Source organism: Streptomyces sp. NPDC058701 (genome assembly GCF_042715295.1).
Taxonomy (GTDB): Bacteria; Actinomycetota; Actinomycetes; order Streptomycetales; family Streptomycetaceae; genus Streptomyces.
Map to the genome: position 1 here is coordinate 1 of NZ_JBHXSY010000049.1, position 49,941 is coordinate 49,941.

The 49,941-nt window shown below is 73.7% G+C and carries 46 protein-coding genes; 14 read left to right on the top strand and 32 right to left on the bottom strand.

What is annotated here, in order from left to right:
* Positions 1 to 66: 66 nt before the first annotated feature.
* The 4 genes from ACFWW8_RS32710 to ACFWW8_RS32725 all read right to left on the bottom strand — a co-directional run bounded on the left by ACFWW8_RS32710 (position 67) and on the right by ACFWW8_RS32725 (position 6,561).
* Positions 67 to 1,047, bottom strand: coding sequence for a carbohydrate kinase family protein (locus ACFWW8_RS32710; RefSeq protein WP_386534894.1), 981 nt, complete (start codon positions 1,045 to 1,047; stop codon positions 67 to 69).
* Positions 1,048 to 1,144: 97 nt separating this feature from the next.
* The gene (gene metK / locus ACFWW8_RS32715) at positions 1,145 to 2,368 is read right to left on the bottom strand and encodes a methionine adenosyltransferase (RefSeq protein WP_386534897.1); all 1,224 of its coding nucleotides are present in this window, start codon (positions 2,366 to 2,368) and stop codon (positions 1,145 to 1,147) included.
* A 38-nt stretch (positions 2,369 to 2,406) separates the two neighbouring features.
* Positions 2,407 to 4,590 carry a condensation domain-containing protein gene (locus ACFWW8_RS32720; RefSeq protein WP_386534900.1) on the bottom strand — a complete coding sequence of 728 codons (2,184 nt, stop codon included), beginning with the start codon at positions 4,588 to 4,590 and terminating at the stop codon, positions 2,407 to 2,409.
* A 507-nt stretch (positions 4,591 to 5,097) separates the two neighbouring features.
* The gene (locus ACFWW8_RS32725; RefSeq protein ID WP_386534903.1) at positions 5,098 to 6,561 is read right to left on the bottom strand and encodes a multicopper oxidase family protein; all 1,464 of its coding nucleotides are present in this window, start codon (positions 6,559 to 6,561) and stop codon (positions 5,098 to 5,100) included.
* A gap of 265 nt (positions 6,562 to 6,826) precedes the next feature.
* Between ACFWW8_RS32725 and ACFWW8_RS32730 the strand changes: the two genes are divergently transcribed.
* From ACFWW8_RS32730 to ACFWW8_RS32740, 3 genes are all read left to right on the top strand, one after another.
* The gene (locus ACFWW8_RS32730; protein ID WP_386534906.1) at positions 6,827 to 8,221 is read left to right on the top strand and encodes a pyridoxal phosphate-dependent decarboxylase family protein; all 1,395 of its coding nucleotides are present in this window, start codon (positions 6,827 to 6,829) and stop codon (positions 8,219 to 8,221) included.
* 225 nt (positions 8,222 to 8,446) lie between these two features.
* Complete coding sequence (locus tag ACFWW8_RS32735; protein WP_386534909.1) at positions 8,447 to 9,064, top strand: hypothetical protein; 618 nt, start codon at positions 8,447 to 8,449, stop codon at positions 9,062 to 9,064.
* On the top strand, positions 9,061 to 9,696 hold the full coding sequence (locus ACFWW8_RS32740) for a DUF6875 domain-containing protein (protein ID WP_267726623.1): 636 nt from the start codon (positions 9,061 to 9,063) through the stop codon (positions 9,694 to 9,696). Before ACFWW8_RS32735 ends, ACFWW8_RS32740 begins: the two co-directional genes overlap by 4 nt.
* Positions 9,697 to 9,751: 55 nt before the next feature.
* On the opposite strand, the gene ACFWW8_RS32745 is transcribed toward ACFWW8_RS32740, so the two are convergent.
* From ACFWW8_RS32745 to ACFWW8_RS32800, 12 genes are all read right to left on the bottom strand, one after another.
* Positions 9,752 to 10,615 (bottom strand): alpha/beta hydrolase, encoded by an 864-nt coding sequence (locus ACFWW8_RS32745; protein ID WP_386534912.1) that lies wholly within the window; start codon positions 10,613 to 10,615, stop codon positions 9,752 to 9,754.
* Positions 10,612 to 11,334 carry an indole-3-glycerol-phosphate synthase gene (locus ACFWW8_RS32750; RefSeq protein WP_386534915.1) on the bottom strand — a complete coding sequence of 241 codons (723 nt, stop codon included), beginning with the start codon at positions 11,332 to 11,334 and terminating at the stop codon, positions 10,612 to 10,614. Before ACFWW8_RS32750 ends, ACFWW8_RS32745 begins: the two co-directional genes overlap by 4 nt.
* Complete coding sequence (locus ACFWW8_RS32755; protein WP_386534917.1) at positions 11,331 to 12,068, bottom strand: N-(5'-phosphoribosyl)anthranilate isomerase; 738 nt, start codon at positions 12,066 to 12,068, stop codon at positions 11,331 to 11,333. Before ACFWW8_RS32755 ends, ACFWW8_RS32750 begins: the two co-directional genes overlap by 4 nt.
* Positions 12,065 to 13,210, bottom strand: coding sequence for an acyl-CoA dehydrogenase family protein (locus ACFWW8_RS32760; protein ID WP_386534920.1), 1,146 nt, complete (start codon positions 13,208 to 13,210; stop codon positions 12,065 to 12,067). Before ACFWW8_RS32760 ends, ACFWW8_RS32755 begins: the two co-directional genes overlap by 4 nt.
* Positions 13,211 to 13,270: 60 nt before the next feature.
* Positions 13,271 to 13,645, bottom strand: a complete 375-nt coding sequence (locus tag ACFWW8_RS32765; protein ID WP_030390275.1) for an ectoine synthase — start codon at positions 13,643 to 13,645, stop codon at positions 13,271 to 13,273.
* Between the two features lie 88 nt (positions 13,646 to 13,733).
* Positions 13,734 to 14,585, bottom strand: coding sequence for a tryptophan synthase subunit alpha (gene trpA, locus ACFWW8_RS32770; protein WP_386534923.1), 852 nt, complete (start codon positions 14,583 to 14,585; stop codon positions 13,734 to 13,736).
* The gene (locus ACFWW8_RS32775; protein WP_386534926.1) at positions 14,578 to 15,621 is read right to left on the bottom strand and encodes a hypothetical protein; all 1,044 of its coding nucleotides are present in this window, start codon (positions 15,619 to 15,621) and stop codon (positions 14,578 to 14,580) included. Before ACFWW8_RS32775 ends, trpA begins: the two co-directional genes overlap by 8 nt.
* A 227-nt stretch (positions 15,622 to 15,848) precedes the next feature.
* Positions 15,849 to 16,106: a phosphopantetheine-binding protein gene (locus ACFWW8_RS32780; RefSeq protein WP_386534929.1), complete on the bottom strand. Its 258-nt coding sequence runs from the start codon at positions 16,104 to 16,106 to the stop codon at positions 15,849 to 15,851.
* Positions 16,107 to 16,117: 11 nt separating this feature from the next.
* Positions 16,118 to 17,644 (bottom strand): AMP-binding protein, encoded by a 1,527-nt coding sequence (locus tag ACFWW8_RS32785; protein ID WP_386534932.1) that lies wholly within the window; start codon positions 17,642 to 17,644, stop codon positions 16,118 to 16,120.
* The gene (locus ACFWW8_RS32790) at positions 17,641 to 18,501 is read right to left on the bottom strand and encodes a MaoC/PaaZ C-terminal domain-containing protein (protein ID WP_386534933.1); all 861 of its coding nucleotides are present in this window, start codon (positions 18,499 to 18,501) and stop codon (positions 17,641 to 17,643) included. Before ACFWW8_RS32790 ends, ACFWW8_RS32785 begins: the two co-directional genes overlap by 4 nt.
* Entirely contained in the window at positions 18,498 to 19,751 is a 1,254-nt protein-coding gene (locus tag ACFWW8_RS32795) for a beta-ketoacyl-[acyl-carrier-protein] synthase family protein (RefSeq protein ID WP_386534935.1), read from the bottom strand. Before ACFWW8_RS32795 ends, ACFWW8_RS32790 begins: the two co-directional genes overlap by 4 nt.
* A 38-nt stretch (positions 19,752 to 19,789) precedes the next feature.
* Complete coding sequence (locus tag ACFWW8_RS32800; RefSeq protein WP_386534938.1) at positions 19,790 to 21,001, bottom strand: aminotransferase class I/II-fold pyridoxal phosphate-dependent enzyme; 1,212 nt, start codon at positions 20,999 to 21,001, stop codon at positions 19,790 to 19,792.
* Positions 21,002 to 21,317: 316 nt separating this feature from the next.
* Between ACFWW8_RS32800 and ACFWW8_RS32805 the strand changes: the two genes are divergently transcribed.
* Entirely contained in the window at positions 21,318 to 22,220 is a 903-nt protein-coding gene (locus tag ACFWW8_RS32805; RefSeq protein WP_386534941.1) for a BTAD domain-containing putative transcriptional regulator, read from the top strand.
* A 278-nt stretch (positions 22,221 to 22,498) separates the two neighbouring features.
* On the opposite strand, the gene ACFWW8_RS32810 is transcribed toward ACFWW8_RS32805, so the two are convergent.
* From ACFWW8_RS32810 to ACFWW8_RS32820, 3 genes are read right to left on the bottom strand one after another with little or no spacing between them, the layout of a single operon-like run.
* A complete protein-coding gene (locus ACFWW8_RS32810) occupies positions 22,499 to 23,251 on the bottom strand; it encodes an SDR family NAD(P)-dependent oxidoreductase (protein ID WP_386534943.1) in 753 nt (250 codons plus the stop codon).
* The gene (locus ACFWW8_RS32815; RefSeq protein WP_267727166.1) at positions 23,248 to 24,234 is read right to left on the bottom strand and encodes a 3-oxoacyl-ACP synthase III family protein; all 987 of its coding nucleotides are present in this window, start codon (positions 24,232 to 24,234) and stop codon (positions 23,248 to 23,250) included. The genes ACFWW8_RS32810 and ACFWW8_RS32815 overlap by 4 nt, the downstream gene beginning before the upstream one ends.
* A gap of 11 nt (positions 24,235 to 24,245) precedes the next feature.
* Positions 24,246 to 24,500 carry a hypothetical protein gene (locus ACFWW8_RS32820; RefSeq protein WP_030390264.1) on the bottom strand — a complete coding sequence of 85 codons (255 nt, stop codon included), beginning with the start codon at positions 24,498 to 24,500 and terminating at the stop codon, positions 24,246 to 24,248.
* Positions 24,501 to 24,704: 204 nt separating this feature from the next.
* Here ACFWW8_RS32820 and ACFWW8_RS32825 point away from each other — a divergent pair, with 204 nt between their 5' ends.
* The 6 genes from ACFWW8_RS32825 (at position 24,705) to ACFWW8_RS32850 (ending at position 30,789) form a co-directional block, all read left to right on the top strand.
* The gene (locus tag ACFWW8_RS32825; protein ID WP_386534947.1) at positions 24,705 to 25,598 is read left to right on the top strand and encodes a class I SAM-dependent methyltransferase; all 894 of its coding nucleotides are present in this window, start codon (positions 24,705 to 24,707) and stop codon (positions 25,596 to 25,598) included.
* 10 nt (positions 25,599 to 25,608) lie between these two features.
* Complete coding sequence (locus ACFWW8_RS32830; protein ID WP_386534950.1) at positions 25,609 to 27,171, top strand: flavin-containing monooxygenase; 1,563 nt, start codon at positions 25,609 to 25,611, stop codon at positions 27,169 to 27,171.
* A gap of 13 nt (positions 27,172 to 27,184) precedes the next feature.
* Positions 27,185 to 28,711, top strand: coding sequence for an FAD-binding protein (locus tag ACFWW8_RS32835; protein ID WP_386534952.1), 1,527 nt, complete (start codon positions 27,185 to 27,187; stop codon positions 28,709 to 28,711).
* 124 nt (positions 28,712 to 28,835) lie between these two features.
* A complete protein-coding gene (locus ACFWW8_RS32840) occupies positions 28,836 to 29,309 on the top strand; it encodes an SRPBCC family protein (RefSeq protein ID WP_386534955.1) in 474 nt (157 codons plus the stop codon).
* A complete protein-coding gene (locus ACFWW8_RS32845; protein ID WP_386534956.1) occupies positions 29,306 to 30,142 on the top strand; it encodes an alpha/beta fold hydrolase in 837 nt (278 codons plus the stop codon). Before ACFWW8_RS32840 ends, ACFWW8_RS32845 begins: the two co-directional genes overlap by 4 nt.
* A complete protein-coding gene (locus tag ACFWW8_RS32850) occupies positions 30,139 to 30,789 on the top strand; it encodes a 4'-phosphopantetheinyl transferase (protein ID WP_386534959.1) in 651 nt (216 codons plus the stop codon). Before ACFWW8_RS32845 ends, ACFWW8_RS32850 begins: the two co-directional genes overlap by 4 nt.
* A 39-nt stretch (positions 30,790 to 30,828) precedes the next feature.
* Here ACFWW8_RS32850 and ACFWW8_RS32855 read toward each other — a convergent pair whose 3' ends face one another.
* The 4 genes from ACFWW8_RS32855 to ACFWW8_RS32870 all read right to left on the bottom strand — a co-directional run bounded on the left by ACFWW8_RS32855 (position 30,829) and on the right by ACFWW8_RS32870 (position 34,050).
* Positions 30,829 to 31,827: an AraC family transcriptional regulator gene (locus ACFWW8_RS32855; protein ID WP_386534961.1), complete on the bottom strand. Its 999-nt coding sequence runs from the start codon at positions 31,825 to 31,827 to the stop codon at positions 30,829 to 30,831.
* Between the two features lie 133 nt (positions 31,828 to 31,960).
* Positions 31,961 to 32,452: a DUF1772 domain-containing protein gene (locus tag ACFWW8_RS32860; RefSeq protein WP_386534964.1), complete on the bottom strand. Its 492-nt coding sequence runs from the start codon at positions 32,450 to 32,452 to the stop codon at positions 31,961 to 31,963.
* Positions 32,449 to 33,084, bottom strand: a complete 636-nt coding sequence (locus ACFWW8_RS32865) for a hemerythrin domain-containing protein (RefSeq protein WP_386534966.1) — start codon at positions 33,082 to 33,084, stop codon at positions 32,449 to 32,451. Before ACFWW8_RS32865 ends, ACFWW8_RS32860 begins: the two co-directional genes overlap by 4 nt.
* Positions 33,085 to 33,231: 147 nt before the next feature.
* The gene (locus ACFWW8_RS32870; protein WP_383923438.1) at positions 33,232 to 34,050 is read right to left on the bottom strand and encodes an NAD(P)H-binding protein; all 819 of its coding nucleotides are present in this window, start codon (positions 34,048 to 34,050) and stop codon (positions 33,232 to 33,234) included.
* A gap of 321 nt (positions 34,051 to 34,371) precedes the next feature.
* Here ACFWW8_RS32870 and ACFWW8_RS32875 point away from each other — a divergent pair, with 321 nt between their 5' ends.
* Entirely contained in the window at positions 34,372 to 35,364 is a 993-nt protein-coding gene (locus ACFWW8_RS32875; RefSeq protein WP_386534969.1) for an AMP-binding protein, read from the top strand.
* 151 nt (positions 35,365 to 35,515) lie between these two features.
* Here the strand turns inward: ACFWW8_RS32875 and ACFWW8_RS32880 are convergent, their stop codons facing one another.
* The 4 genes from ACFWW8_RS32880 to ACFWW8_RS32895 all read right to left on the bottom strand — a co-directional run bounded on the left by ACFWW8_RS32880 (position 35,516) and on the right by ACFWW8_RS32895 (position 39,897).
* Positions 35,516 to 36,322, bottom strand: a complete 807-nt coding sequence (locus ACFWW8_RS32880; protein WP_386534971.1) for an SDR family NAD(P)-dependent oxidoreductase — start codon at positions 36,320 to 36,322, stop codon at positions 35,516 to 35,518.
* 180 nt (positions 36,323 to 36,502) lie between these two features.
* On the bottom strand, positions 36,503 to 36,889 hold the full coding sequence (locus tag ACFWW8_RS32885; protein WP_386534974.1) for an acyl-CoA carboxylase epsilon subunit: 387 nt from the start codon (positions 36,887 to 36,889) through the stop codon (positions 36,503 to 36,505).
* Positions 36,886 to 38,460, bottom strand: coding sequence for an acyl-CoA carboxylase subunit beta (locus ACFWW8_RS32890; RefSeq protein ID WP_386534975.1), 1,575 nt, complete (start codon positions 38,458 to 38,460; stop codon positions 36,886 to 36,888). The genes ACFWW8_RS32885 and ACFWW8_RS32890 overlap by 4 nt, the downstream gene beginning before the upstream one ends.
* 207 nt (positions 38,461 to 38,667) lie before the next feature.
* Positions 38,668 to 39,897 (bottom strand): aminotransferase class V-fold PLP-dependent enzyme, encoded by a 1,230-nt coding sequence (locus ACFWW8_RS32895; RefSeq protein ID WP_386534977.1) that lies wholly within the window; start codon positions 39,895 to 39,897, stop codon positions 38,668 to 38,670.
* A gap of 370 nt (positions 39,898 to 40,267) precedes the next feature.
* Here ACFWW8_RS32895 and ACFWW8_RS32900 point away from each other — a divergent pair, with 370 nt between their 5' ends.
* Both ACFWW8_RS32900 and ACFWW8_RS32905 read left to right on the top strand, forming a co-directional pair.
* Entirely contained in the window at positions 40,268 to 40,459 is a 192-nt protein-coding gene (locus ACFWW8_RS32900) for a hypothetical protein (protein WP_386534979.1), read from the top strand.
* A 321-nt stretch (positions 40,460 to 40,780) separates the two neighbouring features.
* Positions 40,781 to 41,602: a BTAD domain-containing putative transcriptional regulator gene (locus ACFWW8_RS32905; protein ID WP_386534981.1), complete on the top strand. Its 822-nt coding sequence runs from the start codon at positions 40,781 to 40,783 to the stop codon at positions 41,600 to 41,602.
* Positions 41,603 to 41,645: 43 nt separating this feature from the next.
* On the opposite strand, the gene ACFWW8_RS32910 is transcribed toward ACFWW8_RS32905, so the two are convergent.
* From ACFWW8_RS32910 to ACFWW8_RS32925, 4 genes are all read right to left on the bottom strand, one after another.
* Positions 41,646 to 43,697 carry a condensation domain-containing protein gene (locus ACFWW8_RS32910; protein ID WP_386534984.1) on the bottom strand — a complete coding sequence of 684 codons (2,052 nt, stop codon included), beginning with the start codon at positions 43,695 to 43,697 and terminating at the stop codon, positions 41,646 to 41,648.
* 263 nt (positions 43,698 to 43,960) lie between these two features.
* Positions 43,961 to 45,025, bottom strand: a complete 1,065-nt coding sequence (locus ACFWW8_RS32915; protein WP_386534987.1) for a 4'-phosphopantetheinyl transferase family protein — start codon at positions 45,023 to 45,025, stop codon at positions 43,961 to 43,963.
* A gap of 160 nt (positions 45,026 to 45,185) precedes the next feature.
* Positions 45,186 to 46,148, bottom strand: a complete 963-nt coding sequence (locus tag ACFWW8_RS32920) for an SRPBCC family protein (protein ID WP_386534990.1) — start codon at positions 46,146 to 46,148, stop codon at positions 45,186 to 45,188.
* 67 nt (positions 46,149 to 46,215) lie between these two features.
* Positions 46,216 to 47,493 (bottom strand): helix-turn-helix domain-containing protein, encoded by a 1,278-nt coding sequence (locus tag ACFWW8_RS32925; protein ID WP_386534992.1) that lies wholly within the window; start codon positions 47,491 to 47,493, stop codon positions 46,216 to 46,218.
* Positions 47,494 to 48,029: 536 nt separating this feature from the next.
* Here ACFWW8_RS32925 and ACFWW8_RS32930 point away from each other — a divergent pair.
* On the top strand, positions 48,030 to 48,578 hold the full coding sequence (locus tag ACFWW8_RS32930; protein ID WP_386534994.1) for a flavoprotein: 549 nt from the start codon (positions 48,030 to 48,032) through the stop codon (positions 48,576 to 48,578).
* 96 nt (positions 48,579 to 48,674) lie between these two features.
* Here ACFWW8_RS32930 and ACFWW8_RS32935 read toward each other — a convergent pair whose 3' ends face one another.
* Positions 48,675 to 49,871 carry an epoxide hydrolase family protein gene (locus tag ACFWW8_RS32935; protein WP_386534997.1) on the bottom strand — a complete coding sequence of 399 codons (1,197 nt, stop codon included), beginning with the start codon at positions 49,869 to 49,871 and terminating at the stop codon, positions 48,675 to 48,677.
* Between the last annotated feature and the right edge of the window lie 70 nt (positions 49,872 to 49,941).

Consider the following 49,941-nt stretch of genomic DNA (forward strand, 5'->3'; position numbering starts at 1 on the left):
CGGCCACCACCACACGAGTGGCAAGAGCCTCACGGAGGGCGTCGGCCCGGGTCTGCGCGTTCGTGGTCATGCCGGCTGTCCCAGCTTCGGTTCCAGCAGGGCGGCCGACTGCTCCCCGTACACCGTGCGGACGGTGTCCAGGAGCCGGCCGGGGTCGATCTCGTACGCCTGCGAGCCGACGGCCGCCAGGGCCAGGGCCGATATCGCGCAGCCGAGCTGGGCGGCGGTCTCCAGCGGCAGTCCCCAGCTGACGGCGGCCAGGAACCCGGAGCGGAAGGCGTCGCCGACGCCGGTGGGGTCCTCGACGCGGGCGTCGGGGACGGCGGGGACGGTGAGGGCCGGCCGGTCCCGGGCGTCGATGCGGACGCCCTGCGCGCCCAGGGTGGTGACCCAGGTCCCGACGCGGCCCAGGACGTCGTCGCGGCTCCACCCGGTGCGTTCCAGGAGCAGCGCGGACTCGTACTCGTTGGTGAACAGCCAGCGGGCGCCGGTGACCAGGCCGCGGACCTCCTCGCCGGTGAGGCGGGCGAGCTGCTGCGAGGGGTCGGCGGCGAAGGGGATGCCCAGTTCCCGGGCCTGTTCGGTGTGGCGGACCATCGCGCCCGGGTCGTTGGGCGAGATCAGGACCAGGTCGAGGGGGGTGCGGGCGTGCAGGGCGCCGAGGTCGATGCGGCCGGACTCGGCCATCGCGCCCGCGTAGAAGGAGGCGATCTGGTTGGTGTCCCGGTCGGTCATGCACATGAAGCGGGCGGTCTGGTGCTCGGTGGAGACGTGCACCGCGCCGGTGTCGACGCCGTGTTCCTTGAGCCAGACCTCGTACTCGGCGAAGTCGGGGCCGACGGCGCCCGCGAGGACGGGCTCCAGGCGCAGGCCGCCGAGACCGTAGGCGATGTTGGCCGCTACTCCGCCCCGCCGCACCTCGAGGGTGTCGACGAGGAAGGACAGCGAGACGTGTTCCAGCTGGTCGGGGAGCAGCTGGTCGACGAACCGGCCCGGGAAGGCCATGAGGTGATCTGTGGCGATGGATCCGGTCACCGCGATACGCACGTGGACTCCTGTGAGCTGGACTGATGTCGGCGGGGCGGAGTGGAGCGGGGGCTGGGCGGGGGGCCCGCGGCCCGGGGGCCGCGGGGCGGGGGCGGCCTCAGGCGCTGGCGGCGGTCCGCAGGCGTTCGGCGCGGTCGGTGCGCTCCCAGGTGAAGTCGGGGAGCTCGCGGCCGAAGTGGCCGTAGGCGGCGGTCTGGGCGTAGATCGGCCGCAGCAGGTCCAGGTCGCGGATGATCGCGGCGGGGCGCAGGTCGAAGACCTCGGTGATGGCCCGCTCGATGCGGTCGGTGGGCACGGTGTGGGTGCCGAAGGTCTCGACGAACAGGCCGACCGGCTCGGCCTTGCCGATGGCGTACGCGACCTGGACCTCGCAGCGGGTGGCGAGGCCGGCGGCGACGACGTTCTTGGCGACCCAGCGCATCGCGTAGGCGGCGGAGCGGTCGACCTTGGAGGGGTCCTTGCCGGAGAAGGCGCCGCCGCCGTGGCGGGCCATGCCGCCGTAGGTGTCGATGATGATCTTGCGGCCGGTGAGGCCGGCGTCGCCCATCGGGCCGCCGATCTCGAAGCGGCCGGTCGGGTTCACGAGCAGGCGGTAGCCCTCGGTCTCCAGCTTGATGCCGTCCTCGGCGAGGCGGCGCAGGGTGTGCTCGACGACGATCTCCCGGATGTCCGGGGCCAGCAGCGCCTCCAGGTCGATGTCGGCGGCGTGCTGCGTGGAGACGACGACGGTGTCCAGGCGGACGGCCTGGTCGCCGTCGTACTCGATGGTGACCTGGGTCTTGCCGTCGGGGCGCAGGTAGGGGATGGTCCCGTTCTTGCGGACCTCGGACAGGCGGCGGGCGAGCCGGTGCGCGAGGTGGATGGGGAGCGGCATGAGCTCGGGGGTCTCGTCGCAGGCGTAGCCGAACATCAGGCCTTGGTCGCCGGCGCCCTGCTGGTCGAGGGCGTCGCCCTCCTCGGCGCGGTCGGTGCCCTCGACGCGCTTCTCGTAGGCGGTGTCGACGCCCTGCGCGATGTCCGGGGACTGCGCGCCGATGGACACCGACACGCCGCAGGAGGCGCCGTCGAAGCCCTTGGCGGAGGAGTCGTAGCCGATTTCGAGGATCTTGGCGCGGACGAGCTGGGCGATGGGCGCGTAGGCCTGGGTGGTGACTTCGCCGGCTATGTGGACGAGGCCGGTGGTGATGAGGGTCTCCACGGCCACGCGCGACGTCGGGTCCTCGCTGAGCAGTGCGTCGAGGATCGTGTCGCTGATCTGGTCGGCGATCTTGTCGGGGTGGCCCTCGGTCACGGATTCCGAGGTGAACAGGCGGCGGGACATGTCACTCCTGGTGGTTGGTGGACGGGTTGTGGGGGCGGTCAGGGTCGGGCGGTGGCGGCCGCGGCCGTCTCCAGGGTCCGGGCGAGGGCCCGGACGGGGTCGGGGCCGCCGGTGGCGGCGGGTGCGGCGGCGCCGATCACGACGAGGGGCGGGTGCCAGCCGTGCGAGGCGATGCGTTCGGCGACTTCGCAGGCGAGGGTGCCCGCGCCGGTGAACCCGCCGAGCAGGAGCGGTTCGCCGCGGGCGAGGGCGGGCCGGAGCGCGGCCAGTGCGGTCCGCGCGTCGGCGGGGGGCCGCAGGGTGGCCAGCGCCTGCGGGCCGGGGTAGGCCGCGGCGAGCGCGTCGTAGCAGCCGGGGGGCGCCTCGGGCGGCGGGAGCAGGCAGATCGTGCCGGCTCCGGCGCGGGCGGCGGCGCGCAGGATGCGCAGGGTGCGGGCCGCGGGCGGGGTGGCGCGGGGTACGGGGCTGCCGCCGTCGGCGGCGAGCAGGGTCAGGGCGTCGGCGACGGTGGCGGGTTCCCGTACGGCGCGGGGCAGTTCGCGCAGCATGCGGGCGGTCCGGGCGAGGGTTTCGGCCGCGTCGGCGTCGCTGACGCGGGCGCGGTCGTGGACGGCGGTGAGGACGAGTCCGCCCTCGGCGTCGTGGTGCGCGGTGACGGCGAACGGCACCGCGGTGTGCGCGGCGACGGCTTCGGCGGGTCCGACGTGGACGCCTTCGGCGGCGAGCTCGGCGTGGACGGGGTCGCGGGCGGGCCCGGCGGCCCCGGCGTGTGCTTCGAAGACGATGAGGGACTCGGGAAGGGCCGCCTCCGCGGGCACTCCGTCGCAGGCCGGTACGCCGACCGGTACTCCGGCCGGTACTCCGACCGGTGCGCCGGCCGGTTCGCCGGCGGCTGGGCTCTGCGGGGAAGCGCCGGCGGGGGGCGGGGTGGGGGCCGGGGCGGGGCGGGACCAGTGGGTCGACTGGGTCGGGGCGATCCATTCGTAGGACGAGGCGTTCAGGGCCTGGGTCGTCAGGTCGGCCAGGAGCCGGGTCAGCGGGGCGGCCGGGTCGATCCGGACGTGGAGGGGGACGGCGCTGCGCAGCGGTCCGGGGAGGCGGTCGGCTCCGGGGAGGGGGATGCCGCGGCCCGAGACCGCGGCCGCGAAGGCGACCGTACGGGGGTGCGGGGCGGCGTGGTGGAGCTGGAGGGCCCAGACGGCGTGCAGGGCGGTGCTCTCCGTCGCGCCGCGGTCGGCGGCCCAGTTGCGCAGGCGCAGTGCCTCGTACGGGGTGAGCCGGCGGCGGGTGCGTCCGTGTCCGCGGCGGGCGGGCCGGTCGGGCGGGGCGAGCGGCAGGCGGGCCGCGCCGGCGGGGATCGGGGCGCGGGACCAGTGGGCCCGGGCGGGTTGCGGGTCCTGGCCGGCGGTCCACCGCAGGTGGTCGCGGATGTCGGGGCGCCGGCCGCGGCCGGCGGGGCGGCCGTCGGCGAGGTAGGCGCGGTACAGGGCGCGTTGGAGCAGGCGGGCGCTCCAGCCGTCGAGGAGTGCCTGGTGGTACGTCAGCAGGACGCGGTGGACCCGGTTCGGTTCTTCCAGCAGGGCGATCCGCAGGGCCGCGCCGGGCCGGTACAGGTCGAACTCGCGCATGCGTTCGCTCAGCAGCAGGGCGTGCCAGTCGGCGCTGCCGCGGGCGTGGCGTTCCAGTTGGGGTACGGCGTGGGGGTGGACGGCGATCAGGGGGCCGGTGCCGGGTGCGGGGGGTGCGGCCAGGGCGGTGCGCAGGGCCGCTTCGCCGTCGTAGAGGGTCTGCCAGGCGGCCGTGAACCGCCGGGCGTCCAGGGGGCCGTGCCAGCGCCAGTGGAGCTGTTCCACGTGGAGGCCGGCGCCGGGGTGGGTCATCGCGTCCAGCAGTGCGTGGTGTTGCAGGGGGGTGGCGGGCAGTGCGGTGCGGGGTCCGGGGGCGGCGGGGCGGCGGGCGGGGGGCGCCGGGTGTTCCGGGGTGCTGCGGGGGTGTCCGGCGGGGGCGCCGGTCAGCAGGTCGGACAGGCGGCCGGTGGGGAAGGGCGGCGGGGGCAGGGTGAGGGTGTGGTGGTGCGGGGTGTGCCGGTGCAGGGTCGGTGTGCACGGCGGGAGCGTGGCGAGGGCGGCCCTGAGCGCGGTGGGTGTGAGCGGGCCGTGGAGGTCGAGGGAGGGCGGGGGGCCGGGGGTGACGACCACGGTCATGGCCACGGTGGCGGCCATCGCTTCCCTCCTCTTCCCTTTCGGCATCCGGTTCCTGAGTGGTGAGTTGCGGGTGGTGGGTGCGGGTTCGGTTCGGTGGTGGGTGCGGGTGCGGTGGCTCGGGCGGTGGGGCGGGTGTCCGGGCCTTCCGGGGCGGTGGTGGATCGCGCCGCGCGGGCGGCGCCGGGTCCCGGTGGACTCGATGATCGCCCCCGGTGCCCTAGGACGGCCAGAAACCCGCTTGAGGACGGTCGCGCCGCCGGGGCGGGGCGCGGGTTCGGGGCGGGCGGGGTGGAGGGGTCCGGCCTGCCTCCTGGGGTCGTGGTGCGGATGGTGGGGCGGTGCGGTGGTGCTCGGACCCATGCGGGGACTCGTGGGGGACACGGCCGGACATGGTCTGTTGTCGAGGATCCTTCCGTTCGTTCCTCGGCTCGTCCTTGAGCGCGCGTCGAGCGGGGGCGGGCCGCTCCTCCCCCGCTCCCGCGGCCCGCCCGCTCCGCCCGGGCCGGCGGCGCGGCCGGGCCGGCGTCAGCGGATGCGGAAGTTGGCCATCATGCCCATCGCGGAGTGGTCCAGCAGGTGGCAGTGGTAGACGTACGTCCCGCGGTAGGTGTCGAAGGTGACGTGCAGTTTGACGCTCTCGCCGGGGAAGAGGCGGACGGTGTCCTTGGGTCCGGATTCGGCCGGTCCCGCGGGGGCGCCGTTGCGTTCCAGGACGCGGAACTGGACCAGGTGCATGTGGAAGTTGTGCGGGGCGAGCTTGTTGGTGTTGGTGACGGTCCAGATCTCCGAGCTGCCGTGCGCGACGGTCTGGTCGATGCGCTGGTAGTCCCACACCTGGCCGTCCATGAACCCCCGCGGCTCCTGGCGGCCGTCCTCGTCCATGCTGAGGACGATGGAGCGCTGGACGGTGGCCGGGCGCAGGGCCGGCAGGGTGCGCAGGTGGCCGGGTATCCGGCTGGGGTCGGGGGCGGTCCGTACGACGTCGAAGCGCAGGATCTTGCCGACCTGGTCGGGGGTGCCGGGGCCCAGGGTGTTCTCCAGGACGATCTTCGTGCCGACCGGGTAGCGGGAGAAGTCGATGACGACGTCGGCGCGTTCGGCCGGGGACAGGGCGACGGTGTCGGTGGTGAAGGGGCGCTCCAGCAGTCCGCCGTCGGTGCCGATCTGGGTGAGGGGGCTGCCGTCGGCGAGGCGGAGCTGGAAGAAGCGCATGTTGGAGGAGTTCAGGAGCCGGAAGCGGTACTTGCGGGCGGCGACTTCGAAGTAGGGGCTGGGGCGGCCGTTGGCGAGGACGGTGGTGCGGCCGAAGACGTCGTCCATGACGTAGACGAGCTGTCCGCTCTCGTCGAAGCGGGCGTCGCGCAGGGCGATGGGGACTTCGTACTGGCCGGCGGGGAGCGGCAGGGACCGTTCGGTGTCGTCCGAGAGGAGGTAGGTCGCGGACAGGCCGCGGAAGACGTGTTCGGACTCCATGTGGTGGGCGTGGTCGTGGAACCAGAGGCCGGCGCCGGCCTGCTGGTTGGGGTAGGTGTAGGTCCGCGAGGTGTTCGGCGCGAAGGTGTCCATCGGGCCGCCGTCGTTGTCCGGGGAGACGTTGCCGCCGTGCAGGTGGACGGAGACGGGCATGGTGAGGGTGTTGCGGTGGCGGATGACGACCTTGCGGCCGCTGCGGGCGCGCAGGACCGGTCCGGGGAAGTGGCCGTCGTAGGTGAGGACCTTGGTCTGTGCTCCGGGGATGATCTCCCGGGCCACTTCCTTGATGGTGACGGCGTACGTGTCCTGGCCGCCCAGGGTGGAGACCGGCGCGAGGACGGGGGTGAGGGGCATCCGTACGGTGAAGGGCGGCGGGAGGGTGACCGGCTGCGTGCCGGCGGGGGCGGTGGCCTGCGCGGAGCCGGTGCTGAGCAGCGGTGTCAGTCCTCCGGTGGTGAGCAGACCCGCGCCGGTCGCGGCGATGGCGCCGCTGAGCAGGCTGCGTCTGGTGACCATGGGGTGTCCTCCTGGGATGGGGCGGGGCGGGTGCGCGCGGGCGCCCGGGGCGGGCCGGTGCCGCGGGCGGCCGGCGGTGGAAGGCTCCACGCGGGTGTCGGGCCGCGAGTGCACCAGATGCGGCTTGCGCACGGCTTGAGCCGGGGTGGTGTGCGGGGTGCGGCGTTGCGCGGGCCTTGCGGGGGCTGGGCAACGCTCCTCGTGCGTACGTACGACCGCGTACGCGCGACTCGCGCCGCCCCCGGGCGGTGCTGGGGAGGCTCCCGTGGACCTGCACGACCTGCACGACTTACGCGACTGGCTGCCGCGCGCGCTGGGGGTGGCGGAGCGGTGGGGCGGGCAGTTCGGCCCGTACGAGTCCCATGGGGCGCACCGGGTCCGTCCGGAGGCGTTCACCGAGGCCTTCGACCGTCTCGCGAAGCGGATGGACCACAACTATCCGTTCTTCCACCCGCGTTACGCCGGACAGATGGTCAAGCCGCCGCATCCGGCGGCCGTCACCGGCTATCTGACCGCGATGCTGTTCAACCCGAACAACCATGCCGCCGAGGGCGGTCCCGCGACCACGGAGATGGAGCGGGAGGCGGTCGCCGAGCTGGCCGGCATGTTCGGTCTGGCGTCGCACGTCGGGCACCTGACGACGAGCGGCACGATGGCGAACCTGGAGGCCCTGTACGTCGCCCGGCAGGTGCACCCGGACCGCGGGGTGGCCTACGGCTCCGAGTGCCACTACACGCACGAGCGGATGTGCCACGTGCTGGGCATGGAGGGTCACCGGATCCCGGCGGACGCCCGCGGGCGGATCGACCTGGGCGCGCTGGAAGGTGCGCTGCGGGGCGGGCGGATCGGCACGGTGGTGGTGACGACGGGCACGACGGGGCTGGGGGCGGTGGACCCGGTCCACGAGGTGCTGGCGCTGGCGCGCCGCTACGGGGCGCGGGTGCACGTCGACGCTGCGTACGGGGGGTTCTACGCGATCCTGGGGCGGGCGGGTGCCGGGGGTCTGGACGCGGCCCCGTGGCGGGCGATCGCCGAGTGCGACTCGGTGGTGGTGGACCCGCACAAGCAGGGGTTGCAGCCGTACGGCTGCGGGGCGGTGCTGTTCCCCGATCCGCGGGCCGGGCGGCACTTCGCGCACGATTCGCCGTACACGTACTTCACCGATGCGGAGCTGCACCTGGGCGAGATCAGCCTGGAGTGCTCGCGTGCGGGGGCGGCGGCGGCCGGGCTGTGGCTGACGCTGCAGCTGCTGCCGCTGACGGTGGACGGGTTCGGGCGGATCCTGGCCGCGAACCGGCGGGCGGCGCTGCGGTGGGCGGATCTGCTGGAGGACTCGGACGTGCTCCGGCTGTACCAGCGGCCGGACCTGGACATCGTGACGTACTTCCCGGTGACAGCCGGCGGTTCGCTGTCCTCGATCGACGCGGCCAGTGACCGGCTGCTGCGCGACGGGATGACGGCGGAGTCGGATCCGGTGTTCCTGAGCGTGCTGCGGGCGGACGCCGACGCGTTCGCCGTGCGCCATCCGGGTGTGGTGCGGGACGCGGAGGCGGCGCGGGTGGTGCGCAGCGTCCTGATCAAGCCGGAGTCGGAGCACTACCTGCCGGTGCTGCACGCCCGGGTGGCGGAGCTGGCCGCGCTGGGCCGCATCCCGGCCTGATCCGCTCCGCCCCGGCCTGACCCGGTCCGCGCTCCGTCCGCCCGGCGGCCCTGCCCCTGCCCCTGACTCTGTCCCGGCCCTGCCCTGCCCCTGGTGCTCGCCCGGCTCTTCCCCCTCCCCCGGTTCTTCCCGTTCCGTTCCTTCTCCCCGGCTCCTCCCCCGGCTCTGCACTTCTCCCGTCCCGTGCCCTGTTCCCTCTCCCTCTGTCGACCTGGAGGTCCTGCCTTGTCCCCGACCGCGCCGCCCCCGACGCCGACCGATCCGCCCGCCGCGAGCCGGCTGGGCCGACCGGAGGCCGACCGCCTGTGCGCCCTGCTGGCGTCCTCGTTCCAGGAGGACGCCCTGACCCGCTGGATGATCCCCGACGAGCAGCGCAGAGCCGAGCTGCTGCCGGGGTTCTTCCGGGTGTTCGTCGATCTGTCCGCCGCCTACGACGGAGTCCTCACCAGTCCCGACGGTGACGCGGTCCTGCTGTTCCTGCCGCCCGGTGCGGAGCCCGACGAGGCCGCGCTGGACGCGGCGTTCGCCGCGGCCCTGGGCGGGCACGTGGAGGGGCTGCGGACCATCGCCGCCCTCCAGGCGCGGGCCCACCCGCACGCCCCGCACTACTACGTGTCGTTCGGGGCGGTCCGCGCCGGCCGCCAGCAGTCCGGTCTGATGTCCGCACTGCTGGGCGTGATGGCGGACCGTGCGGATGCCGAGGGTGTCGGCCTGTACACCGAGGCGAGCTCGCCGGGTGGTGAGGCCGCGACCCGGCGGGCCGGTTTCGGCCGCCTCGGCGGGGACCTGGCCCTGCCCGGCGGCGGGCCCGTCCTTCGACCGATGTGGAGGGATCCCCGATGAGGGGCGACGACCTGATCCGTTCCTGGACCACCGGAGAGGTGGCCCGGGGCGAAGTCCCGGCGGACGCCCTGGGCCCGCTGCTGCAGGTGCTGCTGTGGAGCCGGGACTTCCTGGTGTCCAGCCATCCCGAGCTGGGCCGTACCGGCCCGGTGTGCCCGTACACCCAGCCCTCGCTGCGCAAGGAGCTGTTCCATCTGGCGCTGCCGTCCGCGGACTGCGACAACTTGGCGCTGGCGGTCGACTCGCTGCGCACCCGGCACGCGGCCCTGTCGGAGCCGTTGTCGCCGGAGGACCGCGAGCTGCTGACGATCCTGCTGGTTCTTCCCGGGTTCGATCCGACGGACTCGGTGGAGCTGGACGAGCTGCAGCGCAAGGCGAAGGACGAGTTCGTGGCGGAGGGGCTGATGATCGGGCAGTTCCATCCGGTGTGCGAGGAGCCGGGCCTGTACAACGAGGCGTTCCGGCCGCTGCGGGCGCCGCTGCCGCTGCTGGCGGTCCGCAAGCTGCTGGTGTTCGACCTCCCGTTCCTGGTGGGTGACGATTCCCATCTGGACCACTACCTGCAGCGTTTCGCGCCGGGGATCCCGTCGCGGATCCGGGATCAGCTGGTGAGCCGGGTGGTGGCGGTCTGACCGCTCCCCCGGCCCGGTGACCGGCGGCTGACCGCACCCGCTCCACGGGGTGCGGTCAGTCGTGTTGGGGGGTCCGGTGGGCCGGGGTGGCGGGGGTGAGGCAGGTGTCCAGGAAGGCCAGGGCGCGCTGGTGGTAGGTGTCGGCGGTGTGGCCCAGGCTGATGTTGTGGCCGGCGGCGGGCAGGTGGTCGACGGTGACGGACGGGGCCCGGGTGAGGCGGGAGGTCATCGCCGTGAGGGTGGTGTCGTCCAGGTGCCACCAGGCCTCGTGTTCGGCGAAGGTGAGGCGGACGGGGATGCGGACGTCGGGGGCGAGGGTTTCGAACTGGCGGGGCCAGTGGATGGTTTCCGCCGCTTCGCGGGGCGGGGTCGGGGCGAGGAGGGTGCGGCTGGCCTGGAAGGTGCCGCGGGGGTAGAGGTTCAGGGGGCCCCAGTTGAGTTTGGTGGCGCCGCCGCCCAGCGTGGAGGGGAAGTGCAGGGCCTGGGGGTCGTACTGGTAGCCGGTGCCGGAGGTGTCCAGTCCGAGCAGGGGCAGGGCGCCGGCGGTGGCTGCGGTGTGGAGGGCGACCTTGCCGCCGTCGGAGTGGCCCAGGAGGTGGAATCCGGCGCCGGTGTCGTGGGTGCGGGCGTGTTCCTTGAGGGCGGCGTGCAGGGTTTCGGCCTGTTCGGCGAGGGTCTGGCCGTCGGGCAGGTGGGCGGCGGAGGCGCCGTAGCCGGGGCGGTCCACGGCCAGGACGGCGTGGCCGGCGGCGGTGGCGAGGGGGATGAAGGAGTTCCAGTACGCCGCCCGCATGCCCCGGCCGTGGATGGCGAGGATGGTGGAGCGGGGCGGGGTGGTGTGGGGGAGCGCCAGGAGCGCCGACAGTTCGATGCCCGCCGCGTGGAGGGTGTGGGCGCGGACGGTGTGGGGGCGGGTCACCGTACGGCCAGCTCTCGGCGGGCGCCGGCCATCGCGTCGATCCACTGGGCGGGTGATCCGGTGCGCAGCAGGGAGGTGCCGACGAGCAGGCCGCGGAAGCCGGCGTCGAGGAGTCCGGCGGCGGTGGCGGGGCTGTCGATGCCGCTGGCGCTGACGGGGCAGGCGGTGCCCGCGCTCTGGAGGGCGGGGAGGAGGTCGAGGGAGCGGCCGAGGTCGCCGGCGCCGCGTTCGCGGGTCTTGATGTCCTTGTTGTTGACGGCGATCACGCACTCCTGGGGGTGGTGGACGGAGGCGAGTTCGGATTCCTGGGTGATCTCGACGAAGGGGGTCAGGCCGGTGCGCAGGCATTCGGTGACCAGGGTGCGCATGCTGGATGCGGGCAGGAGGGCGGCGGTGAGCAGGACGGCGGAGGCGCCGAGTTCGCGGGCGGTGTGGATCTGGTCCTTGCGGGTGATGAAGTCCTTCTGGAGGATCGGGAGGTCGGTGAGGGCGGCGACGTCGCGCAGGAGGGCGGGTGAGCCGCCGAACCAGCGGCCGGTGACGACGGAGACGCACGGGGCGCCGGCGGTTTCGTAGGCGCCGACGATCGCGGCGGGGGTGCGGCCGCCGAGCATGTCGTAGCCGTGGGCGTCGCGTCGTTTGACCTCCATCACCACGGGGGCCGGGGAGGCCAGGAGGGCCTCGAGAAAAGGGAAGCCGGTCCGGTTCTGCTTGGTCATCGCGACAGCTCCAGCGGGGGGTGGTCGGGGGCGGGGGCGGTGCCGGTGCGCCAGGCGCGGGCGAGGGCGGTGATCTCGGGGACGCCGAAGGCGCCGGTGGTGTGGTCGCGGGCGGCGGTGTCGACGTCGATGCCGCGGTAGCCGGGGTGGCGCACGATGTCCTCGTAGGCGGGGCGGTGGGTCGGGGTGAGGCCGCCGGCCAGGAGGAAGGGGCGGGTCAGGCGGGGCAGGAGGGCGGTCAGGCGGGCCGGGTCCAGGGTGCGGCCGGTGCTGCCGATGCGGCCGTCGCCGGTGGCGGTGTCGAGGAGGAAGAGGTCGGTGCCGGCGCGGTCGTAGGCGCCGATCAGGGGGCGTTCGACGCAGCCGCCGTCTTCCTGGACGTGGAGGACCTTGACGATTCCGGTGTCCGGGGGGAGGGCTTCGCGCAGGGCCCGTACGGTGGCGGGGGGCTGGTAGGCGTGGAGTTGGACCCAGCCGGCGCCGGTGGCCCGCACGAGGTGGGCGAGGTGGGCGGCGTCGGCGAGGAAGGTCACCAGGACCGGGAGGAGGCCGGCCGAACGGGCCGCCGCCGCGAGGGCGGCGACCGCGTTCGGTTCCAGCTCGGACGGGCCGCCGGGTACGCCGTGCCAGAGGCCGACGCAGTCCGCCCCGGCGGCCGCGGCCGCCTCGATGTCGTGCGGGGTGGTGGCCCCGCAGACCTTCAGCAGTGTCCGGGACAGGGGGTGTGTGCTCACTTGCCGAGTCCCAGGGTGGAGGCGATGCGGTTGTACTGGATCTCGTTGGATCCGGAGTAGATCGTGCCGCCGACGGCGTTGCGCACGTCCTGCTCCAGTCCGGATTCCGACATGTAGCCGTGGCCGCCGAAGATCTGTACGGCGGTGAGGCTGGTGGCGAGGTTGGACTCGCTGGTGACGATCTTGGCGATGGCGAGGTCGGCGGTGATGTTCTCGCCGGCCTCCAGTTTCTCGCCGGTGTCGTAGAGCCATTTGCGGGCGGTTTCCAGCTGGATCTTCGTGTCGACGATCTTGTTGGCGATCGTCTGGTACGAACCGATCGCCCTTCCGAAGGAGGTGCGGGTCTTGGCGTAGTCGACGCAGCGTTGCAGCCGGTGTTGCATTTCGCCCACGTTGACGATGAAGGAGAGGAGGATCTCCCGCTTCATCACGTGGTCCAGGACCATGAATCCTCCGCCGACGCGGCCCAGGACAGCGGTTCTGGGGACCCGTACGTCGTCGAAGAACAGCTCGCTGAGCGGTGAGGTCCGCAGGCCCATCTTCTTGATGGGGCGGCCGGCGCTCACTCCGGGGGTGTTGCGGTCCACCAGGAAGGCGGTGGTGCCCAGGGGGCCTCCGTCCGGGTGGGTGCGGGCGTAGACGACGATGACGTCGGCGACCGGTCCGTTGGTGACGAAGACCTTGCTGCCGTTGATGACGAAGTCGTCTCCGTCGCGGACGGCCCTGGTGCCCATCGCCATGGCGTCCGATCCGCCCTCGGCCTCGGTGATGGCGTGGGCGCCGATCGCCTCGCCGGAGCAGATCTGGGGCAGGTAGCGCTCTTTCTGTTCGACGGTGCCGAACTGCTGGACGGGGATGCCGGTGGAGCAGATGGAGGTGGTGACCGAGAAGCTCAGGCCGGCGTCGCGGTTGTACTCGCCGAGGCCTTCCAGGACGTACATGGTGGTGAGGAGGGACTGGCCGAGGCCTCCGTAGTCCTCGTGGAAGGGCAGTGAGAGGATTCCGGTCTTCTGGACGAGCTTCCACTTGTCCTCGGAGAAGGCGGACTGCTCGTCGAGTTCGATGTGGTCTGCGCTGAGTGCGTCTCCCCACCGCTCCAGGCCTTCGCGCAGATCTGCCTGGTCGGCGTTCCAACGGATCACGACGGACCCCTTTTGTGTCGGTTGCTGGCGGGTTGGCGGCGCCGGGGCGCCGGGGGGGGCTCAGTAGGCGGAGGAGCTGTGGGCGTCGAGGCTGTGGACCTCGTCGCCGCGCAGGGCCGGCGAGAAGACGCAGACCAGGCGCAGGTCCTCGTGGGGGCTGGCGACGAGGTAGTGGGCGTCGTGCTGGTCGAGGGCGTACATGCGGCCCGGGACGATCTCGTGCGAGGTGCCGTCGAGTTCGATGACCTCGCCGGAGCCCTCGATGCAGTAGCAGGCCTCGAGGTGGTTGACGTACTCCAGGCGGGACTTGGTGCCGGCCAGGACGGTGGTGTCGGTGAGCGAGTAGCCCAGGCCGTCCTCGGCGAGGAGGAAGCGGCGGCTGAGGCCGTTGCCCCACTCGACGGTCTTCACGGACTCGATGTCGCGAACGATCATGGCGGTCTCCCGGTGTGAGGTGGTGCGCGGATGTTCCGGATGAGGGGTGGAGCTCCTGGGTGGTGCGGGTGGGGCGTGTGCGGGTGGGTCAGGAGGGGTGGTGCGGTGTGGGGGGCAGGACCGAGCGGACGAAGGCGCGGAAGGCTTCGGTCACGTCGTGGCCGGCTTCCTGGGCGCGTTCGACGGCGGCGACGGCGGCGGAGCCGATGATCGCGGCGTCGGCGCCGGAGGCGCCGACGGCCTGGACGTCCTGCCGTGTGCTGACCCCGAAGCCGACGGCGATCGGGGAGGCGGTGTGGGCCCGCAGGGCGGTGACGGCCTGGGCGAGTTGGGCGTGGCCGGCGGCGGGTGCGGTCCCGCTGCGTCCGTAGTGGGCGACGAGGTAGAGGTAGGCGGAGGCGTGTGCGGCGGCCTGGGCCTGGGTGTCGGGCGGGCTCTTGGTGTAGCAGGTGGTGACGACGGGCAGTCCTGCGGCGGCGGCGGTCTCCAGGTGGCTGTGGCGCAGTCGCGGGGGCAGGGCATGGATGAGGAGTCCGTCGGCGCCGGCGGCGGCGATGTCGCGGGTGGCGTCGGCGAGGTCGCGGTGTTTGAGGGAGTGGCTCCAGTCGGCGAGGAGCGCGATCCGCAGGTGGGCCAGGTGGGGCCGTACGTCGGCGATGAAGGCCAGTACGTCGTCCAGGCCGGCGCCGCCGCGGTCCAGGGCGCGGCGTGCCGAGCGCTGGATGACGGGGCCGTCGGTGACGGAGTCGGGGAAGGGGACGGCGAGTTCGAGGCAGTCGACCTTCTCCTGGTCGAGCATGAGGACCAGGTCGCGCAGGACGGGCAGGGGCGGGTCGCCGGCGTTGAGGAAGAGGGCGAGTCCGGGTCCCTGGCCGGGGGTGCGCCGGGGGAAGAAGGGGGCGGGGGCCGTCGTGACGGCGGGGGCGGTGGTGTCAGGCACGGGCTGCCGCCAGGGTGCGGGGGGCCGGGGTGGCGGCGAGGCGGCGGGCGAGGTCGTGGGCGGCGCCGGAGCGGACGGCGTCTTCGGCGAGCGAGACCGCGGAGGGCCAGTCGCGGCGGGTGCCGGCCGCGACGATGAGGGCGGCGGCGCCGAGGCTGACGGTGCGGGTGGCGACGCGGCCGGCGGTGCCGGCGAGGACGGAGCGGAAGTGCGCGGCGGCGGCGGTGGGGTCGGTGGCGGGGCGCAGGTCGCCGAAGGAGCCGTCGGCGGGGGTGAGTTCGCCGGGGCGGATGGTGCGGGTGAGGCCGGTTTCGGTGTGGATGGTGTTGGTGGCGAAGGGCAGGAGTTCGTCGGCTCCGGTGTCGTTGGTGGCGAGCCAGATGCGGCGGGTGGTGGTGGTCGCGGCGAGTTCGCGCAGGGTGTCCAGGGGGGCGGCTGCGGAGACGCCGGTGAGTTGGGCGCTGACGGGGAGCTCGGCGAGGAAGGGGCCCAGTGCGTTGAGGAACCGGCCGAAGGGCTTCATGCTCAGCGGGGCGGTGGTGCGGGCGAGGCGGGTGAGCTGGGTGGGGTAGACGTACGGTCCGGCGAAGGCGATGCCGTGGGCGGCGAGGGTGTCCTCGGTCTGGGTGTGGGAGGAGGTGAGGCGGATGCCGAGCCGTTCCAGGAGGTCGACGGAGCCCAGCGAGCTGGTGTAGGCGCGGGAGCCGGTCTTGACGACGCTGACGCCGGCGGCGGCGGCGACGAACGCCGAGGCGGTGGAGATGTTGAAGGTGCGGGGTCCGCCGCCGGTGCCGACGACGTTGACGGTGTTCTCCCAGGGGGTGGTGGCCTGGGGGGCGGGCCTGCGCTCGGCGAGGGAGTCCAGGAGGTGGCGCAGGGTCTGGTGGTCGGGCAGCCGGCTGGTCAGGGAGGCCAGCAGGGCGAGGACCTGGGCCCGGTCGAGGCTGCCGTCGCCGAGCTGGTCCCACCAGGACCGCCAGGCCTCCCGGCCGACCGGGGCCTGCTGTTCCAGCAGGGTGGTGAGTGCGTCGTGCACGGTCGCTCTCCGTCTCGTCTGCGTCGGGATGGTGCGGGGTGGTGCGGTGGTTCTGGGGGGTGTCGTCGAAGTCGTTCCGTACGCCCGGAGGGCGGGCCGTGCGGTGTCCGGTGCGTGCGCTCGCACGGCGGAGGGTCGCCCGTGTACCGGATGTACGCGGGTGTCCGACAACGCGGCGGGCGTGCGTGCCGGGCGCCGCACGGCAGGAGCGGGGGTGACGACACCCCCTAGGCGGCCGCCGTGCGGCGGGAGTCGGCGATGAAGGCGTCGATGGCCTCGACGCTGCGGAAGTTGTTGGGGTCCAGGTCGGCGTCGCCGATGGCGAGTTCGAAGCGGTCCTCGACCCAGGCGATGAGCTTGAGGACGCCCAGGCTGTCGATGACGCCGTCGTTGAGGAGGTCGTGGTCGACGGCGAGTTCGCCGGCCGGGGTGCCGGGGAGGAACTCGGTGATGACGAAGTTCTTGATGGTGGTGACGTTGCTCATGGCTGGTTCCTTCAGGTGAGGGGTGCGGCGGGTGCGGTGGTGGAGGTGAGCTGGTCGAGGCGGTCGAGGGCTTTGCGGTCGACTTTCCCGGTGGCGGTCTTGGGCAGGGGGGTGTCGGTGAGGGTGAGCTGGTGGGGTACGGCGGCCCGGGGCAGGTGGCGGGCGCAGTGGGTGCGCAGCTGCAGGCCGGTGAGGGTGGAGCCGGGGGCGCGTTGGACGCCGGCGATGAGTTTGCGGCCGGCGATGGGGTCGGGCAGGGCGGCGACGCCGGCTTCCAGGACGTCGGGGTGTTCCTGCAGGACGCGTTCGATCTCGGCGGTGTTGACGGCGACTCCGCGGACCTTGACCTGGAAGTCGGTGCGTCCGGTCAGGTGCAGGGTGCCGGTGGCGTCGCGGCGTACGAGGTCGCCGGTGCGGAACCAGCGGCGGTCGTCGAGGCCGAGGGGGTGGGCGGTGAGCTTGTCGGCGTGGCGGGTGCGGTCGAGGTAGCCGCGGGTCTGGAAGGGGGTGGAGACGTAGAGCTCTCCGCTGCCGGGTCCTTCGACGGGGCGGCGGGTGTCGGGGTCCAGGACCAGGGCGTGGACTCCGGGCAGGGGGCGGCCGATGGGGACGGGCGGGAAGGGGGTGGTGGTGGTGTCGAGTTCGTGGATGAAGCTGTCGTTGGTCTCGGTGCAGCCGTAGATGTTGTGGATGCGGGCGGTGGGGAAGAGGACGGGCAGGGCGGCGAGGGTGCGGTCGGGGATGGCGTCGCCGGTGAACATGACGTGGTCGACGCCGGGGAAGGTGTCGGCGGTCTTGGCGGCGGCGTCCTGGAGGAGTCCGAAGGCCATCGGGACGGCCTGGACGATGTCGACGTCGTGGCGCAGGACCAGGTCGCGCAGGTGGCGGCCGTGGGCGGCGAGGGCGGGGTCGACGAGGACGACGCGTCCGCCGCGGGCCAGGGTGGTCCACACGTCCAGGAGGCACAGGTCGAAGTTGAGGGGGGCGTAGTTCAGGACGGTGCGGCCGGGGCCGATGTCGAAGGCGTGGCCGGCCCAGCGGGTGAAGCGGTCGACGGCGTCCAGGCCCAGCGGGACGATCTTGGGGAGGCTGGTGGAGCCGGAGGTGGTGAGCATCAGGGCCGTGTCGGCGGCCTCGTCGGCGGGGAGCGGCTGGGCGGGGGTGTGGGGGCTGGGGGCGAGGCGGGCGGGTTGGCCGCCGGGGGCCAGGACGTGGGTGACGCCGGCCTGGGCGAAGAGGTCGGCCAGGAGGGTGTCGGCGAGGGCGGGTGAGGGCAGGAGCAGCGGCCGGTGGGCGAGGAGGCAGGCCAGGACGAGGGCGACGGTGGCCGGGGACTTGTCGGCGAGGATGCCGACGGGGGTGTGCGGGGGCAGGCTGAGGCGGGCGAGGCGTTCGCGTTCGCGGCCGGCGAGTTCGTAGAGGTCGCGGTAGGTGGTCTCCTCGCCGTTGAAGAGGAGCGCGGTGGCGTGGGGGCGGTCGCGGACCTGGGTGAGGAATCCGCCGAGGAGGCCGAGTTCGACGGCCGGGGTGGTGGTCACGGGTGGTCGCCTCCCTGACGGTTGGCGGGCTGGTCGAGTTCGATCCAGCCGCTCTTGACGGCGGTGCCGGCGGGGGTCTTGCAGGTGAAGCGGATGACGCGGGCGCGGGCGTCGGGCTGGAGGGTGATCTCCAGGGGGACGTCGGGGGGTACGGGGGCGGAGAAGCGGCAGCCGAGGCCGCGGACGCGGGCGGAGTCGGCGTCCGCGAAGCGGTCGGCGGCCTCTTCGACGGCGAGGGCGACGACGCTCATGCCGTGGGCGATGACGGTGTCGAAGCCGGCGGCGCGGGCGGCGCGGGCGTCGAGGTGGATGGGGTTGAGGTCGCCGGAGGCGTGGGCGTAGGTGCTGATCCAGTCGGTGGTCAGGGTGTGTACGGCGCTGTGGGGGGTGCCGGTGCCGTCGGGGGCGGGGGCGGCGGGGGTGCCGCCGGTGATGTCGCCGAAGGGTTCGAGGGTGGTGGCGCCGACGAGGAGGGCGGAGATGAGGAGTTCGGCGAAGGGTTCGGGGCCGTCCTCTCCGGTGAGGCGGATCCTGAGGGCGATGCGGGCGCCGCGGGGTTCCTTGCGGATGCCGGCGACGTCGAGGCGGGCGGTGACCTCTTCGCCGGGGCGGACCGGGCGCTGGGTGCGGATGTCCTGGCCGAGGTGGACCACGGAGACGGGTCCGGGTTCGCCGGCGGTGAGGGCGGCGACGGTCTGTTCGGCGAGGGTGTGGGCCAGGACGAAGGTGTGGACGGGCGAGGCCTGGCCGGGGCGGGCGGTGGGCAGGCCGCTGCGGGCGGCGCCGCGGTAGTCGGTGATCTGCGGTTCGGTGACGGTCAGGGTGCGGACCGGGGAGGGGAGCGTGAGGAGCGTCATGCGGGGACCACCACCACGGAGGAGTTGTGGCCGCCGAACCCGAAGGAGTTCGTGATCGCCGGTCCGGGGCGCACGGCGCGGGGGGCGCCGTGGACGACGTCGATGTGCATTCCTGGCTCCTGCTGTTCGTGGTTGGCGGTGGGGGGCACCTCGCAGTGCCGCATGGCCTGCACGGTGGCGATGAGTTCGACGGCGCCGGCGGCGCCGATGAGGTGGCCGATGACCGACTTGGGTGCGGTGACGGGGGGCTGGGCGGTGCCGAAGACCTTGGTGAGGGCGGCGGCTTCGGAGCGGTCGTTGTGGGGGGTGGAGGTGCCGTGGGCGTTGACGTGGACGATGTCGTGGGCGTCGAGTCCGGCGTCGGCGATGGCGCCGGCCATGGCGGCGGCGGCGCCCGCGCCGTCGGGCAGCGGCATGGCGAGGTGGTGGGCGTCGGCGGTGGCGGCGTATCCGGCGACCAGGCCGTAGGTGGTGGCGCCGCGGGCGCGGGCGTCGTCCAGGCGTTCCAGGACGACGAATCCGGCGCCCTCCCCCATGACGAATCCGTCGCGGTCCTTGTCGAAGGGGCGCGAGGCGTGTTCGGGGTCGTCGTTGCGCAAGGAGACGGCGTTGAGGTTGCCGAAGCCGGCCAGGGTGACGGGGGTGAGGGTGTGTTCGGCGCCGCCGGCGATGACGAGGTCGGCGCGGTGGGTCTGCAGCAGCATCAGGGCGTGGCCGATGGCGTCGGCGCCGCTGGCGCAGGTGTTGGCGACGGTCAGGGCGGGGCCGGTCCAGCCGAGGCGGATGGCGATGTGCGCGGCGGCCGCGTTGGGCATCGTCATCAGCGGCATCAGCGGGTTGACGCGGGCGGGGCCGCCTTCGGTGAAGTGGGCGGACTCCAGGTCGCTGGTGGCGCGGCCGCCGACCGCGTTGCCGACGACGATGGCGGTGCGGCCGGCTTCGGCGGTGGGTGAGCCCGCGTCGCGGTGGGCGGCCAGGGCCGCGGCGGTGCCGTAGTGGGCGAAGGGGTCCATCCGGCGGGCTTCCTTGGCGGGGACGAGGCCGGCGAGGCCGTCCAGGCCGCGGACGCGGCAGCCGATGCGGACGCGGTGGCGGCTGAGGTCGAAGTGGGTGAGGGTGGCGGCGGTGGACCGGCCGGCCCGCAGCGTGTCCCACAGGTCGTCGGGGGTGCACCCGCCGGGGGTGACCACGCCCATGCCGGTGATGGCTACGGGCGGCCGCGCCGAACTGCCCCTGGACGGTCCAGGCATGTGTGCTCCCTTGGGTGGGTGGGGTCGTCGTGGGGGCGTCAGATGATGCGGCACTCGCGTGCCGACTTGATGAAGGCCTCGGCGGCGAACTCGAGGTCGGCCTTGGTGTGGGCGGCGGTGATGGCGATGCGCAGCCGGGCCAGGTCGTTGGGGACGGCCGGGGTGACGACGGGGAGCCCGATGACGCCGTTCTTGCGGCAGACGGTGGCGTAGTCGTAGGCGGCGGTGTCGGAGCCGGCGATGACGGGGACGACGGCGGTCTCGCTGTCGACGGTGCTGATGCCGGCGTCGTGGAGGGTGGTGCGGAAGCGCTCGGACTCGCGCTGGATGAACTCCACGCGCTCCGGCTCGCGCTGCAGGATGCGCAGGGACTCCAGGGCGGCGGCGGACTGGGCGGGGCCCAGGGCGGCGGAGAAGAGGAAGGGGCGGGCGGCGTACTTGAGGTGGTGGATGAGTTCGGCGGAGCCGGCGACCCAGCCGCCCATGGAGGGGATGGCCTTGGAGAGGGTGCCGAGTTTGACGTCGACCCTCACCTCGTAGTCGAAGTGCTCCTCGATGCCCTTGCCGGTGGCGCCGATGACGCCGAGGGCGTGGGCCTCGTCGACCATCAGGAGGGCGTTGTGAGCGTCGCAGACCTTGCGCAGGTCGACGAGGGGGGCGATGTCGCCGTCCATGGAGTAGACGCTGTCGACGATGACGAGGCGGACGCCGGTGTCGGGGGCGGCGGCCAGGCGGCGCTCCAGGTGGGCGACGTCGTTGTGGCGGAAGCGGGTGACGGTGGCTCCGGAGAGCTTGCAGCCGTCGACGATGCTGGCGTGGTCGTACTTGTCGATGAAGACGGTGTCGCCGGGGCCCACCAGGGCGCCGACGGTGCCGACGTTCGCGGCGTAGCCGGAGCCGAAGACGAGGGCCTGCTGGCGGCCGGCGAACTTGGCGACCTCGGCCTCCAGTTCCTCGTGGAGGGGGGTGGAGCCGGCGAGGGCGCGCACTCCGTGGTTGCCGGTGCCGTAGCGGTCGACGGCGGCCTTGGCGGCCGAGACGACGCGTTCGTCGCCGGCCAGGCCGAGGTAGCTGTAGCCGGACATCATGAGGAGGCGCTGGCCGTCCTGGTCCGCGTAGGCGGAGTCGCGCTCGACGGTGTAGGCGACGAAGCTGTTCTTGCGGTTGGGCTCGTACTCCAGGGATTGGACGCGGTCCCTGAAGTAGGCCAGCTTCGGCTCGAGTCGGCTCCAGGCAGCGGATGCGTTCACGTTCTTCTCCTCGTTCGCGATCGTCCGGCGGACCCGGAACTCCATCTGTACTCCGCCGTTGTTCCGGCGGGGCTCTAGTGGAATTCCATTAAGGCTCGTGGGGCGCAATAGCGGCGCAAGAGCGGGGCCACAGTGGAACCACAGCGGGGCTACAGCCGTGCTCGAAGAGGCAAAGGGATCGCCCGGGCCCGGGGTTTCATTCGCGGGGAAATGTTTGCCGACCGCTGTTGACATGCGGAGACGGCCCGCCGGTATCCTCTGAATCGCACGAACTAGGGGGACACGGCCGGAAGCCGACCGTTTCGGAGAGTGCATAGTGCTGATCAGACTGATAGGTCTTGTCACGATCGAGCCGGACGGAGCACCGCCGCGGCACCTCTCCAGCGCCCAGGCGCAGGTGGCGTTCGCCCGGCTTCTGATCGAGCGCAACGGGGGGACGGACCGCGACCAGCTGGCCGAGACCGTGTGGCCCGAGGGGCTGCCGGACACCTGGGCGTCGGCGCTGCGGAGCCTGGTGAGCCGGGTGCGTACGTTCGTCTCGACGCCGCAGGACCAGCCGGGGGTGATTCCGCTGGTCGCGCAGAGCGGCCGGTACCTGCTGCGGGTCCCGCAGGACGCGGCCGTGGACGTGGAGTGCGCGGAGATCGCGGTGGCGGAGGCGTCGGAGGCGTACGCGGAGGGCGCCTTCGCGGTGGCCCAGCAGCTGGCGGCCGGCGCGGTGTCGAACCTGCGCGGCTCGTTCCTGCCCTCGCACGAGGGCGAGTGGGTCAACGCGATGCGCGAGCAGCTGGAGGAGTTGCGGCTGAAGGCGCTGGAGACGGCGAGCCTGGCGTCCTCGGCGCTGGGTGACGAGCACCACGCGCTGCGGTACGCGGAGGAGGCGGTGCGCCGGGCGCCGTTTAGGGAGAGCGCCTACCGCTGCCGGATGGCGGCGCACACGCGGGCCGGGAACCGGGCGGAGGCGCTGCGCAGTTACCAGCAGCTGAGGGAGGTCCTGGCGGAGGAGCTGGGCATCGATCCGGCTCCGGAGACGGAGGCGGCGTACCTGGAGCTGCTGCGCACGCCGGAGCCGCGGCCGGCGCTGCGGTCGTTCACGTGTCTGGACCCGGTGCTGATGGGGGTGTTCGAGGTGGACCACCGGGCGCCGGCGCCGCGGCCGTGCTCGCTGGCGGACCACGGGTGCGTGACGCACCCGGTGCGCTCCTCCCCCGCCGCCTGAGCGGTCCTACGGGTGGGGCCGCCGCCGCGGATTGCGCGGCGGCGGCCTTCGCGCGCCCGGACGCGGGTGCGGGCCGGGGCGGCGGGGCCGGCGGGCGGCTGCCGGGGCCGGCCTGCCTCTGCGCCGGCGGGCCCGTATGCGGGCATGCCCGTACGTCCGTACGCCCGTACGCCCGTACGCCGGTGCGGTACGGGCGGTACGGGCGGTACGGGCCGGGGCGTGGGGCGGCCCCGGCCTCCCTGGGGGGTGGGGGGCCGGGGCCGGGGGTGCGGCGGGGGTCAGGTGATGGACACGCCGCTGTCGATGCTGATGACCTGGCCGGTCATGCAGTCCTGGTCGAGGAAGAGGCCGGCGCTGCGGGCGACCTCCTCGACGGTGACGAAGCGGGGGATGGGGGCCTTGTCCTCCATGCCCTCGATCACCCGGTCCGGGAGGGTGTTCGTCATGCCGGTGATCATGAAGCCGGGTGACAGCGCGTTCACCGTCACCCCGCGCCGGCCGCACTCCGCGGCGAGGGTGCGGGTGAAGCCGATGAGGCCCGCCTTGGACGCCGAGTAGGCGGTCTGGCCGGCGGTGGCGATGATGCCGGAGGGCGACACGATGTTGATCACCCGGCCCCACCGCTGGCGCAGCATGTAGGGCACCGAGGCGCGGGCGGTGTGGAACGAGCCGATGAGGTTGGTCTGGATGACCTGCGCCCAGTCGGCGGGGTTCTGCATCGCCATGAGGCTGTCCTTGCGGATGGCCCCGTTGTTGACGAGGACGTCCACCGGACCGAGTTCGGCGGAGATCTGCTCGTAGAGGGCCTGGGTGGCCTCCCACGAGCCGACGTCGCCGGTGACCAGCGCCGAGGGGTTGGACAGCTTTTCCCGGACGGCCTCGGCGGCCTCCCTGGAGCTGTTGTAGTGGACGGCGACCCGGCAGCCCAGCGCGTCCAGTTCCAGTGCCAGGGCCTGGCCGAGGCCGCCCGACGCGCCGGTGACCAGGGCGACCGGGGAGTCCGGGCGCCGGCCGGTGCTCTTCTTGCTCATGCGGCGACACCGCCCCATTCCATGAGGATCGAACCCCAGGTCATGCCGGCTCCGAAGCCGGCCAGCAGGACCTTGTCACCGGCCTTGATGCGGCCCTCTTCGAGGGCTTCGGTCAGCGCGATGGGGATCGACGCCGAGGCCGTGTTGCCGTACTTCTGGAGGTTGGTGATCAGAGCCTCCTGCCGCAGCCCGGTGTGCGAGAGGATCGAGTTGATGATCCTGATGTTCGCCTGGTGGGGTACGACGTGGTCGATGTCGGCCGCGTCGACCTTGGCGCTCTCCAGCGTCTCGCGGACGGTGCGCACGGTGTAGCGGACGGCGTTGAGGTAGATCTCGTTGCCGTTGATCTGCGCGTAGTGCAGGCCCGCGTCCAGGGTCTCCTGGGTGGTGGGCATCCGGCTGCCGCCGGCGAGGACCTTCAGGGAGCCGGTGCAGGCGCCGTCGGCGCCCAGGTTCCACGCCTTGACGCGGTTCTCGGGGCCGGGCTGGAGGACGACGGCGCCCGCGCCGTCGCCGACGAGGATGGACAGGTCCCGGTCGGCCGGGTTGGCCGTCAGGGTGTGGGTGTCGGATCCGATGAGCAGGATCGGCCGGGGGTCGATGGCGATGAGGGCCATCGCGGACACCAGCCCGTAGACGAATCCCGCGCACTCGGAGTTGACGTCGTGTGCGCTCCCGGAGATGCCCAGTTCGTGGTGGACGAACGCGGACGTCGCCGGGGACGGCTGCTCGGGTGTGGCGGTCGCCACGATGAGGTGGGCGATGTCGGCGCCGGTCAGGCCCGCTTTGTCCAGCGCGCGCCGGCCGGCCTCGACGGCCAGGGAGGCGGTGGTCTGCCCCGGGTTGACCGCCCGCCGCTCGCGGATGCCGCAGCGGCTGACGACCCAGTGCTCGTCGACGCCGAAGCGCGTCGCGAGCTCGGCACTGGTGACGACGCGTTCGGGTACGGACATGCCCCACCCGGTGATGTCGAAGCCGGTCACGTCACCCCTCGCTACGCCTGAGCCGGGACGAGGTCGACGATCTTCGCGTACACGTCGCGCAGGGTCGTCGTGTCGTCGAGGTCGGCGAAGAGGGACTCGTCGGCCGGGATGTGCGGGTACTGGTTCTGGAATCCGTACAGCCACTCCATCAGGTCAAGCGAGTCGACGTCCGCGATGTGCTGGAGCGGGGCGTCGGGGCTGACCTCCGCGGCACCCGAAACGGCCTCGAGCTGGCTCGCCAGTTCTTCGATGGTGGGCAGCGACATGGGGTCGGTCCTCTCTCGGCAATGCAACTCGGCAGTGCGTGTCTGGTTTCGATAGCGATGAAATAGCCGCCCCCGCAAGGAAGGCGCAACACGGGCTGCTGTCTTGAATGCGGTCCGTCTTGCGCGGGCCTTGCGGGGCATCGGGTTTCCTCGGACGCGAATAAGGAAATACGGCCCGCCGGACACGCAGGAAAGAGGATCAGGATGACAACGGTCGCCCCCAAGTCGGTGGACCCCGAGGTCGATGCGATCAGGCACCACTACGAGGTCAGCAACGATTTCTACCGGCTCCTGCTGGGCCCCTCGATGATGTATTCCGGCGGTTACTGGGAGCCCGGCGAGGACCTCAACGCCGCGCTCGACGAGGCGCAGTACCGCAAGCTCGACAAGTTCGCCGAGCTCGCAGGCGTCAGCCCGGCCACCGGGCGCGTCCTGGACATCGGCTGCGGCTGGGGCACGATGCTCAACCGCCTGACCACCGTGCACGGTGCGGGGCAGGCCGTGGGCCTGACGCTGTCGCGGACCCAGGAGGCGTTCATCGCCGGCCTGGACAACCCGCGGATCACCACGCTGGTGCAGAGCTGGGCGGACTACAAGGTCGCCGACGACAGCGAGAAGTACGACGCGGCGTTCTGCATCAACGCGCTGGAGCACTTCGTGTCCTCCAACCTGCCGCCGAAGGAGCGCACCAAGCGCTACCGGTTCTTCTTCCAGCAGGTCGCCAACGCCCTGAACCCGGGTGCGAAGTTCGTGCTGCACACGATGACGGCCGAGGCGCTGCCGATGACGCGCGGGCTGCTGGACGACCTGAAGTTCCTGCAGCGTTCGGAGTTCGAGGGGTGCCACATCCCGCACCTGAGCGAGCTGAGTGCGGCGGCGGAGGGTCTCTTCGAGATCGACGAGATCGTCAACGAGCGCGAGTCGTTCGCGATGGCGTGCCGGGCGTGGCTGGTGCTGCTGGCCGAGCGCCGGGACGAGGCCGTGGCCCTGGAGGGCGAGGAGGTCGTCTCGCGGTTCGAGCGCTACCTGGACATCTTCGCGTACACCCTCGAAGACAAGTTCTTCAACAACTTCCGCGTCACCATCACGCGCCGCTAAGGAGCCAGACGTGACGAGCATTCTCGAGCCGGCCAAGGACGGCGGGGCACGTACGGGCACCGAGCCGGCTCCCGGCGGCCGCGGCCCGACCCGGCACCTGCGGGTCGCGGTCATCGGCACCGGGTTCTCGGGCCTGGGCACCGCCATCCGGCTGCTGCAGTCGGGCATCGACGACTTCCTGGTGTTCGAGCGGGCCGACGAGGTCGGTGGCACCTGGCGCGACAACAGCTATCCGGGTTGTGCGTGCGACGTCATGTCCCACCTCTACTCGTTCTCCTTCGCCCGCAACCCGGAGTGGAAGTCGACGTTCGCCTCACGGGACGAGCTGTACGCCTACCTGCGGGACACCGCCGACCGCTTCGGGGTGCGCCCGCACATCCGGTTCGGGCACGAGCTGGAGGCCGCCCGCTGGGACGAGGGCGAGCGGCACTGGATCGTGGAGACCTCGCAGGGCCGCTACACGGCCCAGTTCCTGGTCACCGGGACGGGCTATCTCAGTGAGGCGGCGGTCCCGGACATCAAGGGGCTGGACGGGTTCGAGGGGACGGTCTTCCACTCCTCGAACTGGAACCACGACCACGATCTGGCCGGCCGGCGTGTGGCCGTCATCGGTACGGGTGCCTCGGCGATCCAGTTCGTGCCGGCGATCCAGCCGGAGGTCGGGCAGCTGGACCTCTACCAGCGCACTCCCCCGTGGGTCGGGCCCAAGCCCGACAAGGCCAACAGTGAGCTGCACACGAAGATGCTGCGTTCGCTGCCGGGCTACCAGCAGTTCCGGCGGGGCTTCAACCAGTGGGGCCGGGAGGTCCTGGCGTTCTTCTGGAAGCGGCCCAAGCTCGCCGAGAAGGTCCAGAAGATGGCGAGCGACCACCTGGCGAAGTCGGTGCCGGACGAGGCGCTGCGGGCCCGGCTGACGCCGGACTACCTGGTGGCGTGCAAGCGGCTGCTGTTCTCCAACACCTGGTACCCGGCGATCCAGCAGCCCAACGTGGAGATCGTCAGCGGGGGCATCGCGGAGGTCCGTGCGAAGTCGATCGTCGGGTCCGACGGGGTGGAGCGCGAGGTCGACACGATCATCCTGGGTACGGGCTTCACGGCCACCGACCGGCCGGTCGCCCGCCGGATCTGGGGGCGGGACGGGGTGCGGCTGCGCGATGCGTGGAAGGACGGCATGTCCGCGCACCGGGGTACCACGATCGCCGGGTTCCCCAACCTGTTCATGCTGCTGGGCCCGAACACGGCGCTGGGGCACTCCTCGCAGACCGTGATGATCGAGGCGCAGGTCCAGTACGTCGTGGACTCGCTGCAGCAGGCCGAGAAGCGGGGCCTGGCCAGCATCGAGGTGCGCCGGGAGGCGCAGGACGCCTACAACCGCAAGCTCGACGGGCATCTGGCGGGCACGGTGTGGATGTCGGGCGGCTGCAAGAGCTGGTACCTCGACGCGAACGGCCGCAACACGTCGATCTTCCCGACGTACACCTGGCGCTTCCGCCGCGGCACCAAGCGCCTGGACCTGAGCGAGTACCAGCTCGCTTCCCGGGTGCGCAGCACCCAGCCGGTACCTCACCAGTAGGAGACGCACGCAGATGAGCAGCACCCCAAGAACCGACGCCGGCGCGAGCGCCGAGCCCTCCCGCCGCCGGGTCCTCGGCGGTATGGCGGCGACGGCCGTGGCCGTCGTCGGCTGGAACGTGGTGGACCAGACGTGGGCGACCGCCGCCGAGGCGGCGGGCAACCCCGACGTGGTTCCGGTGCCGGGCCTGACCGGCACCCTGGAGACGACACCGGCCACGGTGGACGCCTTCGCCAACGACTTCGGGCACCTCTTCGACGGTGCGCCGAGCAAGCCGTGGGCGGTGTTGCGTCCCGGCGGTGTCGAGGACATCGTGACGATCGTCAACTACGCCCGTGCCAACGGCATCAAGGTCGCCGTCAACGGTCAGGGCGGTACGGGTGACGACATCGAGTCGCACTCGGTGTACGGCCAGGCGCGGGTGCCGGGCGGCATTTCGATCGACGCCAAGGGCATGTCGCGGATCGTGTCCATCGGCGGTGACCACGCGGTGGTCGAGGCCGGGGTGACGTGGGGTCAGCTGACCGACGCCACGCTGCAGGTGGGCAAGACGCCGCCGGCGCTGCCCGACTACCTGTACATCTCGGTGGGCGGGACGATCAGCATCGGCGGGATCGGCGGGACCGTGCAGCGGTACGGCCTGCTGTGCGACACGGTGCAGTCGATCGACATCGTGACGGGTGACGGCAGGCTGGTGACGGCGACGGCGTCGGTGCGCCCGGACCTGTTCAACGCGGCGCTGTCGGGCGGCGGTCAGGTCGGCATCATCGTGCGGGCCAAGGTCAGGCTGATTCCGGCGCCGAAGCGGGCCGTCATCTTCAGCCTGTACTACAACACGGTGGAGCAGTACCTGATCGATTCCGAGCGGGTGCTGGCCGACGGCCGGTTCGAGGTCCACGCGGGTGAGATGCAGCGGACTCCCGACAACTCGGGCTGGCGGTACAAGCTGGAGGTCGGGGCGACGTACAACACGACGCCGCCGAACCGGACGCGGCTGCTGTGCGACCTGAAGGACGTGCGGGCGGAGGCGGTCATCGAGGACGTGACGTACCGGGACTACATGTTCCGGCTCGACGCGTACGAGGCGTACCTGAAGGAGGGCGGCCACTGGTACACGCCCAAGCCGTGGCTGAGCATGTTCCTGCCCGCCTCGAAGACGAAGGCGTTCATGAAGCTGGTGGAGCAGGAGCTGGACGCGAGTTCGCTGGGCGGCGGGTTCCTGCTCTTCTACCCGTTCCACTCCTCGAAGATCAAGCGGCCGCTGGCGGTGATGCCGAACGAGTCGGTGGTCTACCTGTTCGACCTGCTGCGGTTCCCGAACCCGGGTGAGCCGAACATCCAGGGCATGATCGACCAGAACCGGCGGCTGTACGACATCGCGGTGGGCCTGGGCGCGAAGCGCTACCTGGTGGGTTCGATCCCGATGTCGGGTGAGGACTGGAAGAAGCACTTCGGCACCCGGTGGAGCGGGTTCGTCAACGCCAAGCGGAAGTACGACCCGAACAGCATGTTCACGCCGGGCCAGGGCTTCTTCGCCTGACGGTCCGGCGGCGGCCCGCGGCGGCGCGGGCGGCCGTGTGGTCCCGGCGGCGGGGGCGGGGTGAGGCATCCCCGTCCCCGCCGCCTGTCTTTTTGTCCCCCTGTTGCGAGTTGGAGGTCTGGAGATGACGACGTACGACCTGATCGACGAGGCGGTGATCGACGCCCCGGCGGATGACGTCTGGGAGGCGCTGGTCTCGGAGTTCCGCGGCGCGAAGCAGTGGTGGGTGCCGCACAACACGTTCACCGCGGTGTCCGGTGCGCCGGACGCGGTGGGCGGCGAGGTCGGGGTGACGGTGCACACCAGGGGTTTTGACAAGGGTGGTCTGAAGCTGCGGTTCACGTCGCGGACGGTGGCGGTGGAGCGCGGCCGGCGCCTGGACGTCGAGTACGTGTCGGGGGTGTTCCGCGGTCCGGGCAGTTTCGTGCTGGAGCCGCTGGCGGACGGGCGGACGCGGATCGCGATGCACTTCACGGGCAGTCCGCACGGCTGGCTGAAGGTGCTGGCCAAGGTCGCGGACCTGGGTGCGGAGCACTCCAAGGGCACGCTGGCGGCGTTCGAGTCGCTGAACCGGCGGCTGTCGGGGGTGCGGCGGTGAGTACGGCTGCGGAGGTCACGCACGAGGTGACGGTCCGTACGGACGACGGTGCGGAGCTGGCGGTGACGGTGCTGGCGCCGCTGGCGGGTCCGGCGGCGGCGGGTGACGTGGTGCTGGTCCACGGCTGGGCGCATTCGCGCAGGGCGTGGGGGACGGTCGCGGACCGGCTGATCAGGGCCGGGCACCGGGTGGTGCTGTACGACCAGCGCGGGCACGGTGCGTCGACGCTGGGCCGTACGCCGGTGTCGGTGGAGCGGCTGGGTGCGGACCTGGCGTCGGTGCTGGGCGAGACGGGTGCGCGGGAGGCGGTGGTCGTGGGGCATTCGGGCGGCGGGTTCGCCGCCCTGGCGTACGCGGCGACGTCGCCGTCGGCGGGCCGGCTGCGCGGTCTGGTGCTGCTGGGGACGGCGGCGCACGGTCAGGACACCCCGGACAGTGAGGTGAAGATGATGGGCAACCCGGTGTTCTCGTGGGCGCTGCGCCGGCCGTGGCTGGGCGGGAAGCTGCTGGGTTCCACGATGGGCAAGGGGGTGGATCCGGTGGTGCTGGAGGTGAACCGGCAGCTGTTCGCGGCGACCGTGCCGCGGGTGCGGGCGGACTTCTTCCGCTGCACGCGGGGCTGGGACGTGCGCGAGGCGCTGAAGTCGGTGAGCGTCCCGGCGGTGGTGCTGCACGGCGAGGGCGACAAGGTGATCGGCGTCGAGCTGGCCGAGGCCCTGGCGCAGGCGCTGCCGGGTGCGCGGTTCGAGCGGGTTCCCGGTGCGGGGCACATGCTGCCGCTGGAGCGTCCGCTGGTGGCGGTCGCGGCCGTGTCGGAGCTCGCCTCGCGATGATCGAGGAACTCCTCCCCCCGGGCGTCACGTCGTCGGAGGCTTTCGACGACGCGGCGCCCGCTGTGCTGTTCGCGGCGGAGGCGGCCGTGATGGAGGGCCGGCGGGAGGGCCGGCGGCGGCAGTTCGCGACGGCGCGGGCGTGTGCCCGGCGGTGTCTGGCGCAGCTGCGGCGGCGTCCGGTGGCGATGCTGCCGGGGGCGGGCGGTGCGCCGGGGTGGCCGGCGGGGGTGGTGGGGAGCATCACGCACTGCGAGGGCTACCGGGCGGCGGTGGCGGCCCCGGCGTCGGTGGCGTCGGCGGTGGGGATCGACGCGGAGCCGGCCGGGCCGCTGCCGGCCGGGGTGCTGGGGCTGATCGCGTCCTCGGCGGAGCGTGCGCATCTGGCGGTGCTGGCCGCGGCGGACCCCTCGCTGCCGTGGGAGCGGGTGTTCTTCTCCGCGAAGGAGGCCGCGTACAAGGCGTGGTATCCGGCGACGGGGCTCTGGCTGGGGTTCCGTGACGCTTCGCTGGTCCTGTCCCCGGCGGGGACGTTCGCCGTGACGATGCGGCCGCCGGTCGCGGCGCCGGTGGACCCGGTGTACGAGGGCCGGTGGCTGGCGGGGGGCGGGCTGGTGCTGACGGCGGTGGTCCGCGGGCCCGCCCGGTAGCGGGCGGGCCGTGCGGGTCCGTGCGGTCCGGTGCCGGTGTCAGGGGGCGGGCAGGACGACGGTGCGCGGGGTGCGGGGGGCTTCCCGGGGGGTGTCGGGTCCGGTGCCGGTGCGGAATTCCTGGGGGCTGACGCCGCGGACGCGTTTGAAGGCGGTGGAGAGGGCGAAGGCGGAGCTGTAGCCGACGCGGCGGGCGACGGTGGCGACGGTGGCGTCGGGTTCGCGCAGCAGGTCGGCGGCGAGGGCGAGGCGCCAGCCGGTGAGGTAGGCGACCGGGGGTTCGCCGACGATGTCGGTGAAGCGGCGGGCCATGGAGGCGCGTGAGACGCCGACTTTGAGGGCGAGTTCGGCGACGGTCCAGCCGTGGGCGGGGTTCTCGTGGAGGAGCCGCAGGGCGGGGCCGACGACGGGGTCGCCCTGGGCGCGGTACCAGGAGGGGGCGCCGCTGGCGGGGGCGGCGAGCCAGGTCCGCAGGACGCCGATGAGGAGCAGGTCCAGGAGGCGGTCCAGGACGATCTCCTGGCCGGGTTCGTCTTTGGAGATCTCCGAGGTGAGCAGGGTGACCAGGGTGTTGTCGGCGGCTTCTGCGGGGCGTACCAGGAGGGAGGGCAGGGCGCTGAGGAGGCGGCGGCCGATCTCGCTGGGGGCCTGGTAGGTGCCGCTGAGCATGACGGCGGAGCCGGCGTCCTGGAAGGTGTCGCCCCAGGTGCGGACGCCCAGTGCCATGGTGTCGGTGACGTCCTGGCCCTCTTCGGTGCTGCAGCGCTGTTCGGGGCCGACGGTGATCTGGACGGGGGTGGTGGGGGTGTCGGCGACGGTGTAGGGGTCGGGGCCGCGTACGACGGCGACGTCTCCGGGCCGGATGGGGACGGGGTCGCCGTGGTCGGGGATGAGCCAGGCGTCGCCGTGGACCATGGTGACCACGGAGAGCGGGGCCCGGTCCTCGACGCGCAGGGACCAGGGCGGGTTGAAGACGGATTTGAGGAGGAAGGCGCCCCGGGCTTTGGGGCCTTCGAGGAGGCCGGTCAGCGTGTCCATGCGTACATCCTCTCCGGGGGAACGGCGAAGCGCCCGCTCTCCCGCGGGGGACGGAGAATAGAGAGCGGGCGCCGTTCACGGGGGTGGTGCGGTGGCCGCGGCGGCGTGGGGGCGCCGGCGGGCAGTGCGGGGGTTACGCCGATCCGCGGCCGTGGAGGGTCAGGGCGCGGCCGAGGGCGGCCAGGGCCGCCGTGCAGGCCACGGTGCGCACGAGGTTGCCGGTGGCCCAGCGGCCGCCGAAGCGGCTGCGGGCGGCGGCGGCGTCGGCTCCGGCGCGGGCGAGCTGGTTGTTCAGGGGGATGTTGACGGCGGCGGTCACGGCCAGGGAGAGGCCGTAGAGGGCGAAGGCGGCCCAGCCCCAGCGGGCGGCGTCGGGGCGGCCGCCGCGCTGCTGCTGGACGGCGGCGACGCCGGTGGCGAGGAACGCGCCGAGGAACAGCAGGCCGAACAGGCCGTTGTCGATGGCCTCGTTGATGTTGCGCATGGCGGTGACGTAGGTGTGGTCGTCGCCGCGGCCCAGGCCCGGCATCACGGAGATGTCGAAGGCGAAGTAGAGGCCTGCCATCAGTCCGGTGCCGACCGTCGCCGCGACCAGGGTGACGGACTGGGTGGTCGTGGCTGTCACTTCAGGATTCCCTTCAGGGTGCGCTGGTAGCGCTTGTGCAGGAGCGTCGCCCCGATCAGGCGGACGGGCGGCGGGATGGTGGCGGAGACGTGGGCGACGGAGCGGCGCGGTGCGCCGTCGAACATCCAGGGCTGCAGGTGGGTCATCACGCGCATCGGGGCGCTGGCGACGACTTTGCGTTCCTCGGCGAGGTAGGCGCGTTCGCCGAGGCGTTCGAAGACGGGGAAGATGATGCGTTCCTCGTCGCGGAGGTGGTCGCGGAGCACCGACTCGAAGGTGTGGGAGGCGCGGACCAGGCCGTCGCCGCGGTGGGCGATGGCGGTGGACACGGCGTCCATGGCGGCGTCGAGTTCCTCGTGGTCCTCGTGGAGTTCGCGGGCCTGGGCGTCGAAGTCGGGGTCCTTGCGGCGCAGTCCCGGCCACAGGACGTCGTCCTCGCTGGTGTGGTGCCATTCGATGGTCTCGCGCAGGCGCTGCCACCAGGGCTCGCCCGCCGTGTTCCACGCGGGGGCGGCGGTGCGCAGCCGGGCCGCGTCGCGCCGCATCGCGATGTGCATGAGGGCGAAGCCGTGGAAGTAGGGGGGCAGTGATTCCAGGCCGTGTTCGCTGGAGAACGACTTGGGTGCGGGCATGGCAGCCTCCTGCCGGTCGGTCGTGCGCGGTGCGCGGGTGCGTCCCCCCGGGGGGTCGTTTCCGAGCACCGGGCGGCGGCCGTACCAGAGTCGCCGCCCGGTCAGGGAGTGACGGGGGTGCTGCCGGCGGTGCCGGCGGTGGGGTGGTCAGACGTTCCAGACTCCCGCGGCGGCCGCGTCGCGGGCGAATTCCGCGAAGTCCTTGGGCTTGCGGCCCAGGGCTTCCTCGACGCCGTGCACCAGGTGCGCGTTGCGGCCGTCGAGGATCATGGTGAACAGGTCGGCGAACTCCTCGGGGAGGTCGTTCTCGCGCAGGACGGCGCGGTACTCCTCGTTGGTGACGGAGATGTACTTGATGTCGCGGCCGGTGGCCTTGGACAGTTCGGCGGCGACGTCGGTGTAGCTCAGCAGGCGGGGGCCGGAGAGTTCGTAGGTCTTGCCGATGTGCTTGTCGTCGGTGAGGGAGGCGACGACGACGTCGGCGATGTCGTCGGCGTCGACGAAGGCCTCCACGGCGTCCCCGGTCGGCAGGGCGATCTCGCCGGCGAGTACGGGCTCCAGGAAGAAGCTCTCGGAGAAGTTCTGGTTGAACCAGCTGGAGCGGACGATGGTCCAGTCGGCGCCGGACGCCTTCAGGTTGTCCTCGCTGACCTCGGCGGCCTCCTCGCCGCGGCCCGAGAGCAGGACCAGGCGGCGGGCGCCCTTGGCGACGGCGGCCTTGGAGAAGGCGCCGACCTGCTCGGCGGCGCCGGGGAAGGCGAGGTCGGGGTAGTAGGTGACGTAGACGCGGTCGACGCCCTCCAGGGCGGCGTCCCAGGTGGCGGGCTCGTGCCAGTCGAAGGGGGGCTCGCCGGTGCGGGAGCCGATGCGGACCTGGCGGCCCTGGGCGGTGAGCTTGTCGGCGACGCGGCGGCCGGTCTTGCCGTGACCGCCGATGACGAGGGTGATCTGCGTGTTCTGAGTCATGAGTACAGTCAAGTCCAGTCTCGTGAGACGGGCCATAGCCACAAAGCTCAGTTCCATGTGCGTGCGTCTACGGGTGGTGTCCCGGAGCGCGAACGGGGAGAGTGTGGCTTCGGCATGAGCCAGGGAATCGTAGGCATGCCCGGCGGGGTCGGGCCATAGCCTTCCGAGTCGTCCTCGACTCTTCGTGGAGCGGTCTTCGAGGGGCTCTTGAGCGGGTTGCGACCGGGTGCCGAGCGGTCCTGTACGGCGAGACTTGAGCCGTTCTCCGGTGGGGCGCGGCACGATCGGCGCCGGAGTACCGACCCGCTCGCTGGAGGCCGTATGAACGCCACTCCGGACCATCCGGAGCTCGACCAGTTGTCTGCCGATCTGGCCGGTCTGCTCGGACGGATCGGGCTCGACCCGGCCGACGGGTGGCCGGTGCGCCGGGACCGGATCGACATCCGTTTCGCGGCCGCTGCCGCACGCCATCCGGGGCGGGTCGCCGCCCTCGACGGGGAGGGGCGGGCGACCTATCTGGAACTGGAGTGGCTGGCGGACGACATCGCGCGGCGCCTGTCGGGGCGCAGTGGTCCCGGCGGGGCGGTCGCGGTGCGGGTGCTGCGCTCGTGTGAGGCGGCGGCGGCCGTGGTGGGTGTGCTGCGGGCGGGGGCGGCGGTGCTGCCGCTGGAGCCCGGGCACAACGCGGGGCTGCAGGAGTTCTTGATGCGTGACGCGGGGGCCGGGGTGGTCGTTTCGGACGGCGGGCTGCTGCGGGACGAGATCCCGGTGGCGAAGGCGGGCCGGTTCGTCATCGCGGTCCGGCCGCAGGCGGCGGTGCGCCGGGAGGTCGCCCCGGACACGGCGTTCCTGGCGCTGCCGGCGGCCGGTGCGCCGGGCCGGGCGGTGGCGGTGCGGCCGGTGACCCACCTGGACGTGCTGTCGTGGGTGGACGGCTGTGTGCCGGTGCTGGGGGTGGGTCCGCAGGACGTGTGGGGCTGGGTCCACTCGCTGAGTCTGGATCTGGGCATGCGGGAGCTGTGGGGTCCGCTGTTGTCGGGCGGGTGCGCCGTCGTGGTGGACCGGGACACGGCGGGTGACGCGCAGGGCCTCGCCCGGCTGCTGGCGGAGCGGGCGGTGACGGTGGTGACGCAGCTGCCGTCGGCGTTCGCGCGGCTGGCGGCGGCGGCGCGGCCGGGGAGCCTGCCCGGGCTGCGGCACGTCCTGCTGGCGGACGAGCCGGTGGACGCGGGCGTGGTGGCCGGCTGGCGGTCCGCGGGGATCGCGCCGGATGCCGTGGTGCGGGACGTGTCGGGGGCCGCGACGGTGCTGTGAGGCGTGCGTGAGGGGCCCCGGGCGGCGGTCGCCGTCCGGGGCCCCTCACGCATGCCCCCTCACGCATGCCCCCCGCGCGGGCCTTCGTGCGGGCCTTCGTGCGGGCCTGCCGGTGTGCCCCGGTGGCAACTGCGGTGCGGGGGGCGGGGGTTCAGGCGTTGCCCAGGCCGCCGCAGACGTTGAGGGCCTGGGCGGTGATGGAGGCCGCGAGGTCGGTGGTGAGGTAGCCGACGAGGCCGGCGACCTCTTCGGGGGTGGAGTAGCGGCCCAGGGGTATCTTCGCCTCGAACTGCTCCTGCACGTACTCCTCGGTGGTGTCCCAGACCTGCGCGTAGCCGCTGCGGACGCGGGCGGCCATGGGGGTCTCCACGTAGCCGGGGCAGACGGCGTTGACGGTGGTGCCGGTGGGTGCGAGTTCCTTGCCGAGGGCCTTGGTGAAGCCGATCACGGCGTGTTTGGAGGCGGAGTAGGGGGCGCCGAGCAGGACGCCCTGCTTGCCGGCGGTGGAGGCGATGTTGATGATGCGGCCCCAGGGTTCGGCGCCCAGGCCGCCGTTGTTGAGGACTTCGCGGGTGAGCCGGAAGACGCTGTTGAGGTTGGTGTCGATGACGTCGTCCCACAGCTCGTCGGTGATGCCGGCGGTGGCGCCGCCGCCGCTGCGGCCGGCGTTGTTGACCAGGATGCTGACGGGTTCTCCGTACGCCGCGACGGCCGCGGCGACCAGGGCCCGTACGGCGGCCGCGTCGCGTACGTCGGCGGCGGCGCCCTCCACGCTGAGGCCCTCGGCCTGCAGGTCGGCCACGGTCTGTTTGACCGCGGTCTCGGTGCGGGCGCAGAGGAACACCCGGTGCCCGCGGGCGCCCAGGTCGCGGGCGACGGCCAGGCCGATGCCGCTGGTGGCCCCGGTGACCAGTGCCACGGGCCTTTCGGGGGCCTTGTCGATCGCCTTCACCGTCATTCCTCGTATCCCTTCATCGTCGCCAGGACGCTCTGAGCGTGCCGGGGGGCACTCGGGGCGCGGCGGAAGGCGGATGGAGGCGGCGGCGGGGCGGCGGGGCGGGGGCGTGCCGGCGCCCCGCCGGGGGTGTCCGCGGCGGGGCGGGGGGCCGTCCGGCGGGTGGGGGGTGCCGGGCGGGGTTCAGCGGCCGCGCCAGGAGCCGGGGCGGCCGGGGCGGGGGGCGGCCGGGGCGCGGTCCCAGACGGAGGGTTCGGTGCGCGGGGCCGGCGGCGGGGGCGGGGGGCGGTCGAGCAGGGCGGTCAGGACCGCCAGGAGGGCGGCGGTCTCCTCGGCGGCGGGCCGGCCCCGGGTGATCCGCCACGCCGGCGCACCGGCGGCGGGGGCGGGGGGTGGCGGGGCGGGGGCGAGGCGTGGGGTGGGGGCGGGGGGTGGCGGGGCGGGGGCCGGCGCACCCGTGGCCGCCTCCCCCGCCGCAGCCCCGGTGGGCGCCGCGGTTTCTGCCGCGGTGGGCGCCGCGGTGTGTGCCGCGGTGTGTGCCGCGGTGTGTGCCGCGGTGGTGGCGCTCATACGGGCGGGTTGCCGTGCTTGCGCGACGGCAGGTCGGCGTACTTGGGGCGGAGCATCGCCAGGGCGTCGACGAGGACCGAGCGGGTCTCGCCGGGGTCGATGACGTCGTCGACGAGGCCGCGTTCGGCGGCGTAGTAGGGGTGCATGAGCTCGGCCGTGTACTCCTTGATCTTCTGTGCGCGCATCGCGTCGGGGTCGGCGGCGGCGGCGATCTCCCGGCGGAAGATGACGTTCGCGGCGCCTTCGGCGCCCATGACGGCGATCTCGTTGGTGGGCCAGGCCAGGGCCAGGTCGGCGCCGATGGAGCGGGAGTCCATGACGATGTAGGCGCCGCCGTAGGCCTTGCGCAGGACGAGGGAGATGCGCGGGACGGTGGCGTTGCAGTACGCGTACAGCAGTTTGGCGCCGTGGCGGATGATGCCGTTGTGTTCCTGGTCGACGCCGGGCAGGAAGCCGGGGACGTCGACGAGGGTGACGAGCGGGATGTTGAAGGCGTCGCAGAACTGCACGAAGCGGGCGGCCTTCTCGCTCGCGTGGATGTCCAGGACCCCGGCGAGGCTGGCGGGCTGGTTGGCGACGAAGCCGGTGACGTGGCCGTCCATCCGGGCCAGGGAGCACACCACGTTGGTGGCCCAGGCGGGCTGGATCTCGAAGTGGTCGCCGTCGTCGACGACTTCCTCGATGACCTTGCGGATGTCGTAGGCCTGCTGGGGGTTGGCGGGCACGATCCGCGACAGCGCGTCGGTGCGCCGGCCGGGCCGGTCCCCGCCGTGTTCGCGCGGCGGGGTCTCGCGGTTGTTGGCGGGCAGCAGCGACAGCAGGTGCCGTACGTCTTCCAGGCAGCTCGCCTCGTCGTCGTAGGCGAAGGCGGCCACGCCGGAGACCGCGGCGTGGACGTCGGCGCCGCCGAGGCCGTTGTGGGTGATCTCCTCACCGGTGACGGCCTTGACGACGTCGGGGCCGGTGATGAACATCTGCGAGGTGCCGCGGACCATGAACACGAAGTCGGTCAGGGCCGGGGAGTAGGCCGCGCCGCCCGCGCAGGGGCCCACCATCACGCTGATCTGCGGGATGACGCCGGAGGCGCGGGTGTTGCGCTGGAAGATGCCGCCGTAGCCGGCGAGGGCGGAGACGCCCTCCTGGATGCGGGCGCCGGCCCCGTCGTTGAGGGAGACCAGCGGGGCGCCGGTCGACTCGGCCAGGTCCATCACCTTGTGGATCTTCTCCGCGTGGGCCTCGCCGAGGGCTCCGCCGAAGATCCGGAAGTCGTGCGCGTACACGAAGACGGTACGGCCCTCGACCGTGCCCCATCCGGTGATCACCCCGTCGGTGTAGGGGCGTTTGTCCTCCAGTCCCAGGCCGCTGGCGCGATGCCGGCGCAGGGTCTCGATCTCGTGGAACGAGTCCGGGTCGAGCAGCAGGCCGATCCGCTCGCGGGCGGTGAGCTTGCCCTTGGCGTGCTGGCGTTCGGTGGCCCGCACGTCCGGGCCGGCCAGCGCCAGGGCTTTGATGCCGGCGAGTTCGGCCGCGCGGTCCAGGACCGGCAGGGGTGGCGCGTCGCTCGTGGTCATGTGGCTCCTCCAGGTCTGGGGCCGGATCCGGCCACCGTCGCGCGCGGGGCTCAAGACGTCGTGGAAGTCCGCTCGAGCCCGGCACGAGAAGGGGGTTGGTCGGCCCCGCGGTCGGCTGTTCGGTCGAACGGGCGGCCGGGGCGGCCGCCCGTTCGGCGGTTTCGGGGTGGCTGAGGGGGGGTGCGCGGCGGGGGGTGCGGCGGGGGCTCAGGTCGCGCGGTGCAGGGTGAGGTGGCCGCGCCGGACCGTGCGCACCGCGTACGGGGACGGCCGCCCGGAGCCGCCGCCGGCCGCTGCCGCGGCGAGGGCCGGCCCGGGGGCCGGGGGGGCCGGGCGGCGCCGTTCCTCGCGCAGGGCGTCCCTCAGGGCCCGCGCGAAGTGGTCGACGTCCTGCGCGGTGGTGCGGGTGGCGACGGACGCGCGGACGGCGGGGCCGCCGTCCGCGGCCGGGTGGAGCGGGTGCTCCTGCGCGACGGTCTTGGCCAGGACGGCCCCGTGGCGGGCCAGGGCGCGGCGCAGGCGGGCGGCGGGGACCTCGTGGTGGCGGAAGGCCAGGATGCCGGCCCGGTCGCGGCCCGCCGGGAGGAGTTCGATGCCCGGGGTGCGTTCCAGGACGGCGTGCAGCCGCGGCAGGAGGTCCTCGCCGGGCGGGGGCGCCGCGGCGTGGTGGGCCAGGGCCGTGTTCAGCGCGGCGACGGCGGCGGGCGCCGGCCCGGCCGGCCGGCCGCAGGCGGGGGCGGGGGCGGGTGCGGTGGGGGTGGTCAGGGCTCCGGGGCGGGTGTAGGCGAACCCGGTGTCGTGCGGGCCGTGCAGGAACCTCCAGCCGTCGGCGGTGAGCAGGTCGCAGCCGATGCGGGGGGCGTCGAGGGGGATGCGGCCGGCGGAGTGGGAGGCGTCGAGGGCGTAGCGGGCGCGGTGGGGGGCGAGGATCCGGCCGATCTCCTCGACCGGGTTGGCGGTTCCGCAGGCGGCGCTGACGTGGACGGCGCTGACGAGGGCGACGTCGGGGCCGATGCGGGCGCGCATCCAGTCCAGGTCGAGGTCGCCGTCGGTGCGCAGCGGGACGACGTCCAGGTGGCAGCGGGTGCGGTCGCGCAGGGCGTGCAGGGTGGTGAGGTGGGCGACGCCCTCGTGGGGGGTGGTCCAGATCCGGTCGCGGGGGCCGAGGTCCAGGCGGCGGACGAAGGCGTCGAAGGCGTCGGCGGCGCTGGTGACCGGGAGGGTGTCGCCGGCCGGTACGCCCAGGAGGCGGCCGAGGCGTTCGCGGACGGGGGGTCCGCCTGCGGCGGCGAGGTGTTCCTCCAGCGCGCGGGTCCCGAAGTGGTCGTCGCGGGCGGTGCAGTCGGCGAGGACCGCGCGCACGGCGGCCGGCATGGGGCCGGTGCCCGCGGTGTCCAGGTGGGCCGTTCGCTGTCCGTGGTGCGTCGGCGCGTTCATGAGGGGCCTCCCCCGCTGTCGGCCGCGGCACGTCCACGACCCCGGTGTTCCACGTATTGCCATCACGCTTGGCAATACATTGCCCAGCCGTCGGGGATTTTGGCAATGTCCGCTCCGGTGATACTCCAGCGGAGGGCCTTTGGCACATTCTGGCAATACCGGGAACACCTCCTGGCATGTCAACGTCTTTGCTGGTCAGGGTGGTTGAGGGGGTGGACCGGGGGCGGGCGGGGGTGCATTTTCGGGGGTGTCCGGGCCCGCGCTCCAGTATTTCTCCAGTGATTGACGAGTGAATTCCGAGCGGATGTTGCCAGTCTTCTTGGCAGAAGACTTGCCAAGCAGGATCACGAAGTTGCCCTGGAGGGTCACCATGAGGAACATCGCCCGCGTCGTCGCCACCGCCGTTCTCGCCACGGCCGCCGTCCTGGCCGCGGACGGCGTGGCCGCCGCCGACGGCGGCGGCGGCTCCATCGACTGGCCGGTCGCGCCGGCCTCGGTCTCCGCCGCCCCGCAGGCCGGTCCCGCGGCCGTCCCGGCCGCCGGCCGCATCGACTGGCCGTAACCGGCCCGCTCGCCCCGCACCCGCCGTACCCGCCGCTCCCCCGGCCCGCCGCACCCGCCGTACCTGCTCGGCTTCACGCCCGCCCGTGCCGTGCCCGCGCGTGAGCCCGCCCGCCCGCACGCACCCGCGTGTGCCCGCCTGCGCCCCGTGGGTGTTCCGTACCGAGCCGCCCGCTCAACGCCTTTGCTTGGAAGGCGACTTGAGGCCCGCTACAGGAAGGGGATGGGCGGCGTCCACCCCGGCTAGCGTGCCCGCAACGGGGGCAGTTCCCTGGCCATCTGGGAAAAGCAGCCAGGGGACTCGACGAGTACGGAGGAGACCATGAGGATTCGGGTGCTGGGTCCGTTGAGTGCCGAGGTCAACGGGGGGTCGATCGTCCCGACCGCGGGCAAGCCCAGGCAGGTGCTGTCGCTTCTCGCGCTCTATCCCGGGCGTGTCATGCCCGTGCCCACCCTCATGGAGGAGATCTGGGGGACGCAGCCGCCGCAGAGCGCGCTGACGACCCTGCAGACGTACATCCTCCAGCTGCGCCGCCGCCTGGGCACCGCGATGGGGCCCGACGCGCCCGGCGGCGCCAAGGAGGTCCTCGCCACCCGGCACGGCGGCTACCTGCTGCAGATCCCCGAGGACAGCGTCGACGTGCACGACTACGAGCGCCTGGTGCGCGAGGGCCAGGCCGCCTTCGAGACCGGGGACAGCAAGGTCTCCGCCGACCGCTTCCGGGCCGCGCTGGACCTGTGGCGGGGCCCGGCACTGGTCGACGTACGGGTCGGGCCGATCCTCGACATCGAGGTGATGCGGCTGCAGGAGAGCCGTCTGGTGACGGTGGAACGCCGCATCGACGCCGACCTCAGACTCGGCCGGCACAGCGAACTCCTGGCCGAACTCGCCGACCTGACCGCCCGCCACCCCCAGCACGAGGGACTCCACTCCCAGATCATGGTCGCCCTCTACCGCGCCGGACGCCAGGCCGGAGCCCTGGACGTCTACCGCAGACTCAGAACCCGGCTCATAGAAGACCTCGGCGTGGAACCCTCACCCCAACTGCAGCGCCTGCACCAGGCGATGCTCGCCGTCGACCCCGCCCTGGACGTCCTGGCCGGACCGCGGCGCACCTCCACCTTCGACCTCTTCGCCGCCTAGAACATCCCCCGCCCCTCCCCCGCCCGGCGCCGCCCGGGCGGCGTCAGGGGCGCCGGGCCGGCAGGGCCGCGAGGCCGCGGGCGAGCGCGTCCGCGCTCTCCCCGGGACCGGCGAGGCCGGTCATGACCACACCCACCGCGGCGCCCCCGGCGTCCGCGAGGAGCCGCGCGAGCGCATACGCCGCCCCCGCTCCGGGGCCGCAGCCGCCCAGCACCAGCCGCCCGCCGGGCCCCCGCAGGGCGGCCAGCGCCGCGGGGACGGCGGTGTACGGCGGCCCCTGGCACTCCAGCACGACGATCCTCTCGGGGCCCCGGTGGCGGCGGGCGAACAGGGCGTAGGCGCCGGGCGTGACGCCGGGGGCCGCGAGCAGGCAGAGCACGCCGGCCGAGGGCTCCCCCGGGCGCAGCGTGTCCGGGGCGGGGGGCCGGGGTGCGGGCGGGCGGGGGGCCATGGCGGGGGGGTCGGTGCCGGCGAGGAGGTCCAGGGCGCGGCCGACGGTGCAGTGGGGGCCGGTGAGGCCGGGCAGGTCCCGCAGCAGGGCGGTGCACTGGGCCAGGAGGGCGGAGGCGTCCGCGTCGGTCAGGCGTGCCCGGTCGTAGACGGCGTCCAGGAGCAGTGCGCCGTCGTTCTCGTGGCGGGCGCCGACCGTGACGGGCAGGGCGGTGGCGGTGCCCGCGGTGCGCGGCGGGCCGGCGGTGACGCCGCGGGCGGCCAGGTCCGCGCTGACGGCGGGCGGGAGTTCGGCCGGGGCGGTGAAGGAGACGGCGCTCTCGGCGAGGGGGGCCGCCGGGCCGGGGCGGCCGGTCCAGGCGCGGATGAGGTCGGCGCTGACCCACGGATAGGCCGCCAGGTCCAGGAGGGCGTCGCGTACCTGGTGCAGGAGTTCTCCCAGCGGGGCGGCCGGGTCGACGCGCACCGTCAGCGGCAGGGGTCCGGCGGGCGGTCCGGGCAGGCCGGCCGCGCCGGGCAGGGCGGTGTCCCGGCCGTGGAGGCGGACCGCGAACGTCACCCGCAGGGGGCCGGTCCGGGCCGCCGCCCGGTACAGCAGCAGGGCCCAGGCCGCGTGCAGGGCGCTGCTCTCGCCGGCGCCCCGGTCGGCGGCCCAGGACCGCAGGCGGGAGCTGTGCGGTGCGCCGAGGCGGCGGCGCAGGCGTCCGGCGCCGCTCTGTCCGGTGCCGGGGCCGGGGCGGCCGGCCGCGGTCGCCGGGCGTGCGGGGGGTGCGGTGCGCGTCCACAGCTCGCGGGCGCCGGTGCTGTCCTGGCGGGCCAGCCAGCGGGCGTGGTCGCGCAGGTCGGGGCGGCGCTCGCCGCCCGGCAGGCGGCCCCCGGCCAGGTAGGCGCGGTAGAACTCGCGGAGCAGGAGGTGGACGGCGTGTTCGTCGAGCAGGGCGCGGTGGCAGGTCAGCAGGATCCGGGCGGGCTGTGCCGGGTGTCCTTCCAGGACGCTCAGGCGCAGCAGCGGCGGGCGGGCCGGGTCCAGGCCGCGGCGGCGGTCGGCTTCGAGGAGGTCCTGCCAGGCGGTGGCGGTGCGGGTGTGGTGGTGGGTGATGTCGACGGTGGCGCGGGGGTGCAGGACCAGGCGGGGCAGCGCCGTCCAGTCGAAGGCGGCCCGCAGGACCGACTCCCGTGCGGACAGGGACTGCCAGGCCGCGCGGAAGCGGTCCCGGTCCAGGGGGCCGGACCAGTTCCAGTACACCTGTTCCAGTTCGCCGCCCCGGCCGGGAGGGCGGGCGGCGCAGTCCAGGAGCAGCTCGCGCTGGTAGCCGGTCAGGGCCACGGGGTCGCCGGCGGCGGGGCCGGGGCCCAGGAGGTCGGCCAGCAGCCCGGGGCGCAGCGGGGCGGGGGCCGGCTGCGCGGGGGCCGTGGCGGGCGGGTTGGGCGTGACGGGCGTGTCGGGTGTGGGGGGCGTGGGGGTGCCGGGCAGGAGGCGCAGGGTGTGCCGGCCCGGTCCGCGGCCCTCCAGGACGAGGTGGGTGCGGCGGTGGCGGCCGGCGATCCACGCGGCGAACCGTTCGGCGTGCGCGTCGTCGGGCAGCCCGCTCAGTTCCAGGGTGAGGACGCCTGCGGGCGCGCCCGGGAGTACCTCGTGCACCACCGCGAGGAGTGTTGCGGGACCGTCCGCGGTGCCCGTACCGCTCATCCGGTCCCCCGGGCGGTGCGGGCCGGGGGGCGGGCGCGGCAGTGTCCCTCAGGCACCGGCACGGACACGGTCCGGCGGGCACGGCGCGGCGGGCGTCAGGAGCGGGGTGTGCGGGGCGGACCGGCGGCCGTACGGGGCGGACCGGCCGTACGGGTGGTGTGAGTTGTGCGGGTGGTGCGGGTGGTGCGGGCTGGGAGTTGCTGCGGGTTCCCTCGGGTTCACGGCGTACGCCCTCCCTCGCCCCGGCCGGAGGTGACCGGTCGCGGGAAGCGTAGTAGCGCCCCGGGCCCGGGCCCCGGTTCCTCGAGCGGGCCTGCAGCGCCCCGCGAACCGGCGTCGACCGCCGCCGGCAACCCGGCCCTGCCGGCCGGGACGGCGGGGGCCGCAGAGACGGCGGGGGCCGGCGGGGTGCGGGGGGCGTCCGGGACGGACGGGGCGCCTGCGGGAGCGGGGGCGGGGCTGGCGGGGTGGTGGTGGGCCTCGCTGACCAGGTAGCGGCCCTGGACGAGGTGTCCGGCCACGCTCCAGCGCCCGGCGGTGAATCCCGCGGTGCCCGGCAGGGGGGCCGGGGTGAGGCGGCCGCGGTCGTCGCGGGTGAACCCGAAGCCGGTCAGGGGGATTGCGGTGCCGGGCTCCAGGGCCCGGGCGCAGGCCTCCTTCAGGCCCCACAGGGCCAGGAGGCGGGCCCGGCGCTCCTCCTCGGGCAGCGCGGCCAGCGCCGCGCCCTCGTGCGCGGTGCACACGCGTTCCAGGAGCGGCCCGAAGGCGGTGTCGCGGTCGGTGTGCCGGACGTGGACGCCGATCGGGCCGGTGCGGCTGACGCCGGCCACGACCAGCTCCCCCGCGTGTGCGAGGGCGACCTGCACCTCTGCGTCCGGGCCGCGCAGGACGTGCCGGGCGCCGGGGCCGCGGCCGGGGTCCAGGGTGTGCGCGGGCACGTTCAGGGCGGCGGCGGCCGCGTACTTCGCCACGGCGCGGGAGACGGCGAACCGGATCCGCCCGGCCGCGGCGGGGGTCTGGCGGTAGCGCGGCCAGTCCTCGCCGAGGAGCGCGCGCAGCGCGGGGTCCAGGAGCACGGCGGTCAGCCACTGCCCCCACGTCGTGCACACCACGGCCCGGCCGGTGTCGTCGAGGCGGTCGCCGACCTCGTCCCAGGGCCCGTCCGGGCCGGGGACGTGCAGGGGGGCGCCGGGCGCGGGTGCGGCCGGCGCGGGGGTGGGTGCGGCGGGCGCGGGGGTGGGTGCGGCGGGGGCTCCGGGCGGGCCGGAGCGCTCTGGGTTCATCCGCTGCCTCCTTGCGTTGCGCGTACCGGCGTGCCCGTCACGTACCGGTCGGGTGCCCGCCCGCGCGTTGTCGGACACCGCAGCGCCGGCCCGCGCGTTGTCGGACACCGCAGCGCCGGCCCGCGCGTTGTGTTGCCCGCCCGTGCCCGTCCGCGGGTGTTCATCGCAGGCGCCGGACCGTGTTCTGGGCGTGCCAGCGGGCCAGGCTCAGTGTCTGGGTGCCGGCCCGTCCCAGCCAGGTGCGCACGTGGCGGCGGGCTTCGGCGAGGCCGGTGCCGGGGCCCAGGACCTCTTCGACGGCTTCCTCGCGGAGCATCACCTGCCGTGCGCAGACGGCCCGTACGCCGTCGCCGTCCGGCAGCAGGGACCACTCGCCGCTGTGTGCGGCGATCAGGCGGGGTGTCACGAGTTCCTTGTAGACGATGCGGGCGGCGGAGGGGAAGCACAGGCGTACCGCCCGGGTGGCGAGGGTGCGGCCGTCGGGGGTGGCGCAGGTGTCGACGGCGGCGATCTGCACGCCGGGGGTGTCCTCGACGACGGTGGCGGCCTCCACGTGGGGCAGGCGTTCGGGCCAGTCCGCGATCCGGTAGAGGAAGTCGTAGGCCGACTCGGCGGGGCCGGTGAGGTGGACGCTGTCCTCGAAGGACAGCAGGGTGGCGTCGAGGTGTTCCCAGCGTTCGGCGATGTCCTTGAGGTGGGCGAGTTCGGCGGCGGTTTCCTGCTGCCACTGGTGGCGGCTGCGGGCGCTCTCGGCGGCGGGGAGGTGTTCCAGGGTGCGGTCCTGGCGCAGGGTCAGCACGGAGCGGTCCTCGTCGAGGGCGCGGACGGTCCAGGTGCCGGTGGTGGGGGTGCCGGGCCGGGCGGTGTCCTCGCGTTCGAACTCGACGGTCCTGGACTGGGGGTGCAGTACCCGGCGCAGGTGGAAGGAGCGGACCCGTTCGTCCGCCAGGTCCCACAGCCGCAGCCGTTCGCGGACCCCGTCGAAGTCGATCCGCTCGACGTGGACGGGTGAGGGCAGCAGCAGCGGCCAGCGCACGGCGTCGGCCAGCAGGCCGTAGACCACGCCGGCCGGCGCGGCCACCGGCACGGTCTGCTCGCTGGTGTGCACGCGCTGCGAGGACATGGACCGGCCCTTTCCTGGTCGTCGGTGCGGCTGTGCTCCAGCCTGCACCAGGGGACTCGAGGCTTCCTCAACCCCCGGCGGCGGGCCCGGCCAAAGGCGCGGGGGCCGCCGCGGGTACGGGGGCCGCCGCGGGTGCGGGGGTGCCGGTCTGGGTGAGGGCGTCGGCCAGGACCCGCCAGATCTCGGCGGCGAGGTCGATGTTGGCGTCGTCCTGGGCCTGTTGGGCCAGGGTCCGCAGGCCCTGGACGCCGGCCGGGTCGCCGCCCAGGATCAGCAGCTGGTGGCGCAGGATCTCCAGCCGTACCTGGCCGCGGTAGGTCATCCGGGGCTGGTCGGCGGCGAGTTCGGCGAGCAGGGTGCGGGCCTGGTCGTAGTGGCCGGTGGCGAAGGCGAGGTCGGCTTTGAGGGCGGTGAGGTCCTGGCGGAGGGCGGGGGTGCCGGTGAAGGCGAGGGCGGCCTCGGCCTCGGCGGCGCGGCGGCCGGCCCGGACGGGGTCGGCGGGCAGCCGCTGCAGGTGCAGGCGGGCGGTGGTCAGGCGCAGCCGGATCCACAGGACGAGGTCCTCCTGGCTGGCGAAGCGCTCCAGGGCCTCGTCCAGGCAGGCCTGTGCGCCGGCGTAGTCGCCCTGGCGGGCGCGGACGGCGGCGGAGGTCCACATGGCCTCGGCCCACAGGGCGTCGGTGCGGCCCTCGACGAGGGCGGTCAGCTCGTCGGCGTGCACGCGGGCGTCGCCGGCCCGGCCGGCCTCGGCCTGTACGGAGACCAGGGCGAGCAGGGCGGCGGCCCGGTCCTCCACGCCCAGCTGCTCGCCCAGGGCGATGCGGTGGGCTTCGACGGCGGCGTCCAGGGCGGGGGTGATCTCGCCGATGGAGCGCAGGCAGCGGGCGAGGCGGGTCAGGCCGCGGACGCGCAGCTCGCTGACGTCGACTTCCTCGCCGACGGCGACGAGGCGGGTGAGGTGGTCGCGTTCGGCGGTGTGGTCGCCCTGGAGGCGGGCGGCGCGGGCCAGGAGCCACAGGGCCTGCCAGCGCAGTACGGGGCTTTCGTGGCCCTCGGCGGCCAGGGCGCGGCGCAGTGCCTGGGCGGCGTCGTGGGAGCCGGTGGACGCGGCGAGGGTCAGGGCGTGGGCGAGGGAGCCGGTGGCCTGGTCCCGGAAGTCGCCGGGCTGAAGGCCCAGCCGGCCGGCCAGGTAGTCCACGGCGCGGTCGGTGGGCTGGCGGGCGCCGGATTCCAGGCGGGAGAGGTAGCTGGTGGACATGCCCTCGCCGGCCAGCGCGGTCTGTGACAGGCCCCGGGCCGTCCGCAGCTTCCTCAGGCGGTGTCCGAAGGCGGGCTGTCGCAGCATGGGCATCCCTGGGGTCGCGGGGAAACAATTCTGTCGGGTAACCGGCACCGAGCGTAGGGTCGGCGGCAACACGCGGGCAAACCTTTGCCACCGGTTGCGCGGCTCTCTCGTGCGGACGTCATGCGTTTCTTGAGCGGTTCTCGACCGCATCGAGGCAGACTCTCCAGAACCGGCCGTCGGACCGGCCGTTGACCTGCTCTTCCCGCAATTCAGCGCCTTGGAGTCGACGATGAGGCCACCGGCGTGCGCACCGCACGTGTCCCGGACACCCGCAGCACACGTCCCGCTCCCGCCGGCCGCGGCCCGCGCCCCGGGACGGGCCCGCGGCGTCTGCCCCGACGACGACATCGACTGGCCGTGACGGCCCGCCCCCGCCGCCCTCCCGGCGCACCGGCCCGAGGTCCGGCCCGCGGGCCCGGCCGGGGGGTGCGGGGCCCGGCGGGGGTGGTGGGCGGGGTCCGGCGGGGGTCCGGCCGAGGGGGCGGGGCGGGGGCCGGGGGCTCGGCACGGTTCGCGCCATATGATCACATGGCGGTATGACCACGAGGACGCTCTACCTGTTCTGCTCCGCCGCCCCGCCCGTCTTCGACGTGGCCCATGTGATCGAGGACGCCCAGGCCCGCGGCTGGGACGTGTGCCTGGGGCTGACGCCCACGGCGGCGCACTGGGTGGCGGGGAGCCTGGACGGGCTGGCCGCGCTGACCGGGCATCCCGTGCGCTGGCAGTACAAGCTGCCCGGCGAGGACGACGTGTGGCCGGCGGCCGACGCGCTGCTGTTCGCGCCCGCCACCTTCAACACGGTCAACTCCTGGGCCCTGGGCCTGACCGACCGGTTCGTCGTCGGGGTGGCCGCCGAGGCCCTCGGCAAGGCCACCCCCGCCGTCGCCGTGCCCTGCACCAACACCGCCCTGGCCGCGCACCCCCGGTTCGAGCCGTCGCTGGCCGTGCTGCGCGGCGCGGGCGTCGAGGTCCTCTACGGCGAGGGCGGCTTCACCCCCGGCCCGCCCGGCCAGGACACCCCGCCGCACTTCCCCTGGCAGGCGGCCCTGGACGCCGTGGGCCGGGCGGGCACCGCCCAGGCCTGACACCCCGGACCGGCCCCGGGCCCGCTCCCCCGGCGCCGGGACGGGAGGGGCGGGAGGGCGGGGAGGTCGGGGGAGGTCAGGGGAGGTCGGGGGAGGTCAGGGGAGGTCGCGGAAGAAGGCCCGTACGTCCCCGACGAGGAGGTCGGGGACCTCCATGGCGGGAAAGTGCCCGCCCCGGTCGTAGGAGGTCCAGCGCACGATGTTGTCGGTGCGGGCGGCGATGTGCCGCAGCGGGATGAAGTTGTCGTGGGGGAAGTCGGCCAGTGCGGTCGGCGTGCGCGACACCTCGGGCGGCTGCCCCGCGTAGTCGGCGTGCGCCCGCTCGTAGTAGATCCGGGCGGCGGAACCGGCCGTCCCGGTCAGCCAGTACAGCATCACGTTGGTGAGCATCTGGTCGCGGTCCACCGGGCAGCGCGGGTCGGCCCACTCGGTGAACTTCTCCCCGATCCAGGCCAGCAGCCCGGCGGGCGAGTCGTTCAGCCCGTAGGCCAGGGTCTGGGGGCGGGTCGCCTGGATGTCGGCGTACCCCTGCCGTTCGCGCGTCCAGGTCCGCATGCGTTCCCAGGAGGCCAGCGTCCGCTCCCGCTCGGCGCTCTCCAGTGCGGCCAGCTCCGCCGGGTCCGGCTCGGCGCTCGCCCCGGCACCGGGCAGCAGGTTCAGGTGGACCCCGGTCACGTTCCCGGGCCGGATCCTGCCGAGCTCCCGCGAGATCGCGGCGCCCCAGTCGCCGCCCTGCACCCCGTACGCCGCGTACCCCAGGCGCTCCATCAGCACCCCGAAGGCCCGCGCGACCCGCTTGAACTCCCAGCCGCGTTCACGGGTCGGCCCCGACAGCCCGAAGCCGGGGATGGAGGGCAGCACCAGGTGGAAGGCGTCGGCCGGATCGCCCCCGTGGGCCCGCGGATCGGTCAGCGGGCCGGCGACCTGCTGGAACTCGACGGGGGAGCCGGGCCAGCCGTGGGTCATCAGCAGCGCCCTCGCGCCGGGTTCGGGCGAGCGCAGGTGCGCGAAGTGCACCCGCGCCCCGTCGATCACGGTCGTGAACTGCGGCCAGGCGCCCAGGCGTTCCTCCGCGGCCCGCCAGTCGTAGGTGTGGCGCCAGTACCGCAGAAGGTCACGGGCCCGGCCCAGCGGCATCCCGTACGCCTCCCCCGCACCGGGCAGTTCGTCGGGCCAGCGGGTGCGGTCCAGGCGTACGGCGAGGTCGTCGAGGTCCTCCTGGGCGACATGGAGGCGGTAGGGGATCGGGTCGGGGATCGGGTCGGGGATCGGGTCTTCGTCAGCACGGTTCATAGGCCCCGCAGGCTAAGGGCTTGCAGATCATTAACACGTTGTCTTGATCTTGTTGTTGGGCTCGCCTACC

What these genes read in the sequence shown, in the direction of transcription:
- metK (WP_386534897.1), bottom strand. Translation starts at nt 2,368, where the DNA reads ATGTCCCGCCGCCTGTTCACCTCGGAATCCGTGACCGAGGGCCACCCC.
- ACFWW8_RS32720 (WP_386534900.1), bottom strand. Translation starts at nt 4,590, where the DNA reads ATGGCCGCCACCGTGGCCATGACCGTGGTCGTCACCCCCGGCCCCCCG.
- ACFWW8_RS32725 (WP_386534903.1), bottom strand. Translation starts at nt 6,561, where the DNA reads ATGGTCACCAGACGCAGCCTGCTCAGCGGCGCCATCGCCGCGACCGGC.
- ACFWW8_RS32740 (WP_267726623.1), top strand. Translation starts at nt 9,061, where the DNA reads ATGAGGGGCGACGACCTGATCCGTTCCTGGACCACCGGAGAGGTGGCC.
- ACFWW8_RS32750 (WP_386534915.1), bottom strand. Translation starts at nt 11,334, where the DNA reads ATGACCAAGCAGAACCGGACCGGCTTCCCTTTTCTCGAGGCCCTCCTG.
- ACFWW8_RS32765 (WP_030390275.1), bottom strand. Translation starts at nt 13,645, where the DNA reads ATGATCGTTCGCGACATCGAGTCCGTGAAGACCGTCGAGTGGGGCAAC.
- ACFWW8_RS32780 (WP_386534929.1), bottom strand. Translation starts at nt 16,106, where the DNA reads ATGAGCAACGTCACCACCATCAAGAACTTCGTCATCACCGAGTTCCTC.
- ACFWW8_RS32790 (WP_386534933.1), bottom strand. Translation starts at nt 18,501, where the DNA reads ATGACGCTCCTCACGCTCCCCTCCCCGGTCCGCACCCTGACCGTCACC.
- ACFWW8_RS32795 (WP_386534935.1), bottom strand. Translation starts at nt 19,751, where the DNA reads ATGCCTGGACCGTCCAGGGGCAGTTCGGCGCGGCCGCCCGTAGCCATC.
- ACFWW8_RS32810 (WP_386534943.1), bottom strand. Translation starts at nt 23,251, where the DNA reads ATGAGCAAGAAGAGCACCGGCCGGCGCCCGGACTCCCCGGTCGCCCTG.
- ACFWW8_RS32820 (WP_030390264.1), bottom strand. Translation starts at nt 24,500, where the DNA reads ATGTCGCTGCCCACCATCGAAGAACTGGCGAGCCAGCTCGAGGCCGTT.
- ACFWW8_RS32825 (WP_386534947.1), top strand. Translation starts at nt 24,705, where the DNA reads ATGACAACGGTCGCCCCCAAGTCGGTGGACCCCGAGGTCGATGCGATC.
- ACFWW8_RS32835 (WP_386534952.1), top strand. Translation starts at nt 27,185, where the DNA reads ATGAGCAGCACCCCAAGAACCGACGCCGGCGCGAGCGCCGAGCCCTCC.
- ACFWW8_RS32840 (WP_386534955.1), top strand. Translation starts at nt 28,836, where the DNA reads ATGACGACGTACGACCTGATCGACGAGGCGGTGATCGACGCCCCGGCG.
- ACFWW8_RS32850 (WP_386534959.1), top strand. Translation starts at nt 30,139, where the DNA reads ATGATCGAGGAACTCCTCCCCCCGGGCGTCACGTCGTCGGAGGCTTTC.
- ACFWW8_RS32855 (WP_386534961.1), bottom strand. Translation starts at nt 31,827, where the DNA reads ATGGACACGCTGACCGGCCTCCTCGAAGGCCCCAAAGCCCGGGGCGCC.
- ACFWW8_RS32865 (WP_386534966.1), bottom strand. Translation starts at nt 33,084, where the DNA reads ATGCCCGCACCCAAGTCGTTCTCCAGCGAACACGGCCTGGAATCACTG.
- ACFWW8_RS32870 (WP_383923438.1), bottom strand. Translation starts at nt 34,050, where the DNA reads ATGACTCAGAACACGCAGATCACCCTCGTCATCGGCGGTCACGGCAAG.
- ACFWW8_RS32875 (WP_386534969.1), top strand. Translation starts at nt 34,372, where the DNA reads ATGAACGCCACTCCGGACCATCCGGAGCTCGACCAGTTGTCTGCCGAT.
- ACFWW8_RS32880 (WP_386534971.1), bottom strand. Translation starts at nt 36,322, where the DNA reads ATGACGGTGAAGGCGATCGACAAGGCCCCCGAAAGGCCCGTGGCACTG.
- ACFWW8_RS32885 (WP_386534974.1), bottom strand. Translation starts at nt 36,889, where the DNA reads ATGAGCGCCACCACCGCGGCACACACCGCGGCACACACCGCGGCACAC.
- ACFWW8_RS32890 (WP_386534975.1), bottom strand. Translation starts at nt 38,460, where the DNA reads ATGACCACGAGCGACGCGCCACCCCTGCCGGTCCTGGACCGCGCGGCC.
- ACFWW8_RS32895 (WP_386534977.1), bottom strand. Translation starts at nt 39,897, where the DNA reads ATGAACGCGCCGACGCACCACGGACAGCGAACGGCCCACCTGGACACC.
- ACFWW8_RS32900 (WP_386534979.1), top strand. Translation starts at nt 40,268, where the DNA reads ATGAGGAACATCGCCCGCGTCGTCGCCACCGCCGTTCTCGCCACGGCC.
- ACFWW8_RS32905 (WP_386534981.1), top strand. Translation starts at nt 40,781, where the DNA reads ATGAGGATTCGGGTGCTGGGTCCGTTGAGTGCCGAGGTCAACGGGGGG.
- ACFWW8_RS32915 (WP_386534987.1), bottom strand. Translation starts at nt 45,025, where the DNA reads ATGAACCCAGAGCGCTCCGGCCCGCCCGGAGCCCCCGCCGCACCCACC.
- ACFWW8_RS32920 (WP_386534990.1), bottom strand. Translation starts at nt 46,148, where the DNA reads ATGTCCTCGCAGCGCGTGCACACCAGCGAGCAGACCGTGCCGGTGGCC.
- ACFWW8_RS32925 (WP_386534992.1), bottom strand. Translation starts at nt 47,493, where the DNA reads ATGCTGCGACAGCCCGCCTTCGGACACCGCCTGAGGAAGCTGCGGACG.
- ACFWW8_RS32930 (WP_386534994.1), top strand. Translation starts at nt 48,030, where the DNA reads ATGACCACGAGGACGCTCTACCTGTTCTGCTCCGCCGCCCCGCCCGTC.
- ACFWW8_RS32935 (WP_386534997.1), bottom strand. Translation starts at nt 49,871, where the DNA reads ATGAACCGTGCTGACGAAGACCCGATCCCCGACCCGATCCCCGACCCG.